This is a genomic window from uncultured Rossellomorea sp., assembly GCF_947488365.1.
Taxonomy (GTDB): Bacteria; Bacillota; Bacilli; order Bacillales; family Bacillaceae_B; genus Rossellomorea.
This window is the reverse complement of sequence record NZ_CANKZT010000002.1, coordinates 172,759-230,429: the sequence shown is the minus strand read 5'-3', so window position 1 is coordinate 230,429 and position 57,671 is coordinate 172,759. Positions and strand designations below refer to the sequence as shown.

Annotated in this window: 54 protein-coding genes (2 of these 54 only partly in view); 16 read left to right on the top strand and 38 right to left on the bottom strand. The window is 43.4% G+C overall.

Translation table 11 applies throughout. The features are described 5' to 3' along the window. The 3 genes from Q1B03_RS08075 to Q1B03_RS08065 all read left to right on the top strand — a co-directional run. A protein-coding gene (locus tag Q1B03_RS08075; protein ID WP_299740189.1) for an MATE family efflux transporter crosses the window boundary here: on the top strand, positions 1 to 731 show its 3' portion. The gene continues 625 nt to the left of window position 1, outside the view; 731 of the gene's 1,356 nt are visible here — the last part of the coding sequence; its start codon lies beyond the left edge, outside the window; the stop codon is at positions 729 to 731. A 395-nt stretch (positions 732 to 1,126) separates the two neighbouring features. Beyond that, on the top strand, positions 1,127 to 1,468 hold the full coding sequence (locus tag Q1B03_RS08070; RefSeq protein ID WP_060670328.1) for a P-II family nitrogen regulator: 342 nt from the start codon (positions 1,127 to 1,129) through the stop codon (positions 1,466 to 1,468). A gap of 62 nt (positions 1,469 to 1,530) precedes the next feature. Then, positions 1,531 to 2,919: an ammonium transporter gene (locus Q1B03_RS08065; protein ID WP_299740180.1), complete on the top strand. Its 1,389-nt coding sequence runs from the start codon at positions 1,531 to 1,533 to the stop codon at positions 2,917 to 2,919. Positions 2,920 to 3,016: 97 nt separating this feature from the next. Here the strand turns inward: Q1B03_RS08065 and Q1B03_RS08060 are convergent, their stop codons facing one another. The 4 genes from Q1B03_RS08060 to asnB form a co-directional block, all read right to left on the bottom strand. Then, on the bottom strand, positions 3,017 to 3,853 hold the full coding sequence (locus Q1B03_RS08060; RefSeq protein ID WP_299740156.1) for a phytoene/squalene synthase family protein: 837 nt from the start codon (positions 3,851 to 3,853) through the stop codon (positions 3,017 to 3,019). Then, the gene (crtI, locus tag Q1B03_RS08055) at positions 3,819 to 5,321 is read right to left on the bottom strand and encodes an NAD(P)/FAD-dependent oxidoreductase (RefSeq protein ID WP_299740154.1); all 1,503 of its coding nucleotides are present in this window, start codon (positions 5,319 to 5,321) and stop codon (positions 3,819 to 3,821) included. Before crtI (Q1B03_RS08055) ends, Q1B03_RS08060 begins: the two co-directional genes overlap by 35 nt. After that, positions 5,318 to 6,841, bottom strand: a complete 1,524-nt coding sequence (crtI, locus tag Q1B03_RS08050; protein ID WP_299740152.1) for an NAD(P)/FAD-dependent oxidoreductase — start codon at positions 6,839 to 6,841, stop codon at positions 5,318 to 5,320. The genes crtI (Q1B03_RS08055) and crtI (Q1B03_RS08050) overlap by 4 nt, the downstream gene beginning before the upstream one ends. A gap of 604 nt (positions 6,842 to 7,445) precedes the next feature. Beyond that, positions 7,446 to 9,302, bottom strand: coding sequence for an asparagine synthase (glutamine-hydrolyzing) (gene asnB, locus Q1B03_RS08045; RefSeq protein ID WP_299740150.1), 1,857 nt, complete (start codon positions 9,300 to 9,302; stop codon positions 7,446 to 7,448). A 148-nt stretch (positions 9,303 to 9,450) separates the two neighbouring features. Between asnB and Q1B03_RS08040 the strand changes: the two genes are divergently transcribed. After that, a complete protein-coding gene (locus tag Q1B03_RS08040; RefSeq protein ID WP_299740149.1) occupies positions 9,451 to 10,014 on the top strand; it encodes a DUF2777 family protein in 564 nt (187 codons plus the stop codon). A 78-nt stretch (positions 10,015 to 10,092) separates the two neighbouring features. Here the strand turns inward: Q1B03_RS08040 and Q1B03_RS08035 are convergent, their stop codons facing one another. The 3 genes from Q1B03_RS08035 to Q1B03_RS08025 all read right to left on the bottom strand — a co-directional run bounded on the left by Q1B03_RS08035 (position 10,093) and on the right by Q1B03_RS08025 (position 12,626). Continuing rightward, positions 10,093 to 10,464 carry a YisL family protein gene (locus tag Q1B03_RS08035; RefSeq protein WP_044337728.1) on the bottom strand — a complete coding sequence of 124 codons (372 nt, stop codon included), beginning with the start codon at positions 10,462 to 10,464 and terminating at the stop codon, positions 10,093 to 10,095. Between the two features lie 72 nt (positions 10,465 to 10,536). Further along, complete coding sequence (locus Q1B03_RS08030; RefSeq protein ID WP_299740145.1) at positions 10,537 to 11,406, bottom strand: fumarylacetoacetate hydrolase family protein; 870 nt, start codon at positions 11,404 to 11,406, stop codon at positions 10,537 to 10,539. 32 nt (positions 11,407 to 11,438) lie between these two features. Next, positions 11,439 to 12,626 (bottom strand): DUF418 domain-containing protein, encoded by a 1,188-nt coding sequence (locus Q1B03_RS08025; protein WP_299740143.1) that lies wholly within the window; start codon positions 12,624 to 12,626, stop codon positions 11,439 to 11,441. 130 nt (positions 12,627 to 12,756) lie between these two features. On the opposite strand from Q1B03_RS08025, the gene Q1B03_RS08020 reads away from it, so the two are divergent. From Q1B03_RS08020 to Q1B03_RS07995, 6 genes are all read left to right on the top strand, one after another. Further along, positions 12,757 to 12,978, top strand: coding sequence for a spore germination protein (locus Q1B03_RS08020; RefSeq protein ID WP_299740141.1), 222 nt, complete (start codon positions 12,757 to 12,759; stop codon positions 12,976 to 12,978). 12 nt (positions 12,979 to 12,990) lie between these two features. Next, a complete protein-coding gene (locus tag Q1B03_RS08015) occupies positions 12,991 to 13,218 on the top strand; it encodes a spore germination protein GerPB (RefSeq protein WP_044337732.1) in 228 nt (75 codons plus the stop codon). A gap of 32 nt (positions 13,219 to 13,250) precedes the next feature. Further along, positions 13,251 to 13,880, top strand: a complete 630-nt coding sequence (gene gerPC / locus Q1B03_RS08010; RefSeq protein ID WP_299740136.1) for a spore germination protein GerPC — start codon at positions 13,251 to 13,253, stop codon at positions 13,878 to 13,880. Beyond that, positions 13,855 to 14,031, top strand: a complete 177-nt coding sequence (locus Q1B03_RS08005) for a hypothetical protein (protein WP_044337734.1) — start codon at positions 13,855 to 13,857, stop codon at positions 14,029 to 14,031. Before gerPC ends, Q1B03_RS08005 begins: the two co-directional genes overlap by 26 nt. Further along, a complete protein-coding gene (locus Q1B03_RS08000; protein WP_299740133.1) occupies positions 14,031 to 14,438 on the top strand; it encodes a spore germination protein GerPE in 408 nt (135 codons plus the stop codon). The genes Q1B03_RS08005 and Q1B03_RS08000 overlap by 1 nt, the downstream gene beginning before the upstream one ends. Positions 14,439 to 14,505: 67 nt before the next feature. Beyond that, positions 14,506 to 14,724: a spore germination protein gene (locus tag Q1B03_RS07995; RefSeq protein ID WP_044337736.1), complete on the top strand. Its 219-nt coding sequence runs from the start codon at positions 14,506 to 14,508 to the stop codon at positions 14,722 to 14,724. Between the two features lie 43 nt (positions 14,725 to 14,767). Here the strand turns inward: Q1B03_RS07995 and Q1B03_RS07990 are convergent, their stop codons facing one another. The 3 genes from Q1B03_RS07990 to addB form a co-directional block, all read right to left on the bottom strand. Next, entirely contained in the window at positions 14,768 to 15,070 is a 303-nt protein-coding gene (locus Q1B03_RS07990) for an HNH endonuclease (protein ID WP_299740128.1), read from the bottom strand. Positions 15,071 to 15,169: 99 nt separating this feature from the next. Continuing rightward, positions 15,170 to 18,937: a helicase-exonuclease AddAB subunit AddA gene (addA, locus tag Q1B03_RS07985; RefSeq protein ID WP_299740126.1), complete on the bottom strand. Its 3,768-nt coding sequence runs from the start codon at positions 18,935 to 18,937 to the stop codon at positions 15,170 to 15,172. Continuing rightward, complete coding sequence (addB, locus tag Q1B03_RS07980; RefSeq protein WP_299740124.1) at positions 18,930 to 22,415, bottom strand: helicase-exonuclease AddAB subunit AddB; 3,486 nt, start codon at positions 22,413 to 22,415, stop codon at positions 18,930 to 18,932. The genes addA and addB overlap by 8 nt, the downstream gene beginning before the upstream one ends. Before the next feature lie 161 nt (positions 22,416 to 22,576). Between addB and Q1B03_RS07975 the strand changes: the two genes are divergently transcribed. Then, entirely contained in the window at positions 22,577 to 23,737 is a 1,161-nt protein-coding gene (locus Q1B03_RS07975; RefSeq protein WP_299740122.1) for an MFS transporter, read from the top strand. Here the strand turns inward: Q1B03_RS07975 and Q1B03_RS07970 are convergent. From Q1B03_RS07970 to Q1B03_RS07910, 13 genes are all read right to left on the bottom strand, one after another. Further along, positions 23,734 to 24,120 carry a VOC family protein gene (locus Q1B03_RS07970; protein WP_299740121.1) on the bottom strand — a complete coding sequence of 129 codons (387 nt, stop codon included), beginning with the start codon at positions 24,118 to 24,120 and terminating at the stop codon, positions 23,734 to 23,736. The two genes, Q1B03_RS07975 and Q1B03_RS07970, sit on opposite strands and share 4 nt — an antisense overlap. A gap of 252 nt (positions 24,121 to 24,372) precedes the next feature. Further along, positions 24,373 to 24,909 (bottom strand): GNAT family N-acetyltransferase, encoded by a 537-nt coding sequence (locus Q1B03_RS07965; RefSeq protein ID WP_299740119.1) that lies wholly within the window; start codon positions 24,907 to 24,909, stop codon positions 24,373 to 24,375. A gap of 50 nt (positions 24,910 to 24,959) precedes the next feature. Beyond that, positions 24,960 to 26,447, bottom strand: coding sequence for a class I adenylate-forming enzyme family protein (locus Q1B03_RS07960; protein ID WP_299740117.1), 1,488 nt, complete (start codon positions 26,445 to 26,447; stop codon positions 24,960 to 24,962). 123 nt (positions 26,448 to 26,570) lie between these two features. Further along, positions 26,571 to 27,698, bottom strand: a complete 1,128-nt coding sequence (locus Q1B03_RS07955; RefSeq protein ID WP_299741276.1) for an endonuclease — start codon at positions 27,696 to 27,698, stop codon at positions 26,571 to 26,573. A gap of 280 nt (positions 27,699 to 27,978) precedes the next feature. After that, complete coding sequence (locus Q1B03_RS07950; protein ID WP_299740115.1) at positions 27,979 to 29,157, bottom strand: thiolase family protein; 1,179 nt, start codon at positions 29,155 to 29,157, stop codon at positions 27,979 to 27,981. Between the two features lie 24 nt (positions 29,158 to 29,181). Continuing rightward, the gene (gene fabG / locus Q1B03_RS07945; protein ID WP_299740113.1) at positions 29,182 to 29,925 is read right to left on the bottom strand and encodes a 3-oxoacyl-ACP reductase FabG; all 744 of its coding nucleotides are present in this window, start codon (positions 29,923 to 29,925) and stop codon (positions 29,182 to 29,184) included. Continuing rightward, on the bottom strand, positions 29,922 to 30,833 hold the full coding sequence (locus Q1B03_RS07940) for an alpha/beta fold hydrolase (protein WP_299740111.1): 912 nt from the start codon (positions 30,831 to 30,833) through the stop codon (positions 29,922 to 29,924). The genes fabG and Q1B03_RS07940 overlap by 4 nt, the downstream gene beginning before the upstream one ends. 16 nt (positions 30,834 to 30,849) lie before the next feature. Further along, positions 30,850 to 31,854 (bottom strand): 3-oxoacyl-ACP synthase, encoded by a 1,005-nt coding sequence (locus tag Q1B03_RS07935; RefSeq protein ID WP_299740109.1) that lies wholly within the window; start codon positions 31,852 to 31,854, stop codon positions 30,850 to 30,852. A gap of 15 nt (positions 31,855 to 31,869) precedes the next feature. Further along, positions 31,870 to 32,865 carry a branched-chain amino acid ABC transporter permease gene (locus Q1B03_RS07930; RefSeq protein WP_299740107.1) on the bottom strand — a complete coding sequence of 332 codons (996 nt, stop codon included), beginning with the start codon at positions 32,863 to 32,865 and terminating at the stop codon, positions 31,870 to 31,872. A gap of 4 nt (positions 32,866 to 32,869) precedes the next feature. Next, positions 32,870 to 33,730: a branched-chain amino acid ABC transporter permease gene (locus Q1B03_RS07925; RefSeq protein WP_299740106.1), complete on the bottom strand. Its 861-nt coding sequence runs from the start codon at positions 33,728 to 33,730 to the stop codon at positions 32,870 to 32,872. Between the two features lie 12 nt (positions 33,731 to 33,742). After that, the gene (locus tag Q1B03_RS07920) at positions 33,743 to 34,450 is read right to left on the bottom strand and encodes an ABC transporter ATP-binding protein (protein ID WP_299740104.1); all 708 of its coding nucleotides are present in this window, start codon (positions 34,448 to 34,450) and stop codon (positions 33,743 to 33,745) included. After that, positions 34,434 to 35,198, bottom strand: a complete 765-nt coding sequence (locus Q1B03_RS07915) for an ABC transporter ATP-binding protein (RefSeq protein WP_299740102.1) — start codon at positions 35,196 to 35,198, stop codon at positions 34,434 to 34,436. The genes Q1B03_RS07920 and Q1B03_RS07915 overlap by 17 nt, the downstream gene beginning before the upstream one ends. A 101-nt stretch (positions 35,199 to 35,299) precedes the next feature. Next, entirely contained in the window at positions 35,300 to 36,493 is a 1,194-nt protein-coding gene (locus Q1B03_RS07910) for a substrate-binding domain-containing protein (protein ID WP_299741275.1), read from the bottom strand. A 180-nt stretch (positions 36,494 to 36,673) separates the two neighbouring features. Here Q1B03_RS07910 and Q1B03_RS07905 point away from each other — a divergent pair, with 180 nt between their 5' ends. Then, positions 36,674 to 36,907 carry a hypothetical protein gene (locus tag Q1B03_RS07905; protein WP_299740100.1) on the top strand — a complete coding sequence of 78 codons (234 nt, stop codon included), beginning with the start codon at positions 36,674 to 36,676 and terminating at the stop codon, positions 36,905 to 36,907. 166 nt (positions 36,908 to 37,073) lie between these two features. Here Q1B03_RS07905 and Q1B03_RS07900 read toward each other — a convergent pair whose 3' ends face one another. The 4 genes from Q1B03_RS07900 to Q1B03_RS07885 form a co-directional block, all read right to left on the bottom strand. Continuing rightward, positions 37,074 to 40,304 (bottom strand): BTAD domain-containing putative transcriptional regulator, encoded by a 3,231-nt coding sequence (locus Q1B03_RS07900; protein ID WP_299740098.1) that lies wholly within the window; start codon positions 40,302 to 40,304, stop codon positions 37,074 to 37,076. A 140-nt stretch (positions 40,305 to 40,444) separates the two neighbouring features. Further along, positions 40,445 to 41,005: a signal peptidase I gene (lepB, locus tag Q1B03_RS07895; protein WP_299740096.1), complete on the bottom strand. Its 561-nt coding sequence runs from the start codon at positions 41,003 to 41,005 to the stop codon at positions 40,445 to 40,447. Continuing rightward, on the bottom strand, positions 41,002 to 41,643 hold the full coding sequence (locus Q1B03_RS07890; RefSeq protein ID WP_299740094.1) for a TVP38/TMEM64 family protein: 642 nt from the start codon (positions 41,641 to 41,643) through the stop codon (positions 41,002 to 41,004). Before Q1B03_RS07890 ends, lepB begins: the two co-directional genes overlap by 4 nt. Positions 41,644 to 42,166: 523 nt before the next feature. Further along, positions 42,167 to 44,134 (bottom strand): S9 family peptidase, encoded by a 1,968-nt coding sequence (locus Q1B03_RS07885; RefSeq protein ID WP_299740092.1) that lies wholly within the window; start codon positions 44,132 to 44,134, stop codon positions 42,167 to 42,169. Positions 44,135 to 44,340: 206 nt separating this feature from the next. Here Q1B03_RS07885 and Q1B03_RS07880 point away from each other — a divergent pair, with 206 nt between their 5' ends. Then, complete coding sequence (locus Q1B03_RS07880; RefSeq protein ID WP_299740090.1) at positions 44,341 to 44,730, top strand: hypothetical protein; 390 nt, start codon at positions 44,341 to 44,343, stop codon at positions 44,728 to 44,730. A gap of 6 nt (positions 44,731 to 44,736) precedes the next feature. Here the strand turns inward: Q1B03_RS07880 and Q1B03_RS07875 are convergent, their stop codons facing one another. After that, entirely contained in the window at positions 44,737 to 45,306 is a 570-nt protein-coding gene (locus tag Q1B03_RS07875) for a competence protein ComK (RefSeq protein ID WP_299740088.1), read from the bottom strand. Positions 45,307 to 45,503: 197 nt separating this feature from the next. On the opposite strand from Q1B03_RS07875, the gene Q1B03_RS07870 reads away from it, so the two are divergent. Beyond that, a complete protein-coding gene (locus tag Q1B03_RS07870; protein ID WP_299740086.1) occupies positions 45,504 to 45,740 on the top strand; it encodes an IDEAL domain-containing protein in 237 nt (78 codons plus the stop codon). Between the two features lie 134 nt (positions 45,741 to 45,874). Further along, positions 45,875 to 46,543 (top strand): DUF421 domain-containing protein, encoded by a 669-nt coding sequence (locus Q1B03_RS07865; protein ID WP_299740084.1) that lies wholly within the window; start codon positions 45,875 to 45,877, stop codon positions 46,541 to 46,543. A 170-nt stretch (positions 46,544 to 46,713) separates the two neighbouring features. Here the strand turns inward: Q1B03_RS07865 and Q1B03_RS07860 are convergent, their stop codons facing one another. The 4 genes from Q1B03_RS07860 to Q1B03_RS07845 form a co-directional block, all read right to left on the bottom strand. Continuing rightward, the gene (locus Q1B03_RS07860) at positions 46,714 to 46,950 is read right to left on the bottom strand and encodes a hypothetical protein (protein ID WP_299740082.1); all 237 of its coding nucleotides are present in this window, start codon (positions 46,948 to 46,950) and stop codon (positions 46,714 to 46,716) included. Between the two features lie 298 nt (positions 46,951 to 47,248). Next, positions 47,249 to 48,520 (bottom strand): M48 family metallopeptidase, encoded by a 1,272-nt coding sequence (locus Q1B03_RS07855; RefSeq protein ID WP_299740080.1) that lies wholly within the window; start codon positions 48,518 to 48,520, stop codon positions 47,249 to 47,251. 130 nt (positions 48,521 to 48,650) lie between these two features. Beyond that, positions 48,651 to 48,962 (bottom strand): AzlD domain-containing protein, encoded by a 312-nt coding sequence (locus tag Q1B03_RS07850; protein ID WP_299740078.1) that lies wholly within the window; start codon positions 48,960 to 48,962, stop codon positions 48,651 to 48,653. After that, positions 48,955 to 49,677 (bottom strand): AzlC family ABC transporter permease, encoded by a 723-nt coding sequence (locus Q1B03_RS07845; protein ID WP_299740076.1) that lies wholly within the window; start codon positions 49,675 to 49,677, stop codon positions 48,955 to 48,957. The genes Q1B03_RS07850 and Q1B03_RS07845 overlap by 8 nt, the downstream gene beginning before the upstream one ends. A gap of 102 nt (positions 49,678 to 49,779) precedes the next feature. On the opposite strand from Q1B03_RS07845, the gene Q1B03_RS07840 reads away from it, so the two are divergent. Then, positions 49,780 to 50,337, top strand: coding sequence for a helix-turn-helix domain-containing protein (locus Q1B03_RS07840; protein ID WP_299740074.1), 558 nt, complete (start codon positions 49,780 to 49,782; stop codon positions 50,335 to 50,337). Positions 50,338 to 50,392: 55 nt separating this feature from the next. Here the strand turns inward: Q1B03_RS07840 and Q1B03_RS07835 are convergent, their stop codons facing one another. The 6 genes from Q1B03_RS07835 to dcuS form a co-directional block, all read right to left on the bottom strand. After that, positions 50,393 to 51,643, bottom strand: a complete 1,251-nt coding sequence (locus Q1B03_RS07835) for a YeeE/YedE family protein (protein ID WP_299740072.1) — start codon at positions 51,641 to 51,643, stop codon at positions 50,393 to 50,395. 147 nt (positions 51,644 to 51,790) lie between these two features. Next, on the bottom strand, positions 51,791 to 52,696 hold the full coding sequence (locus tag Q1B03_RS07830; RefSeq protein WP_299740070.1) for an AEC family transporter: 906 nt from the start codon (positions 52,694 to 52,696) through the stop codon (positions 51,791 to 51,793). Positions 52,697 to 52,766: 70 nt separating this feature from the next. Beyond that, the gene (locus Q1B03_RS07825; protein ID WP_299740068.1) at positions 52,767 to 54,089 is read right to left on the bottom strand and encodes a 2-hydroxycarboxylate transporter family protein; all 1,323 of its coding nucleotides are present in this window, start codon (positions 54,087 to 54,089) and stop codon (positions 52,767 to 52,769) included. Positions 54,090 to 54,118: 29 nt separating this feature from the next. Further along, positions 54,119 to 55,309 (bottom strand): NADP-dependent malic enzyme, encoded by a 1,191-nt coding sequence (locus Q1B03_RS07820; RefSeq protein ID WP_299740066.1) that lies wholly within the window; start codon positions 55,307 to 55,309, stop codon positions 54,119 to 54,121. A gap of 123 nt (positions 55,310 to 55,432) precedes the next feature. After that, a complete protein-coding gene (locus tag Q1B03_RS07815) occupies positions 55,433 to 56,140 on the bottom strand; it encodes a response regulator (protein WP_299740064.1) in 708 nt (235 codons plus the stop codon). Continuing rightward, positions 56,133 to 57,671 carry the 3' portion of a DcuS/MalK family sensor histidine kinase gene (dcuS, locus tag Q1B03_RS07810; protein ID WP_299740062.1) on the bottom strand. It continues 63 nt past the right edge of the window, so the window shows 1,539 of its 1,602 coding nt (coding positions 64-1,602); the start codon falls outside the window, past its right edge — the gene reads right to left on this strand; it ends in the stop codon at positions 56,133 to 56,135. Before dcuS ends, Q1B03_RS07815 begins: the two co-directional genes overlap by 8 nt.

The following is a 57,671-nucleotide window of genomic DNA, read 5'->3' as shown; positions in this document are numbered from 1 at the left end:
TCGTGATCACCAAACGAATCCCCAATGCTCTTCCAATCAAGAGTCTTTTTCGTTTACCCATTTCTCATGTGAAAAATTTATTGCGCATCGGGATTCCCTCTGCAGGAGAACATTTATCTTATAACGGCTCACAAATGGTCATTACGTATTTCATTGCAAGTATCGGGACGAACGCATTGACCACCAAGGTGTATGCACAAAACCTGATGATGTTTATCTTTTTATTCAGCGTAGCAATCAGTCAGGGAACTCAAATTATCATTGGTCATATGATCGGAGCAAAACAATTTGACAGTGCCTATGAACGGTGTTTGAAAAGTTTAAAGATTGCTATTTTCATCTCTCTTATTATGGCCGGAATTTTCTCTATCGCAGCGGAACCGCTACTGCGAATATTTACAAACAATGAAGAAATCATTTCTCTTGGTAAAACATTGATCTACCTGACCATCATTCTCGAACCAGGCAGAAGCTTCAATTTAGTTGTCATTAACGCACTAAGAGCAACCGGTGACGTACGCTTCCCGGTCTATATGGGGATCTTATCCATGTGGGGAGTAAGCGTTACACTCTCCTATATACTCGGAATCTGGTTTGGGCTCGGACTTATCGGCATCTGGATCTCCTTCATTGCCGATGAATGGCTCCGGGGCATCATCATGCTCAAACGCTGGCGATCCAAAGTATGGATCCATAAACGATTTGTCCAAAGTGATAATAGCACAGTTTAGAGGGACGGACCTTCAAGTGGTTGTGAACCTTGGAGCAAGTCCATATGACCGCTGCTACCCTCCCTCTTTTAATAAAAAGGATGGGACAAAAGTGTTTTAGTCTAAGTAAAACCCGAACAAATCTGCTTTAGGCAGATTTGTTCGGGTTTTTTATTTATTTATTTGGTTTTTTAGTTTTGTCCCCCCTCCCTCCTTTTCACTCCAAATGAAAACGCATCCATCAATTCATGTTAAGTTTTTTTACATAAAAACGCTTACATTATAAATTAACACTTGAACTTTTGTTATTTTCTGAATATGATAAATAATATAACTTATTCATGTCATAAAACCTAACATCAGAGAATCGATTTATCCAAGAATGAATGAACATAAAACTAAAGGAGGAAAAAACAATGAAAAAAGTAGAAGCGATTATACGTGCAGAAGCATTCTTGTCCCTGCGAGAAGCGTTATGCCTTCGTGGCTTCAGCGGACTAACCGTATCGGAAGCAGCTGGCTGTGGAAAACAAAAAGGGAAGCAAGGGATTTTCAGAGGTAATAAATTTGAACTGCAGTTAGTCCCCCGTGTAAAGGTGGAAATGATCGTCGACGATGGTCAGGTTGAAGACATCATTGATCTCATCGTTGAACATTGCAGTACTGACACCGTAGGAGACGGAAAGATTTTCATCTATCCGGTTGAGGATGTCATTCGCATCCGTACAGGTGAACGAGGAAAAAAAGCTGTTTTATAGATTATTTCATTCCTAACTCAATCACTAAGCCGCTTTACCAAACCAAATTTGGAGGGATACCATTGATTAAAAAAATTTCTGCTCTGTTGTTTCTGTCACTGTTTGTGAGCACTACTGCTTTTGCTGCGGCCCCTACCGCAGAATCTGTTCAAGCATCCGTTGACTCCTTGTGGGTCATGATTGCTGCAGTTCTTGTGTTCTTCATGCACGCTGGATTCGCCATGGTCGAGACTGGATTTACCCGAGCCAAGAACTCCCTTAATATCCTGATGAAAAACTTCTTAACTGTAGCCATTGCTTCTGTTCTGTTTTTCATTGTAGGGTTTGGGTTTATGTTTGGGGGAACATCCGGTGGAATCATTGGTGCTGACAGCTTTTTCCTTTCAGGACGTGAAGATATCGGTTTCTTCCTATTCCAATCCGTATTTGCCGCTACATGTGCAACGATCATTTCAGGGGCTGTAGCTGAACGAATGAAGCTTAAGAGTTATATTCTATTGACCATTGCCATGACCGGAATCATTTATCCGATTGTCGGACATTGGATTTGGGGTGGCGGATGGCTTTCAGAGCTTGGATTCGTTGATTTTGCCGGATCTACTGTCGTTCATTTAACAGGTGCTGTCGGAGCCTTTATTACGGTGCTTTTCCTTGGAGCACGTATCGGCAAATACAATAAAGGGAAAGTGAATGTTATTCCTGGTCATAATATCCCGATCGGTGCCCTTGGGGTATTCATCCTTTGGTTCGGCTGGTTTGGATTTAATGGAGGCAGCAGCCTAGCCGCTGATCCGACGCTTGTACCTCACGTCATTACAACAACTTTATTCTCAGCATCTGCTGCCATTCTTTCATCCGCTTTCTATACACTAGTAAGATTTAAACGAATCGATCCTTCCCTGACATTAAACGGAGCACTGGGAGGACTTGTCGGAATCACTGCCGGCTGTGCCAATGTATCACTCGTCGGCTCTCTCTTTATAGGGCTTATTGCAGGAGTGATCCTGGTTGAAGCCGTAACGTTCATCGATACGAAACTTAAAGTCGATGATCCTGTTGGAGCCATTGCAGTCCATGGAATTTGTGGGATCTGGGGTACGGTAGCAGTTGGATTGTTTGATGTTTCAAACGGTTTATTATATGGCGGTGGCGTCTCTTTAGTAGCCACACAAGTCCTAGGCGTGTTGGCAGTTATTGCCTGGACGTCCGTAACGGTCGGAGGTTTCCTGTTCATCGTCACGAGAGTATCAAGTATCCGCGTTTCACGTGAAGAAGAACTTTCAGGACTGGATTTTACAGAGCATGGATCGAACGCCTATGAATTAAAAGATACTGTATTAGAATCAAACATTTCTTCCTCTTCTCCTTTTGGATCTGATCTTGTCGAAAGATTAAATTCCATCGGAACAGGTAAAGTGAGTGAAACCATGAATCAACGAAACACAATCTAATCAAATCGGGAGCTGCAGAAAGCGGCTCTCTTTTTTTGTCTATACCAAAAATAATCCCGTATGGAAGTTTACAACCTAAGCTTCCATACGGGATTATTTACGAAATCGTTGAAATGATTTTTTCTTTTACATCCTTCGACACGAAATGCTTCTTGGAAAAAACATTATAGTGATTCTTTCTTACTTCATTCAGGATGGCCCTATACAATAATGCGGCACCCTTCACTGGTGTTCTTGAATACACAGGATAAAGATTCATTGTACGGAATGCTCTATCATAATAGTCTTCTGCAACCCTGGCCATTTCTTCCCATACGGACCGGAAAGCATCATTATTTTGATAATCCATTAATTCTGTTACAGTATATTCATATTTAACAAATAAATCCTGCGGGATATATAATCTTCCTCTTTCCAAATCCTCACCAATATCTCTTAAAATATTGGTAAGCTGCATGGCATACCCTAAGTAAATCCCATCTTCTCTTAATTGATGTTCTTTCCCGGGAGCAAGAATAGGAAGGAGCATTAACCCTACAGTGCTTGCAACGTGATAAGAATAGTCCAGTACATCATCCATCGTCACGTAAATTCTCCCGTTCAAATCCATCCGCTGTCCTTTCATCATATCCCGAAAGGCTCCGATGTCCATGTTGAAATGTTTAAATACATCGTTCAATGCTACCCACATAGGCTCTTCTTCGTTATAATAACCCCTAAGAAATAATTCGAATTCTTTTTCGAACCGGAGCAATTCATCGGATGGCCAGATCCCCTCGTCTACGATATCATCTACTTTTCGACAAAATGCATAGACAGCCCATACGGCTTTCTTTTGGTCTTTCGGTAAAAGGGAAAATGCTCTGTAAAAGGTCTTTGAGTGAAGTTTAATGATATTCTCACAATGATCGTATGCTTCCAAGATCTTGTTCATGTAAGGTCACATCCTTCCTTTCCGACTCGGATTTATAAAGTTCTTTAAAGGATTCAGCAACAAGCTTTGCCCCCTGCATGACAATCGGTACACCACCACCCGGATGGATGGACGCTCCTACAGCAAAGATATTCTTTTCTGCAAACGGTTGTACCTGAGGTCTGAACGGACCTGATTGCTTTAAACTGGGTGCAATACCGAAGCTTCCTCCAGAATATAACCCCTCTTGTTTTGCCTCTTCAGGTGTCCTTACTTTCATCCACTTAATTCGTTTTCTTAACTCTTTAAAGCCCCTTTTTTCCATTGTATCCAATACAGAATTGGAAAGAAATTCTGAAGCCTTCTTCCAGTCCAATTTCTCGGAAACCGGAACAGGGATTAGGACGTATAGGACACTGTTCCCTTTAGGCGCAAGGGATGAATCAACCTTAGACGGATTAAATACGTAAAATGAAGGTTCTTTAGGAATTCTCTTATTCTTGAAAATATCCTCCATATTATTAGAGAAATGTTCATTTAAATAAAATTGATGCATTTCCATTTCTTTAAAACCCCCCTCTATTCCCATATACAACAAGACGCAACCGGATGAGGGCTTGTAAGGTTTAGGGGCCTTTTTCTTTAATAATTTTGATGCCGTAGGAAAATCTCCATTGATGATCACTGCATCTATTTCTTCTCTACGGTTTCCAAGCACGATGTGAGTCGCTTTATCACCTGTAGTCTCGATTTCTGTGACAGATGAGGAGGTCTTGATGGAGACACCATTCCGTTCACAAGCCTCTAGTACATGCTCCAATAGAGATGCATAACCACCATTTATATAATAGATACCATGTTTATGCTCACTAAAGGATACCAAACTATAAATTGCAGGAGTCGTATAGGGGTTCCCGCCGATGTATAAGGTTTGAAGCCCGTATGCGGTTTGGAGTTTTTCATGATCAAAATAATGCTTTAAATTCCCCATCACGTTCCTGTATGCTTTTAACTTAAGCAGTGAGCCAATCGTTTCCCGATTCAGATAGTCTTTTGTCTTTAAAAAAGAGGATTCAAGAAATTGAGGCTTACCGATTGTAAACCGTTCATCCATGTCATTCATAAATCGCAGGAATCCGTCTTCATCTCCAGGAAACTGCTGTTTTATTTCTTCATATTGCTTATCTACATCAGCATATTTTGTATATGTTTGACCGTCTGCAAAATGAACGTTATACAAAGGATCACATCGGACGAATTCAATTGCGTCTGTATTTATACCTGCTTCTGAAAGAATGGAAAGCAGCATTTCGGGCAGAAGCACGATGGTCGGTCCTTTATCAATTTTGTAATCACCTTCTTGAACAAAGGCAAGACGCCCACCGATGATTGACTCTTTTTCATACACCGTAACCTCATGGCCCTCTTTCGACAGTAACAGTCCCGATATCAATCCGCCGATGCCTGATCCAACAATCGCCGTTTTCATAATGCTTCCCCCATTGTTTGATCTTTGGTAAATGAGAAGGAGGGATCTTCGTTCATCAGCATATTCGTTGTAATACGGGCTGATTCTAATATCGTAGGCAACCCGCTTCCAGGATGAGTTCCTCCGCCGACCAGCCAGCAGTTTTCAAGCTCTTCAAATTTGTTGTGAGGTCTGAGTGCCATCATCTGAGTTAATTGGTGACCGAGATTGAAGGTCGCACCTTCGTATATATTGAAGTCCGTTTCCCAGTGATGAGGCGAGATGATTTTTTCAACTTGGATATGTTCCCGAATGTTCTTTAAACCTGTTTTGCTTTCAACTGCATCCAGAACAAGATCCCGGAACGTTCGTTCATTCTCTGTCCAATCAATTCCGCTTACATTATTGGGAACGGGAGCAAGGATATATAAAGTGGAATGTCCTGGAGGAGCAAGCGTCTTATCTGTCACAGAAGCATTTTGAATATAAATGGAGGGATCTTCAGGAAGTGTAAACGTCTCCGTTATTTCCTCCACATTTCTCTTATAGTCCTCTGCGAAAAGGATGCTGTGATGAGGAAGATCATACTGTTTATCGATTCCAAGATAAATCATGAAGGTGGAGCAGGAATACTTCTTCTTCTTCAGTTTTTCTTTACTGTACTTCTTGAGAACTCCGTCTTCTACAAGGTTACTCATCACATGAGCAAAATCTCCATTGATGATGACTTCATCTGCGGAAACCTTCACTCCATCCTCTGTAATGATTCCCTTCACCACATTACGATCTTCAATCCACAATTTCTTGACCCCCCGGCCCAAATGGATGGAACCTCCATGCTCCGTTACTACTTTGGCCATGGCTTTCGACAGCTGATTTACCCCGCCGATCGGGTGAAAAATGCCATATTCATGCTCCATGAAGGACAAAATCGAGAATGCTCCCGGACACTCCCACGGTGACATCCCTAAATATTTCGATTGAAAGGTAAAGGCTAACCGCAATTCATGATCAGTGAAATAATCGCTTAACACACTATAAAGTGATTTCCCTAATGACAATTGGGGAAGTGCCCTCAAAACCTTCCAGCTGATATATTGATAATATCGATCCATGGGACTTTGGAGAATCGGCTTTAAACGCTCCATTTTCTTACGAGTATCATTCATAAAACGCGTATACCCTTCTGCATTCCCCGGATAATGACGTTCAATTTCCCGGGATAGTCTCTCCGGGTCTTTAAACATTTGCACTCTTTTATCTTTAAAAATCAGTTCATACATCATTGAGAGCTCTTGTAAATCCACATAGTCGTGAAGATTTCTCCCTGCTGCCTCGAATAATTCTTCAGCAATTTCCGGCATGCTCAAGAACGTTGGACCAATATCGAACGTATACCCATCCATGGTGACAGACCCGTTTCGTCCCCCAATGAATGTTTGCTTTTCATATACTTCTACGTCGTACCCCTTGCCGGCTAAAAGCATCGCTGCCGCTAGACCTCCTGGACCAGCACCTATGACGATCATTTTTTTGGCCATCGTTACTGCCTCCGATATTTTTTATTTGTACATTTATTATACAATACTTATACAAATATAGTATACAATTCTTTTTTACTAGAAACAAAGTTTAAGCACTCATTTTCCAGAAAAATTTGATTCACAAAAAATGACTGGGCTTGTCTCTTATAAAATTTTCGCAAATCTTGAGTATTGAGATCCGTTTACCTTCGCTGTTTTACCATGGATAGATCACTACGATGAATTGATTGGAAATACAACAAGGAGACATATAAAAGGTACCCTCCTTTTACTATGCCTCCTTTTTAAATCATTATTACTTAAAATCTATGTTTGTACCTGTCTCTTAATTCTTATTGGTTTTTTAACCTGGAGTTTCTCGAGAAATTCCGGCCGTTTTAATGGAAAATCCAGCCACTTTCATGAAAAATGCGGCCGTTACGACCAAAAATCCGGCCATTACCAAATGTATTCCAGCCGAAATCAATAAAAATCCAGCCGTTTCACTTATTTTTCCAAAAGATACCGCATAGGAACCCCCTATCCAAATTCTCTTATCGTTCTAACTCACACAAAAAAGGTAAGCCCCTTTATAAAAGAAGCTCACCTTTTCAAATAGCTATTATTCTACAATTTGAACATTATAATCCTTAAACCAAACATGTATCTGTGCCAAGTGGGCAAGTAGTTGGGGACCGGTCATAAGTTGGCCATACCATGGTACCTCGAAGGCAGATCCACCTGTTGCAACGATTTCTTTCAGTTTTTCTTCATCGAACAATTCATAGAGAACACTTGATTTGTCTTCGAGTATTTCATTCAACCAGTCACTTACCAGTTTCGTGTACACAGGGTGATGTGTTTTCGGGTAGGGACTCTTCTTCCGATAAAGGACTTCGTGTGGGAGCACTCCCTCAAGTGCCTTTCGCAGGATCCCCTTTTCTCTTCCTTCGTACATTTTCATCTCCCATGGAATGTTCCAGACATATTCTACGAGTCTGTGATCAGCAAATGGCACACGGACCTCCAAGCTTGCACCCATACTCATGCGATCCTTGCGATCTAACAATGTCGTCATGAACCATAGTAAATTCAGATAGAATAGTTGCCTTCTTTTCGTTTCAACTTCACTTTCCCCTTCTAATAATGGGGTTTCTGCCACTGTCCGATCATATTGCTCCAGCACATACTCTTCCAGATTTAATTTCTTACTCCATTCTTCCTTCAGAAGGCCTTGACGCTCAGCCGTGGAGCGCATCCATGGAAATCCTCTGCGGTCGAAATCTTCTGGACGGTGAAACCAAGGGTATCCCCCGAATATTTCATCCGCACATTCTCCTGATAATCCAACCGTGAAGTCCTGTTTAATTTCCCGGCAGAACCATAATAGGGATGAATCAACATCAGCCATTCCCGGTAAATCTCTTACATGAACCGCCTCAGTCAGATAGTCCTTCAATTGTTGTTGACTAATGATACTGCGATGATGCACTGTTTTAAATTCAGAAGTCATCTTATCAATCCACGGCGCATCGGAATTCGGCTGGAAATCGTTCGCTTTAAAGTATTGATCATTTTCTTCATAGTCGATGGAGTACGTATGAAGACTGCCTTTTCCCTCTTCTTTATAGCAATTCGCTGCTACCGCTGTAATTGCACTGGAATCAAGTCCGCCGGATAAGAAAGTACAGAGGGGTACATCGGAAACAAGCTGTCTTTGGATGGCATCGGTTACCAGGAAGCGAACTTTCGCAACTGTTTCAATAAAAGAATCTGTATGCTTTTCACTCTTCACATTCCAGTATCTCCATATTTTCAAGCCCTTTTTAGAGAATAGTAACGCATGAGCCGGACGGAGTTCCTTCACCCCTTTGAATACACCATTTCCAGGCGTACGGGATGGTCCGAGTCCCAATACCTCCGCTAATCCTTGATGATCCACCTGAGGCAAAACATCCGGATGAGCCAGTAACGCTTTAATTTCCGAACCGAAAAGGATTCCTTCTTCCTTTTCAAAATAAAATAAAGGCTTAACGCCCATTCGGTCCCTGCCTATAAACACGTGCTCCTGTTCACTGTCCCAAACCGCAAATGCGAAAATTCCATTTAAATGATGGACACATTCCTCTCGCCACTCAATATAAGACGTTAACAGGACCTCCGTATCAGAATGGCCTTTGAAGGTATAACCCTTAGAAATAAGTATCTTTCTTAAATCTTCTGTGTTGTAAAGTTCACCATTGTAGCAGATGGTGAAAAGGTGGTCGTTATGCTGAATGCTCATGGGCTGCCTGCCACCTGCAGGATCTACTACAATTAATCGTTTATGACCAAACGCAACATGTTCATCAATCCATACATTCGTTTCATCAGGTCCTCTTTTAGAAAGGGTTTCAGCCATTTTTTCTACTACTTCTTTTTGATCCGACAAATCTCGTTTATAATGGATCCAACCTGTAATTCCGCACATTGTGATCATCCTCACTTTCTAATCAAACAAACTGGGCTCACGGACACATAAATTATTCTATGCTCTGAGCTTTAAATGGTTAATTGTCTCAATCAATCTTTACATGAATGAAATATGATAATTATGACAAGAAATGTAGTTAAGGAGGGATATTCACTTGAGCAACATATTTCGATCAAACATTTTAAAATCCCAAAAAAGGTCCTTCTCCGAGGGCACTGCTCTTTTCGAAGAGGATACGTGGTACTTTTTCGAAATCGATGCCGAGGAAGAGTCCGAGCTCGAATTTTACCTCAATCATGAATTAAAAGTATATAGAGATGGGGACTGGCTTACAGGTGTTCTGTTGGAAGACGGAATTATCGTGACACCGTATGAGCGATTAAGAATCGAGAATGGCGATCGAATTCAAATAAAGAAGAATATATTGTATTCGTTGGAGAATTTATTGGAAGAGATTTCTGATGATGCTTTTCATCAGTTTACAACAGCCTTAAACAATCTGGGTTATTCTATTTATGATAGTATCTTTTGCCATAACCACCTGGTTTTCCTTGGAAATCAAAAGATTAAAGAAGGGGTTAACTTCATCACCTTCGATAACGGTGTAGAAGTATGTGCTGTCCAGCATCACTTCACCTATTACAAAAAGAAGCGGGACCGCTTTGAATTCACATTAAGTACGGGGAGACGAATTGTGATTGAGAGTTTTAATATTTAATCCATTCATAAACCCAAATAGAAAAAAGCAAATGCCTGCCGGTATCCGACAGACATTTGCTTTTTTTCTATTCCTTCTTTATCCAAGGAAATTCAAGCCCAAAGGCAATCGTAATCCCAAATAAAGAACAATGATTAAAGCGATGATCAATTGAATCCAGAACATCTTCGTACTCTTGCCTTTATTCATGCGAACCAAGACCATCTCGAACATCCCGATGACCCAAATACCAACCAATCCTTTAATGCCATATAGGGCAGGATTAATTCCCTGATGCTTCCAGAATAATAGGGCACCCGTTAAAATAATGAGCAGGTAGAATAACCGTAAAATCATATGTACAACTTTCATGCCTTTTTTCTTCCCTGCATTATGTAAGCCAACCGCTACAAAGAAAAGAATAATCGCAATCACCCAAGTTGTAATATGGGCATGTGTATTATCAAACATAATGAACCTCCTACATGTAGATAGTTTACGTTCATAATATTACCATAGTCTTAACTCCAACAGAAATTTTAACTAGGCCTGTAACTGATTTGTCAAAATTCCGAGAGATTCAATTTCGATTTCCACTCTGTCACCTTTCTTCAGGAAAAGCGGAGGCTTGAAGCCTTTTCCAACTCCAGCAGGGGTCCCGGTAGCAATGATATCACCAGGCTCAAGGGTCATCCCCTTTGATAATGTAGAAATGATGGTGGGGATGTTGAATATCATTTCACTTGTGTTTGAAGACTGACGGATTTCATCATTTACCCTCGTCTTGATTTCCAGATTCTGCGGGTCGGCGATTTCATCCTTCGTGACAAGATAAGGACCGATCGGACATGTTGTATCAAGGCTCTTACCGATAAAAAATTGGCCATGCTTTTTCTGCAGATCCCTGGCGGTTATATCATTGAGTATCGTATATCCAAATACGTAACCCAAGGCGTCTACCGGGGAAATCCCTTTCCCTCTCTTGCCAATCACGACAGCAAGCTCTCCTTCATAATCAAGCTGCTCCGTCACTTCACCATGATGCAGCACCGTTTCACCATGACCGATTACGGTATTGGTGGCTTTAGTGAAGATCATGATGTCTTTCGGGATATCCTGTTCGCTGCCCATTTCGATGGCATGATCACGATAATTTTTCCCTACACACATAATATTCCTCTGCACTTTCGGAAGCGGTGAAAGCCACTTTATCTCAGCATGCGAATAATAGCGGGGTTCTGCCGAATCTTCCTGAAGAACTCTTTTTACCTTTTGAAGAAAACCCTCCCCCTCTTCTATCCCGCCAAGTAAATCCTGAGGCAAGCCGTGCAAACCTGCTAACTCTATAATTCCGGCATTTCGTTCCACACCATACGTCTGTCTATCCCCAACCTGAAAGCTAACAAATTTCATTCCTTACTCATCCCCTTCATTTAATTGATAAACTATAACTCTCCTTTTTTCACCACAGTGCTTCTTCCATAGCTAAATACACGCCACAGCTTCTCAACAGGACCGTATTTAAACTTGGATAACCAAATCTCTGATAGGATGACTTGAATGACATAAATCCCAACTGCCAGCATAGTCCCCGTCGTTAACGTCACTTCTCCGTATAGTCCAAATCCATACGAATAGAATATCAGGGTGCCGAGGATCGATTGCATAAGGTAGTTCGTCAAGGACATTTTCCCTACTGAGGCTAAAGGCTTGCTCCACTTCATGATTTTTTCATTCAACAATAATAATGAGAGGATTATTGCATAAGATACTGATAAGAACGGACCTCCCAAAAAGTCTTGAATGTATGCATATGCAAAATTGGACTGGATGAATAATGGCATTGTTTTAATGAAAATCCCCATCGCCAAAGTACAGATTCCTATTATAATCCATGTCTTCTTATAAGCTCTTACCTTTTCCAGTAGTTGCAGTTTACTAGCCCCTGCACCAATCATCATCATTGGCAATATAGAAAGTAATAAAAATATGAGATTACCAGGTGAATTCACAGCATACCAGTCCTGAAAACGCTGTTCCATTATACTGCCGAAGCTTCCTGATGCATAAGCGGCAACAGAATCCTGCAATGACTGGATATCAGTGAACTGCGTTACGCCAGTCGGATCTGCAAATGTCATTAAAACGAGCAGAATACTGAAAAATAATTGAGGCACCAGAAATAATAATCCTCCTAACCATAATAATCCCTTTCCAGACAGCCTCATAAAAACGAGCAGCAGCAGCCCGAATACGGCATAGTTGATTAAGATATCCCCAGACCAAATCAGGAAAGCATGGATACAGCCGATCACTAATAAGATAAGAAGCCTTCTGATTCCAAATAGATAGAAAGACGTTCCTTTGGCAGTTGCCCTTTGCTGCTGAATCCCTAAACCATAACCAAACATCATGGCGAATAGAGGATAGAAGCTTGCTTGGACCAATACATCTATCCATGGATACAAGGCGACATCTTCAGGTGTTTTCCACCAGGAATAGGGGTCAAGATAAAGAAATGGTGAATGAAAGGAAATCATATTGATGATAAAGATCCCAAGCAATGAAAATCCTCTGATCACATCAAGACTTACAATACGTTCTGAATGTTCAGTTGGCGATAAAGAGTCCATTAATTGTTCCTCCGAAAAAATAATCTTAGTTCCATTTTAACTCTAAATGTGAAATTAGGCGATTATCACCTATTCGTTCTTCTCACATAGAATAACAATAATTAACTTTGTCTTAAAGGTGTGAGTCGATATGCCCGCAATCGTAGGAATTGCTCAAGTCGTAAGCATCGGTTCAAGTGCCGTCTTCCATATTGGAGATGTATTTAACATTAGTCCGATTTCCACAGCCAAGACTTTCGCAGGGGCAGGTTCGTTCATAACAGGAAAGGGGATTTCTGTTTACAATGAAAGCTCCTTGACCTATACCGTGGACGATGATGGAATGGACCAAGGAATAAACTTTAACCTATGAGTGTGATGCCGAATGACGAATTATTATGTTCAACAATCCATACAGATTCAATTCATTAAAATCGGGGGGATGTCCAATTCTTCCATCTTTCAAATCGGAACATGCGGTCAAATCACAACAAATGACTTCCTTTATAATACAGGGGGCTTCACGGAGCCTGCTCCGGAAGCGGAGAAAAACGGCAATGGAAAACCGCCTCCCTCTATAACCCCCCTCGTCCCCCTGCAAACGCCAAGGTAACCTAAATCGCGACAAAAGAAAGAGGTGGCAGTATGAACAATTACTATATGACCCCACAACAACTTTATCAGTATATCGAGATGTTGAACACGAAAATTGTCGCGTTGGAAAAAAAAGTGAATGAGCTGTCACAAGAGGTAATAACTCTAAAGGATGCACCGAAAATCAATGTTGAAAGAATCGAATACAAATTTGATCAGCTCAAAGTGGAATCTCTTGATGGCACCTTGAATATTGGATTAAATCCAAATAACCTAAAAGAAACCATAGAGGATCTCGCCGTCGAGCAAAATGTGGATGTCAAATCAATCAAGGACATCAAGCCCTATAAAGAAAGAATTACTGCTGAAATTAAAGCGTATATCGATTCAGAATTACCAAGTCTTATTCAGGATAATGAAATGCAATTTCAGCGGTCTCTGGATCCATCTTATTACGAGATGATTCAGCAGGATTTATTGAACCAGATGCCACAAAGAATCGATTTCTATTTACAGAACATCCCCTATATTGAATCAAAACAACAAGAAGGAGAATGGGAACGGAAAATCATCAGCAAAATCAAAAAGGATATCGAAACGGCCCTCTTCTCCTTCATGTCACAAATCCCAAATAATATGGAAGGAATGAAGAACAATGAACCTCCAAGTAATCAATCGTGAACTATCGGTTGGGAATATTGAAATTGCCGGGGTTACGAGTTCCTCTCTCGTTCTCGTAGGTGATGCTGATGTCATTCAGCTCGCCTCAGCATTCGATACGCCACCTGAATCACTGATCATCGGTCCATTCGTTCCTCTTACACCTAAGTAATGCTTAAGCGTTACTCGATTGTTAATCATTTGGAAGGAATCACACTAGCCTTTAGCTCGCTTTATCAATTAGGGGATTCTCAAAACATTTATGCCGTGTCGAAGGCATTTGCGGTGCAGCGTGAAAGAGAGTTTTTCTTAACCAGTGAAGGAAGTTTTGATTCATCCGTATTTACCGGGCCAATCGACCTCCCTCGCATTAACCCGGATATCAGGGTAAACAGGCTAAATCTTTGTCCCATCAAAGTAAATAACATGTATATACGGGCAACGTCGTTCTCATCCATCATCCACGTCGGAAATACATCCAACGTATATATGGAAGCCAGGGTAAAAAATATCCGTCAGCTGGAAAAAGAAAAAGATACCGAACCACTCACGTTTGAGACGATTGAAAGTCCAAACTAGATGAAGAACCTTCCCCAGAAGTTCACATAGGCTAACATTATAGACAAATAAAAAGAGGATGTTGATTATGCCCGCTTTAGTAGGTCCTGTCGCTATTCTTAACGTTGGTGGAGGAAATGTCCAGTTTGGGGATACGGCGATTATTTCACCTAAGTCTGCTTCTAAGACATTCGGAGGTGCCGGCGGCTTCAATACTGGTCCATTTCAGTTAAGCTATAATGTATTCAGTGTAAGTACCACATTTGATTGTAATGTCGTCGATCAACCCATTACCGGAAATAATTAGAATAACAAAAAGCCCGCATTGTGGCTTTTTGTCTTTTATACCCTTATCCCTTTTTCCGCCGCTCATTGCTTTTCTTTGTTTTCACCAATTTTGAGGAGGGCTGCTTTCGTATCCACTTAATGAACTTATGAATCTTTTCTTCCCGTCGCAAGTCTTCGATGGTGTTCAACCTTATGCCCAATTCATCATTTGTATAGAGGGAATGAACTTGCTTATGACACGGTATACAAAGCTGTGCCGTGGGAAGGAAAGTTCCCCCAACCTCTTTGGGTGTCAGGTGATGAATCGTGGTTTCCACATTCTGCCGCGAACATAATTCACATGTACCAATCGACTTTTTACTCATCTAACCCACCCCCCCCTAAATATAATTAGTATAGGTATTCCCTAATTTTCACACCTTAAAAAAACCACTTTGAAGACCAGGCTTCAAAGTGGTTTTCTATTATAGCTCCAACACATGCCCTCCATCGAAGAAGTAAAGATACTTTTCAGAAACTGTTTCTTTCCAAATGGATTCTAATGCACGGGTATATAATTCAATTTGCACCCTGTATCGTTCTTCAAGAACGGGCTTCGCCTCGGCAAACCCATCTTTATATCGGTCATGAATGCCGTCGGTTTTGTAATCCAGCAGTACGATTCCAAACTCATCCCGGAATACACAATCGATGACCCCTTGAACAAGAATCGTTTCTTCCGGGGCACCTTCCCCTGTTTCCGAAATCTCACTTAGAGGGACGCTCATGCTGAAAGGAATTTCCCGTTGTATATTCGTTGCACGGGCCATACGCTGACCGAGGTCGCTTTGGAAAAATCCAACGATGTTTTCTAATGAGATTACCCTTTTCTGTTCTTCCGTCAGAATTTCTTTGTGTACCAGATTTAACAATAACTCTGCGACATCTTGTTCTGTGGGTACACCATCTGCTATAGAGATATGCTGCATGACGGTGTGCATGGCTGTTCCTCTTTCAGCAGGAGACAGCTCTTTAGACTGCATAAATTTTGGCCGGTTGTACACAGGCTTTTGATGGCGCCGAAGAATATCGATACTCGATGCTTCATCCCTTATTTCCACCATTCGCTTCAGCTCAGAAACCGACTGCTTCGAGCGAAGGTTAGTAGCGCTCAGATGTGGATACTTCCACGACAAACGGTGCAATACCTCTTCTTTATGTTTGGACTCAATTTCCACTTCCCCGCCATTCTTCACCTGCTCTTTCCAATTGTCATCTTCATCCAATGACTCATCGGCTTCTGCATCCATCTCAGACTTATGAATCGTCGTGATATTCCAACAAGAAGGATGCTTTAGAATTTCTTCATTGATCCCACTTCCTTCTAAAACCGCCTCTCCTCCAAGGTCTCCACAATGGGGGTGCCGCATGAGGGACGGACCTATCCAATCAAGATAAGAGCTGGCCCCGGCCCGGTCAAAGTCAGATAACAACCATTCTGTCTGTCCTAAAGCCCCCCTCCATTTCTTAAGTGATTTCTCTAAGCTTTTCACGGTTCCCACTAAGAATAGTTTCTCTTTTGCACGGGTTAACGCAACATAGAGCACCCGCATTTCCTCTGAGATGGCCTCCATGCGCTTCTTCCGCTTAAATGCCAGCTGGGGAAGGGATGGATAACTGATTCGCTTCCCCGGGTCTGTATACTTTGTAGCCAAACCTAGATCTTTATCTAATAAATAGGAAGCGTTCAAGTCCATAAGATTGAATTGCTTCGACGTGCCAGCGACAAAGACAACCGGGAACTCAAGCCCTTTACTGGAGTGAATGGTCATTAAGCGGACCACATCTTCCTGTTCACTGAGAGCTCTCGCAACCCCGAGGTCATCTCCTCTTTCCCTCATCCGATCAATGAATCGCAGGAAGCGGAATAACCCTCTGAAGGACGTTGATTCGTATTGGCGGGCACGGTCGTATAGTGCCCGAAGATTTGCCTGACGCTGTTTCCCGCCGGCCATTCCTCCGACATAATCATAGAATCGGGTGTCCCGGTACAATTGCCAGATCAGCTCCGTAACCGAACCTTGTCTAGCCTTTGTCCGCCAGTTTTGCAGATGATACAGAAACACTTTGACCTTTTCAAATGTTTCTTCTTCACGAGAGTTACTTGGTTTTTCACTTGCAAATTTCTTCAAGGCTTCGTAATACGTTCCCGCTCTAGAATGGATTCGAATGCTTGCAAGCCCCTGCTCATCCAGTCCAACAATCGGGGAACGAAGAACCGATGCCAGGGGGATATCCTGATAAGGATTGTCAATCACTTTCAGGAGTGAAAGCATAATCGCGATCTCGGTTGCTTCAAAATAGCCAGTAGACAGATTTGCATAAATCGGAATTCCCTGCCGTTTGAATTCTTCCATGATTTCTGCCGCCCAAGGCATGGAACGAAGCAAAATCACAATATCCTTGTACTGAATCGGACGCTCGGTTTTCGTTTTGGCATCATAGATCGGTGTACGCCCTTCAATCATGCTCTTCACTTTATTTGCCATATAGCGGGCTTCAAGTACGGATTTCTCAATATCACCCTCGTCAAAAATGGAGAGTTCCACTTCATTACCAGCCGATGAAGCTTCCTCTGATTCCTGATCAATGATCGCTACTTCGATCGGATACTCTTTCTCTTCAGGATAAGGAGCACCTTTCACAAGCTCTGCTTCCCGGTTGTATTCCATCTCACCAACCGAGGATCCCATTATTTGCTTAAATAAAAAATTTGTTCCCTCTAATACTTCCTTCCTGCTTCTGAAGTTTTGAGATAGATCGATCTTTAATCCCGCTTCCCCGCTTACTGGAAGAAAGCGGGTATACTTTCCTAAAAACAAATTCGGTTCAGCCAATCGGAAGCGATAAATGGACTGCTTTACATCTCCTACCATGAAACGGTTCCCTACTTCTTCCCGTTCTTCAGTGATTAGAAGAAGAATTGATTCCTGTACCATATTCGTATCCTGATATTCATCGACGAGTACTTCTTTGAATTTCTTTTTATATTGCTTTGCAGCCTCTGAAGGAAGTAAAGCATCTGATGCAGGGTCACGTAAAATTTCGAGACAAAAATGCTCTAAATCGGCAAAGTCAACAAGTCCCTTCTCTTCTTTCACTTGCCGGAAACGTTTGCCGAATTCCACGACCACTTCTGCCAATGTGTGAATCACTTCCTTCATCTTTTTCATGTCTTCGATGAATGACTCCGGCCTTCTCGAAAAGAAATCCTCCTGGAGCTTCTCCAACGTCTTCTTTCCTTGATCGCGAAGTTTTTTCGCTTCATCAACGATATCCTTGTTATAATCGTCCCCCCGGCAAGCTTTTAGCTTGGTGAAGGGTAAGGTTTGAATGGTTTCATATATAGTATTCCAAGAAATGTGCAAGCTTTCCTCGAGGCTCTCGACAATCTCTATATCGCTTAGAAAGTTTTCCGCTCTCGGGCCCGGCCCTCCAGGAACCCGTGTCAGATCCATTGCACGCTGAAACAAGTTTTTCGCCCCATGAAGCTGTAAGCGAATATCTGTCAGAAGCGGCTGAATGAAGGAAAGCTGATCGATTTCTACACCTTCTTGGATGTCATACATCTCTTCCAGCCCTCTCAGCCATTCGTCCGGGTTCGGATGTGAGCGTGAAAAGTCATACAGCTTACGGATCATATCCTGTAGGGCCCCGTCACTTCTATCATTGGTAAATGTATCTACCAGTGTAAAGAAATCATGATTATGTTCTTTGCCGTATTCCTCCTCAAACAGCTCATCAAGCACTTCATCCCGGAGCAGATCGCCTTCTGTTTCATCGGCAATCCGAAAACCCGGGTCTATATCGATAAGATAATAATATTTACGAATCACTTCAAGGCAAAAAGAGTGAAGAGTCGAAATGGAAGCCCGGTTCAGTAAGCTCAGCTGCTTTCTTAAATGATGGGAATGGGGATCGTGATCAATCGCTTTTTCCAATGCCTGCCCGATCCGATGTCTCATCTCAGCGGCCGATGCATTGGTAAAGGTTACAACCAATAGTTCATCCACATCCATTCTGTCTTCTTCAGAAAGGATTTTCTGAATGATCCTCTCTACAAGAACCGCGGTTTTCCCTGATCCTGCAGCAGCTGCTACGAGAATGTCCTGGCCTTTCGCCCAAATTGCTTTCCACTGATCGTCTGTCCATGTAACATGATCAGGCTTCGCTGGAATCGTACCATTACTCATGGGACTCTACCTCCTCTCTTACTTTCTTTAATAGATCTTCTGGTTTTGCCGTTGGCAGCACTCTGTACTCATTTTCCTCCAGGGACTGATCGAATTGACAAACGGAACGGAACGAACAGAATTGACAAGGTGTCCGATCCTTAAGCTTGTAAGGTGTAATATTGGTCTCGCCTGAAATGATCCGGTTCCCCGACGCTTCGTAGAGCTTTCTCAGATGCTTGCGCATATAGTGAAAGTCTTCCTGTGAAGCAGCCTTCGAACGGGAGGATAATGATCCATCCTTCTTGATCCCGGCAGAGATGATATCTGAGTTCCCCGTATCTAGCGTTTGATCCATTAACCGAACGATGTCAGAGTCTCCCAGAACGAGTCCCTTCATCTTAAAACTCTTAAAGATTTCCTTTTCAATCTGATCCATCGTCAAGATTTTCTTACTATTGATCATAGGGTTATGAACGTGGAAATAGAGCACACCTGCAGGCTTTGCTTCCTTCCCTACAAATTGTTTAGAGTTCGTTAACACAATGTCTAAATACGTCAGCATCTGAAGCGCTAATCCATAGTACACTTCCGTCATATCCAAATCTCTCGCACTCGATTTGTAATCAACAATTCTAAGGTAAACTCCACTTGTATCCTCTGCTTTGTCTACCCGGTCGATTCTTCCCTGAAGCTCCATTTTCGTTCCATTCCTCAGTTGGAACTGGAACGGAGGGAGGGTCGCATGGGGACCAAATCCAAGCTCCACCCCGACAGGAACAAATCCACTCGCCTTCGCATGCTCACTAAGAATGAGGCTCGCACGGCTTATGATTTGCTCAAGCTTCTGAGCGATATAATAATGGCGGTTTGAGCTTAATAGAATCTGGTGCTGAAGCTTCGGTGCCAGCATCAAGACCGCTTCTTTAGCTAGCTTGAGACACTGTGCTTTTGATAAAGATGCCCAGGTCAGACCATGACGTTCGACTTCTTCTGATATCCATTTAAGAGCGGAGTGGAACATCTCCCCGATATCAGGAGCCTCCAGTTTAAAGAAATCCCGTTCTCTAAGCTTCAATCCGTGACTGGCGAAATGGGAAAACGGACAGCTATGGAAAAGCTCCATTCGGGATACACTCGCTAATATATGGTCACCATACAGATCCCTGCTCGTATCCTCTGAAAGCTGATTCGCCCGATTCTGGTAGAAGAGACTGGATAAAATATGCTGTGAGTGCCATTTCCAATCGTTTGACGTTGCATAGAAATTATACACATCCCACCAGAAATCATAGATCGGATATTCCCGTTTCTTCATCTGTAATTGCGATGTTAAATGAGAAATCGTCACATTGGGATGACACACATAATGAAGCTGCTCTTCCTCAGAAAGCTCCGATGGTTCATTAAACAGAAGCTTCGTATTTGCATCCGGAAACATTTCATTCAGCCTTTTGATGAACGAGGATGCTAATAACGCTTTTCCTTCTTCATTTGCAATCGGATAGCTGACGAATAATCGTTCACTCGGAGTCGTAAAGGCTTTATATGCCACAAACTCCTCGTCCAGCAGCTTTGTCCTGTTACTGGGAGCTATCTTGAAGCCCCTATTGATCAACGATTCACGGTCTTCATCAGACAGGACTCCGTCTTCATTCATTTTCGCCGGCAGCACACCATCATTCACTCCGATGATGAAGGCTGCTTTAATGTCTCCGAGTCTTGATTTCTCAAGATCTGCAATAATGACCTGATCGATGGCAGGGGGAACTAACGAGAACTGCATCGTTTCGATTCCTGCATCCAAAATGGAAGAGAATTTCTTCATCGTTGTTTCCTCATCGCCGAGCATTTCTACATATTGATCAAGCAGGTCCATCACGGCTGACCACGCTTGATCGTGCTCCCTTGCCGCAATCAAGTCGCCTTTTTCTTCTGCTTCAATACGCATACGTTCAAGCTTAGCCGGAATATCCAACTCTTCCAGATACAGATAGAGAGTTTCACAGAATTCCCGTCCCGTGGATTGCTTTTTCAATCGTTTTCCGAGACGTATGATCGGCGCAGAAATAAATAAACGAAGCTCATTAATTTCATGCTCAAGTTCCTTTTCACGGTCGGTTTGTGGTGCATCTACATGCTCAAGACCACGGAAGCGACGGTATTTCCAGCGATCTTTCTTCGTCCAGCGGTCCCCTTTGATCCCATATGCCAGCACATAGTTCTCCAATCGGTCCATCTTTTCACGCAGATCGGTTGGATTTTTCTGATAAGGAAACAAGAGGTCTGTTTTCACCGCCCGGAAGACAGGCTCGTATCTCCAATTCGTGTTCATGATTTCCATAGTCGAACGAATCAACTCAATTAAAGGGTGATTCAACATCGTCCGCTTCTGATCAAGGAAAAATGGAATACTATAGTCTTGAAAAATGGTTTCGACCTTATCACGGTAATCCTGACTGTTTCGAACCAGCACCGCAATATCCTTGTAGCGATATCCCTTTTCCCGGGCAAGCTTCCTTATTTCCCTTGCTATCCCTTCGACCTCTGCCCGGCGATTAGAGGCTTCCAGAAACTCAATGGATCCTTTTGCTTCTTCGCATGGAACAGTTGGCCGGTCCTCAAAATGACGTTCCAGATGCAGCATCGTGTCGTTATGATAACGAATTGGCTTCACTAACACATCTTCCTCTACGGATTTCCCTGCTCCATAGCAAATATCCTTAAGAGTGTGGTAGGTTTCGTTCGTCATCCGATACAAGCTTAATTCGTTCATAGCACCCAATTGCTGTTCCGGATCGGTGGTGAGGGCAACCGTCACCTTCTTGCTGTGCTGGATGAGCTGATCGATAATGAGATATTCCTGCGGTGTAAAACTATGAAAGCCGTCTATGTAGATCTCTGCCTTACTGAGAAGTTCAGAGTTTTTCACATTATCAGCCAACAATTGAAAGTAATCTTCTGAATCAATGTATTTGCCCAGGAGCTTCTCTTCGAAAGTTTCATAAATCAGTTCAAGATCATGAAGCTTATCCTTCAGCACCTTTGACTCCCGCTCATCTTCCCCATCAAGATGCCGGAGATCCTGTGGCGAAATACAATAGCGCTTAAATTCCGTCAACATAGTTTCTACATGATGAATGAAACCCGGCTTATCCGCGGCCTTCGAGAAAATAAGGAGTCGATCTTTGTTTTCATCTATAATCTTTCGAATCATCATATTTAAGCCAACATCGGATAGGTGATAGCGGCTCATTCCGCCCGTTTCCTGCAGAATCTTCCACGCGAGCCTGGTGAAACTGAACACTTGTCCACGAATCATCCCATTTAAACCGGGTGTATTGACAAGATCGTATTCCGATATAAATGACATCTGATCAGGTACGATATAGATGATGGGATCCCCATTCGGCTCTTCCAATAAGCTCTGCTTCATCTCATTTAATATGCGATGTGTTTTCCCCGTACCAGAGCGCCCGAGAATAAAACGTGCAGCCATCCTCTCACTCCCTTTCTTATTCTAATATCTATTGTAACCATGAGGCAGGTTGAATTTTTGTATAGGTTCATTATAGTACACAGGAACAAATCTTTCCCGTCTCAATCTTTATTGAAAAAATTTGGAACATCCGCATACAGTAAAAAGAGGTAGGTGATGGGATGATGAATCAATATTTTAACAGAATCGCCTCTGTTCTTGTTGTGATGGCGATTATGGTAGCCTGTAATATTTACACGTTCATTCCAATCTACAGGAATATCGCTTCCTCCCTGTCCATCGCACAAAGTGAAGTCGTTATTGCAGGAAGCTCATTTATCTTTTTTTACGCCTGTGGACTTCTTACCTTTGCGAATGGCGCAGATCGTTTTGGAAAGAAAGAGATTCTCGTTTGGGGAATGCTTGCCTCTGCAATTTCAACAGGCTTGGTGGGGATTGCAGGTGACTTCTGGAGTTTATTTTTCATACGGGGATTTCAAGGGTTTTGTTTGGGGAGTTTTGCCCCCGTCGCCTTTGCTTATACGTATGATTTGTTTTCTGAAAAAAAACGAACCCTGCTTCTAGCATTTATCAATTCCGGATTTCTTTTCGCAGGCATCCTCGGGCAATTGCTAAGTGAAGGAATCACCCGCTACAGCAACTGGACGACTGTGTTCTTCTTTTTCGCAGTGGTGTACTCCTCCTTATTTTTCATAGGAAAACAAACGCTACCTACAACGTCCACTCGATCCGTTTCCGTCACACACCAAATCGTCACGATTTATAAGCTCCTTTTGAGAAAGGAACTCCTTTACTGCTACGGTATCGTGTTCACCCTTCTTGCCTCTTTTGTTGCTTATTATGACAGCTTGACCAGATACTTGTTTGGAAGTCCCGATGTACTCTTCCTCATCAGGGCAGTCGGAATGATCGGTGTCGGCTTATCGCTCTTTACCGGTCGCCTTCTTGAAGCCATTGGGGTCTATAAAACTCTTTTTATGGGTGTAGCCATTTCCATTACGAGTTTATCCATCGCTTTCATTTATGTGTATATGAGCGAACCGTTTATCATCGTTGTATCTTCTGTCCTCTTTGTTTCCGGCATTTCATTGTTGATTCCAACGGTGATTACCCTAATTGGAGATATGAGTGGTGATGACCGAAGCCAGGCTCTTAGTCTTTACTCCTTTATTTTATTAGGAGGAACCAGCTTAGCTCCTTTAGTGATCATGCAGCTTACTTACGTTCAATCGTTGTTTCTGTTACTGGGATGCTTTTTGTTTCATGCCTGGATGGGAGTGATGTTGTATGTTGAGCGGAGGAGACGGGGGACGGGGGATTAGTACCAGTCCTCCATTCTCTCCTGAAGATTTGAGGTGTGGAGCTCGAATTGGATATTGTCCGTGGCAAGGAAATTGACACTCCACCCTTTCCCTCTTCTTAAAGGTCCCCTTACAATACACACTTCCTTCTCCTTCAATCGTTGAACAGCCTTAAAAAACTCTTCTTCATTGATGGAAAAGGCGATGTGATCGACCCCATATCCCCTGGACGTTCCGAGGCTGTCTTTTTCCTGGAGACAGATCCAAATCGGACCCCATTCCAGATAAGCATCCATTCTCCCTTTATGTACAAGTACTGCCTGCAGGATTTCCATATAAAAAGTCAGCGATTCTTCTAAACTACTAACGTTGATTGTCAGATGATTAAAGCCGGTTATGTTCACATATTGTCCTCCTTTCGTTTGGATATGTCCGTTTATTATGTCAGCAGGATAAATCGAGGAACTTTGTAGTGAATTTATACCTACCGACCTATCCATCGGGTAGTTAATTGCGTCTTTTGGGAAGGGTATTGCGTCTTTTTTTGATTAATTGCGTCATTCCGTATGGTTATTGCGTTATTTAACAAATAAAGGAAGTTGACTGAGCGCTCGATCCCACCACCCCACCCACACACCAAAAAAAGAAGGACACCATCATCCTTCTTTCCACTCATCTACTAATAACCCATACAGGATCATGTCATAACGATTCCCGTCTCTTTGCAGGAACTGACGGAAACTTCCTTCTTTTGTGAATCCAAGTGATTCATATAAACGGATCGCTCTCTCATTATACGAAAATACCGTTAACTGAAGACGGTGTAAATTCAACTCATGAAAGGCATACGCCAAGAGACACTGCATGGCTTCCCTGCCGAATCCATTCCCCCATGACTGCTCGTCACCGATGGATATTGAAATCCAGCCCACACGATGGGTCCAGAGAATTCCGTCCAACTCAACAAATCCGATGATCCTTCCGTCATCCTTCAGCCGGACCGCAAAACGAAAGGCGTTGTCTCCCGGATCCCCCATCCATTTTTTAATCTCTTCGTCTGTTTTAGGCTTATGGGGGAGAGCATCCAGTAATCTCTGAACTTCTTCATTTTGATTCCATTCCCTTATGGCCGTAACATCTTCTTCCTGAAATCCGGTAAGATAAATTCTTGTACCCGTCAATAACCGTTTCATGTCTTTTTCACCTCGACGTATGTATTTCGGGGCGTACCTCTCCGATTCCTTTATTGCCCTTGAAAAAGTTTCGTGAGTGCCTTTTTGTTTACTTTTCCCACATCGGTTTTAGGAAGTTCTTCGATGAAATGATAGTTTTTAGGAATCTTAAACTTCCCAAACTTCTGCAAGCAATACGTTCTCACATCCTCTGCTGTCATGGACTCGCCTTTTCGAATCCTGATATAGGCCGTGACCACCTCTCCCCACTTTTCATGAGGGAGTCCAATGACCGCACACTCAAGTATGGCTGGATGCTCACATAACCAATGCTCGATCTCTTGAGGATAAATATTTTCCCCCCCGGAAATGATCATGTCTTTTTTTCGACCAACAATATAATAATCTTCATCCACATCATATTTCGCCAGGTCACCTGTATGTAACCACCCGTCTTTGAGAACCTCTTTCGTCTGCTTAGGATTCTTCCAGTACTCCTTAAATAAATGGTCTCCTCCTAACAGCAGCTCCCCCACCTCTCCCTGACCGACAGGATTTCCGGCTTCATCAATCACCTTTACCCGATTCAACATCATCGCTTTACCCACAGAACCCTTTTTCATCCGGGAAGGATCAATATAAAAATTATTAGGTCCCGCTTCGGTTAAACCATATCCTTCTTTAAACGGTATCTTCTTTTCCTTAAAGAACTCATATACCTTTCCGGGGCAAGGGGCTCCTCCTGAAAGAAACACCTTCATTTTTGGAAATGGAGTATGTTTAAAATCCTCATTTTCCATAAGCAAGTGATACATTGTCGGGACAAGTAGAACAATGCTGCATCCGTATTCGTTCAGGACATGTATCACTTGGTCGGGGTCAAACCTTTCAGCAATCACGACCTTCCCTCCCACCATCAAAAGAGGGATTGACAGAGCATTTAACCCTCCCGTGTGAAAGGTAGGTAAATACGTCAGCGTGCAGTCTCCCTCTGTCAAGTTCCAGCTCACCACTGTGTTCAGGGCATTAGCAGTTACCGATCGATGAGAAAGAACCACTCCCTTGGGACATCCCGTCGTTCCACCTGTATAAATCATCACCCAAGGATCCGAGGCTGACAGAGTAGCAGATTGAGGTATACCCTGTTTTTGGGAGTAAACAAAGGTTGCGATTTTATCCATACAGTGTTGTTCTGCTACGTTTTCAAGGTCTGAAACAAGAGATTGAAAGTCTTTTTTATATAAAATCAGGCCGGGTGTACAATTGGCTATGATCGACCCAATCTCAGCAGCGGATAATCGCCAATTAAGAGGTACAAATACAGCCCCTATTTTTCCACAGGCAAATAAGAGCTCGAAGCAGACTGTATGATTAGTGGATATGAATACCACACGGTCCCCTTTCGATATTCCTGTATCATGCATATATTGAGCCCACTTAGACGCCCGTTCATCTAAGGTGCGGTAATCAATCGTTTCATTGGTAGGAGCATTGATTAAAGCAACGTGATCAGGAGAGATCATTGATCGCTTCTGCAACCAATCTGTTACACTTTCCATATTCATCTCCTCCTTTGGATGGTTGCTTTCATGATAGATGTCGGGGGTTACAAATGAGTTACAGAAAAGGAACCTAGCTTCCACATTAAAAAAGGGCCTGGAAGAGTCCAGGCCCCGTGCTGCTTACCAGATCATTTCCGCCCACTCGGGGTGGTCAATGAATGGATTTCGATTTCCTTGATATTGTTCAAAAATAATATTGTTGCGTCTGATTTCCCTCGCATCGACAGGGTCTTGTTCATTCCATTGAAGGAGAACTGACATTTTCCCGTGGTACGGGGCACTTCCATTGTTGACGTTGTTATTGATTTCTAAATCGAGTTCTCCACTGTCCCCTTCATAGCGGACGGCCATGTAGAAGATCATACGGGCGACGTCACCTTTCACTTCATCACGAGGCTCCCAGGAATCGCCATCATAATAGTTGCCTGGCGCTTCGCTATGCTGAGTTCCACCATTGTCAAAATCAAGATTACTTCTTGTGGAATTGACCGTTACATCTGTTGGTCTTAAGTGATGAAGGTCCGTCCCCGGTCCTTGCGCTGTTCCGAAGTCACCGTGGGATTTCGCCCACACGTGCTCACGGTTCCAGTCGTCGACTCCACCGCCGTTTGTCGTTTTCGATTGGGAGCGTCCTGAGTACAGGAGTATCACATTATTGGGATTGTTCGGATCTTCATCTGTGTTACGCAATGCTCCCCATACATCACTGTAAGAAAGAGTTTGATGATCATCAATGATGTTATGTAGTGCTGTTTTTAAAGAAGACCCCGTCTTTCCTTCAGCGGTATTATAGTATTCTTCATAGGCTGGCGGGTCGGTTGGTTCAGTTGGAGGATCAGTCGGATCAGTGCCTCCATCTTCCACTGATTCAAATGCTGACGTAGACTTCACTCCCGGATGAGAGAAATATGCCGTTAAACTTCCAGTCACTTTGATTTTTTCGCCGATCAGGCCTGGGTTACTTTGCAGTCCATAGTTTGAGCGGTAGGAAGATGGAATTTGAACATATACCATATCATCCGTGTTGGATTCTGAAGGGGAATCTGCCAAAGCTAAAGCATAATCATTTGGAAAATTGCTCGTGACAACGGATGACGTAGAGGTCGGCTGCCCGACCACATATCCTTCCACCGACTGAGTGGAACCATCTTGATTGGACAATGCCTGATCAACAGTAAATGGCGAACTCCACGTCCCGTTTCCCGCTGCACTCATTTGACTCGGAGATACTTGACCACACGCAATCATAAAAATAATTAAAACAGAAAAAATGCTGATGATCTTTTTGTTTACAACCTTCAAATTGCTTCGCCTCCTCTAAAAATGACTATATATTTAGCGTACATTACATATTGTCAAAATAGGGTAAATTTTGTGTAAATGCGTGAAAATGAGTCTATTATCATAGGGTTGTGATTGGTCTTAACGGGGGGAGACGTTCTTTCCGTAATTGGTGAGGGTCTCCTTCCCACACTAAAAATCCCACAAAAAAAGCACTAGCCCCATCCAGAGCCAGCACTTCCTCTTCTTACATCCCTTCAACCAACACCGAAGCGCCCATTCCGCCGCCGACACATAATGAAGCAATTCCCTTTTTCAATTCACGACGCTTCAATTCATGCAGTAAAGACACAACGAGTCGTGCACCTGTGCAGCCAACTGGATGACCGATACTGATTCCACTTCCGTTCACATTTACCTTTTCCCGGTCGAGACCAAGCTCTTTTTCGACAGCTAAATACTGTGCTGCGAATGCTTCGTTAATCTCGAATAGATCGATCTCATCCAGAGACCAATTTTTCGCTGTATGTAGTCCTTTTTGAATGGCTGGTACAGGACCGATCCCCATCACTTTTGGATCCACGCCTGCTACTGAGTAGCCAACGATTCTTCCTAGGGGCTGAAGTCCTCTTCGCTCGGCTTCTTCTTCACTCATGAGGATCAGTGCCGCCCCTCCATCATTGAGACTTGAAGAATTCCCGGCAGTCACCGTGCCGCCTTCACGGAATGCAGGCTTTAATTTCTGCAGCTTTTCTACTTTCAGCCCGGCTCGGGGACTTTCATCTTTATCAATCACCTTTTCACTCTTACGTTCCTTTACTGTAAGTGGAAGGATCTGTGAATCGAAATATCCATTCTCCATCGCGGCGGCTGCACGCTCATGGCTTAACACCGCATATTCGTCCTGCTCTTCCCGGGAGATCGAGTGAATTTCTGCTAGGTTCTCGGCTGTTTCTCCCATCATGATGCCGTGGATCGGATCTTCAAGCACCTCCCAAACGGAATCCCGAATTTCACCGTGTTGCAGCCTTTGACCGAAGCGGTGCTGCTTTAGAATATATGGACTGGAGCTCATCGCTTCTACTCCACCTGCCAGGACAATATCAGATAAGCCTGTTTGAATTTGCATGGCTGCTGAAATGATTGCCTGCATCCCGCTGGCACATTGTCGTTGAATCGTAAAGCCTGTCGTCGTGTCGTCAAACCCGGCAAGTAGCGCTGCCGTTCTTGCCGTGTTAGGCTGGTCGGTCCTCTGAATACAATGCCCGAGGATCACTTCATCAATATCACTTGCCGAGAGCCCGCTTTCTCTCGCCGCTTCTTTCATAACAGGTACAATCAGATCCGTCGGTAGCAGATCTTTAAATGCTCCACCAAATGCACCAACCGGCGTACGCAGGGCCGATGTAATCACTACATTTCTCATTTTGTCACTTCCCTTTCCTATCAGTTACATCATGATGCCGCCATCTACATGCAGGACTGTTCCATTTACATAGTCACTATCATCAGATGCCAAATACAAGTAAGCTTTTGCGATATCATCCGGTTTCCCTAGTCTGCCAAGCGGTATCATCGCCTTCATTTGATCGATGACTTTTTCCGGAACGGCTGCCACCATACTCGTTTCGGTGAATCCGGGCGCGACTGCGTTCACGTTGATACCTTTACGCCCCAATTCCTTCGCCCATGTTTTCGTCATTCCGACCACGGCAGCTTTTGTTGCCGCATAGTTGGTTTGTCCGACATTTCCGTAAACCCCACTTACAGAAGACGTGTTGATGATTTTCCCTTTTCCATTATCGATCAAATGGGGGAGAACCGCTTGGGTACAATTGAACACACCTGTCAAATTCACATCCAGCACCTTTTGAAAGTCTTCCGGTGATAACTTATGAATCATACCATCTCTTGTAATTCCAGCATTGTTTATTAAAATATCGATTTTACCAAATCGTTCTCTTACCTCTTTTACAAAAGAATCAACGGAAGATCGATCTGCTACATCCCCTTGAAAAAAGCATGCTTTCCCCGTTCCCAGTTCATTCAGCTGTCGTGCTTTTTCTTCGCCGACCTCCTGATTGAAGTCGACAAGTGCAACGTGGCATCCTTCTTCCACAAAAATTTTCGCTGCGGCATATCCTATTCCGTTCGCAGCACCCGTAATCAGGGCGACTTTACCTTCCAGTCTCATGCCGGTTCCTCCTTCATCTGCAAAAATGATGTCATTGCGCGAAGCAATTGATCTACATCATCGATGAGCGGTGAATGCCCACTATTCTTTAATTCAACAAATGTAGCGTTTTCTCCTATATCTTCGATGGTTTCCTCTGCCATTTCTTTTGTGATCACATAATCACGGTCTCCTCTTAATACAAGTACCGGAATCGAGATGGAGCTCGCCTGGTTCGTTCCATCAACGAGACCATTGTAAGCACTGCTAACATTAAACGTGTTTAAGGCTTGATAAATATGAGCCAAGTTCCGCTGTGTTCTCATATCATCAATGTACGCTTCGTAGCGTTCATCATCGGGCTGGTTGTGCGAATAGATCAGTGAATTCCACAGGGTGCGGAGAAATTCCCGGTTGTTCCCGTCGTATGCTGCTTGGACCGGGACGGTTTTGCCGCTGTCCATCATTATTTCTTCTATCCTACGAAGGCGATTTCCCATATCAGGTGTGCCGTCTGATTTAGTGCCGAAGAATGGGTAACCTCTTGTGGAAGCTGAAGCTAGTAAAATAAGGTTCTTGCAATAGTCTGGATAATCGATGGCAAATTGCATGGCGACTGCACCACCAGTCGACCATCCTACCATTGAAAAGTCACGGAGGCCCAATTCGTCAACCCAATCCTTAATATCGTCGGACAAATCTTTTATACTCGTAATTTCCCGATGATAGCTTGATTCACCAAATCCTCTCATATCAACGGCGTAAATTTTATAACTTTCATCCATTTTATCCAAAACAACATCCCAATGTTTGGATGAGGTCATATTCCCGTGGATAAGCACCAGTGGAATATGTCCCCCGTTTCTTTCCCGATAAGCTAACGTTTCTCCATTCCCAAGCAATACTTTCTTTAGTTGAACCGCTGCCATTTCGTTATCCCCCTTTTTATGAATTCCCCCAAATCATGGTCGTCGCTCCCCAGGCGTACCCAATCCCCGCACTGACCAGCACGACAACATCGCCCTCATTCAGCTTGCCTCTTTCTTCTGCCAGTTCCAGTGACAAAATTTGATCGAATTGGCCGATATGTCCGTATTCTTCCAGATAGATAGACTGCTTTTCAGTGAGTCCCAATTCCTTTAATACATAGCGATGGGCGGACTTTTTCATATGAAGCATGGCTACGTATGAAATGTCCTTTTCTGAGTATCCGCTTTTATATACCGATTCACGTACAACCTTTAAGAAGTGATCCATGGATTTCTGCTCGAGCCTTTTCTTCATTCCTTCCGGATCGGTGACATCCAGCTTATATCGTCCGATAGACTCTCCTGTCAGAGGCTCCTTCGTTCCACCCACCGGGACAATGACATCTTCTGAAAACGAGCCATCGGTGATGATGGACGTTTCCAATACGGCATTTTTCTTAAGACCTTTTTGAAGGATCATCGCTCCGCCGCCTGCTGCCAGGTTGAACATAAAGCGGGTCCTGCTGTTTCGGTAATCGATAAAATCGTTGTTGCGGTACCCTCCTGCAAGGAGCACGGTTTTAACGGAGGGATCCGTTTCCAGTAAGCTTTTGGCAAGCTTCATCGCCATGATCGTGGTACCGCACCGTAACGCCACGTCAAAAGCCCAGGCCCGATAAGCACCGATTTCTTCCTGGAGCTTGATTCCCGCTGTCCAAAGGGGATATTCTTTATGTTCTTCACCAATGTAGATGACTACATCAATATCCTTGGGATCGATACCTGCTTTTTCGATGGCCCGCCTTGCCGCTTGAATGCCCATGGCACATGTATGATCTTCCGGTCCTGGAACCGTTTTCTTTTTGATTCCCATTTTGTTTTCTACAACCTCTAATGGAAGTCCTGCTTTTTCAGCAATTTCCCCGCTTGTCATAGTAGTTGAGGGTAAATATAATCCTGTGCTAAGAATGCCGATCGTCATGAAAGATCCTCCCTTTTAGCTTGCGATGTTTTTCTCTTCCCTGTGCTCTCGTTTCCCTCGTTTTCTTTTCTTGATTTTCTTGAATGACCCCACAATACCCGCCGGGAAGAACATAACCGCCAGGATATAAAGAATTCCGAAGAAAATGATCCAGCGTTCAAAGATCGGATAGGTTTTGGCGAGCTCGGTCAACCAGTGATGGGCAAATTCAATCAGTCCTGCTCCGACGATCGGTCCCACCAGGGTGCCCACTCCGCCAATGATGGTCATCAATAACGCATCAAGGGTGACATCCATCGTGAATACACTCGTGTTCACGAACCGTAGAGACAAGCCGTACAATGAACCTGCGAAACTCGCAATCACTCCGGCAATCACACTGGCTAAAATTTTGTAATGAAGGACCTGGAACCCAAGTGATTCTGCCCTCTGCTCGTTTTCACGAATGGCCTGAAGTACGGACCCGGCAGGAGAATGGGTAAATCTTCTTAATAAAAGAAAGATGACGGCCATGACACCTAGGCATATGAAGTAAAATACCAGACGATCTTTCATTAAATCCGGTGTTCGAAACGTAAACCCATCATTCCCAAACGTCAAGCTTCTCCATTTTTCAGCCCCGACGAGGAATAATCCTGCAAAGGCAAGGGTCAACATCGCATAGAAATGACTTTTAAGTCGTAACGTCAAGAGTCCGACGATATAGCTGACCAATCCTGCTATGACGGAAGCGACCAGGATGGAGACCATGAGCCAAAACATGGTAGGCTCCATTCGGTCGAGAAAAATGCCTGTAGAATAGGCTCCGATACCAAAGAACATGGCATGCCCAAAGGAAACGATCCCTGTATATCCGAGAAGGAGATCGTAGCTCATGGCAAATACGCCGAAGATGAAGACCTGGGTCAGGAGGATCATCATGCTTCTTGAATCATTGAAAAACGGATAGATGATCAGGATCCCTAATGCTATTCCTAAAAATGCGTTCGATCGCTGCTTGAGAATCTTCATTCTGTCACCCCTTTACTGTAAATAGTCCCTGTGGCCTGAAAATCAGTACAAGCGCCATTAATATCATATTGACTGCCAGGGATAATTCGGGCACATAATACGTCATGAACGAGCCTGACAGACCGACTAAGATAGCCGCAAACAACGAACCCGGAAAACTTCCCATTCCCCCGATCACCACAACGATGAAAGCGAGGATCGCAAATTCCATGCCCATCTCTGCATAAATGACACCTGAGTACGGGGCAAGAAGAATTCCTCCGAGGGCAGCCAGGGAAGAACCAACCATAAAGACGTACATAAACATTTTCTTAATATTGATACCAAAGGCTTCCACCATTTCTTTATTCATGACCCCTGCCCGGACGATCAAGCCGATTCTTGTTTTATTCAAAATCAGCTGGATAATCGTGAAAATCAATAATCCAACAAGGATAATGAAGACACGATATTTAATGACAATGATATCCCCGATTTCCCAGCTCCCCGCTAAATAGTCAGGCGCTTTCGCGGATAGCTGGTTCGGTCCCCACACGACTTTCAACATCTCTGAAAGAACGAGCATGAACCCTAACGTAATGAGAATCTGTTGAACATGATTTCCGTAAACCGGCTGTATAATGAATTTTTCTGTCACGAGTCCCAGCACCAATCCGGTTGCAATCGCTCCGATAATGCCTACCATAAAGCTGTCTGTTACGGTATAAACCCAGACGCCGCTGTATGCTCCCCATGCAAATAAGCCTCCGTGAGCAAAGTTCAATACATCCATTAATCCAAATATGAGCGTCAAACCTGCTGCCAGCAGAAAGATCAGCATCCCTGTGGCCAATCCATTAAGTGCCAAGTTAATGATGAGGTCCATCCTCTTCCCTCCTCACGCAATTCCTAAGTATTTCTTCTTCAATTCTTCATCTTTGACCAACGATTGCATTTGCCCATCGTGAACGGTGGTTCCATCGTCGATAATATAGAAACGATCCCCGATTTGACTGGCCATCATAAAGTTTTGCTCAACAAGAAGGATCGTCGTTCTTTCTTTCATTTCTTCAATGGAATGCATCACTTTCTCGACGACAATCGGAGCGAGCCCCTTACTCGGTTCATCGATTAAGATAAGGTCATTATTATTTAAGTACGCCCTTGCAATGGAAAGCATCTGCTTCTGCCCTCCGCTTAAATTCCCGCCGGCCTTTTTCCAGAATTTTTTCAAATCGGGAAACAGATCAATGATCCAATTCATTCGATCCCCGGTCTCTTGATCTTGCGTTTTCATGGCTACCTTCATATTCTCTTCCACTGTCAGGTCTCCAAATATCCCCTGATCCTCCGGGACATATCCGATTCCTTTATTGGCTACTTTAAAGGTGGGAAGCGTGTGAATCTCCTCCTCTTTATAGATGACTTTTCCTGACGAGGGCGGGGTCAGTCCCATGATGCTCCGGAGACTGGTCGTTTTCCCAGCCCCGTTTCTTCCTAGCAGTACGGTTACTTCGCCTTTTTTCACCTCAAAGGAAACTCCTTGCAAAATGTGATACTGACCGATATATGTTTCGATGTTTTCTACTTTAAGCAGTGTGCTCATCGTAAAGTCCCCCTAAATAAGCCGATTGCACTTGTTCATTCTTCATGATTTCCTTTGGATGATCATCAGCAAGCATTCGACCATTGAATAACACCATGATGCTGTCAGACAGATCCATGATCATATCCATTTTGTGTTCAATGAGGACAATGGTTTTATCCCCTTGAGATTTGATGGTACGGATCACTTCCAGGATCGCCGGTACTTCTTCCAGGGACATTCCTGCAGTAGGTTCATCCAATAGCAAAATTTCCGTATCCAGTGCAAGGAGCATGGCGATCTCTAGCTTTCTTTTTTCTCCGTGTGCAAGGTTTACGGCAAGAGAGTCCGCTTTATTCGAGAGCATGACGAGCTTCAATAAGTCATAGGCTTCACTCATGACATCACTGAACGCTTTGATATTCCTGTGCATCACATAGCGGATTCCAAGCTTTGACTGCACGGCCAATCTCACATTCTCTAAAACCGTCAGATTCGGGAACACATTCGTCATTTGAAAGGAGCGACCGATTCCAAGCCTGGCCCTTTTTGTAGGAGAGAGTCTCGTAATCTTTTGTCCTTTCAAAAACACATCTCCGCCAGTTGGCTTTAACTGACCGCTCAGAAGATTAAACAGCGTCGTTTTCCCGGCACCATTCGGTCCGATGATCGACTTGAATTTCCTTTCAGGTACCGAGAACGTTACATCATCGACGGCAATATGACCTCCGAACTTAATCGTTAGATTCTTTGTTTCTAAAATACTCAAGCTTCTTCACCCCGCTTAGATTTCATGAAAGGGGCTGACTGATAACAAAGTGCCAAAACACCCAGTCAGTCACCCCCCTTTTCATTCCTTTAAGTTCGATTTTAGTTACGGATCGGAGGAGCCGTTTCTTCCGGCGAAAGCTCTCTGATCAATACCGGAACAGGATATGGAACTCCCTCTTTCTTCTCGAGCTTGATGGCATATAGCGTTTGTAATGCCTGATGATCTTCTTCCCGGAAGGTCATCGTTCCCTTCGGTGTTTCGAAGCTCATTCCCTCCATCGTTTCAATGAGGGTATCAGGATCTAAATCCCCTTCTGTTTTCTTGATCGCCTCCACAATGGAAATCGCCGAGCTCATCCCACCTGGGGTAAAGAGATCCGGAACGTCCCCGTCATATTTCTTCTTGTGTTCTTCCACTAACCAGTCGTTAATGTCATTGTCCGGCAGTTCATGGTAATAGACACTGAACCCTTCCATCCCCACAAGTGGTTCCATAGCTGATAGAGCAGCAATATCTGGTGCCCCTGTAGAAATTTTGATCCCTTTTTCCTGGAGCTTCATATCCCCGATTTGATTCCATGGAGAGTTCGCACCTGCCCAGATGACAAATAGATAATCCGGTTTACTATCAATGACCTTTTGGATATTCGATGTAAAATCTGTAGCGGCCGGATCTGCATATTCTTCAAGTACAATTTCAGCTCCAAGACCTTCAGCCGCTTCTTTAAAGGCTGCCACCCCGTCGCGGCCAAATGAATAATCCGGTGCCAGTGTAGCGATCTTCACTCCATCCTTCGCAATCGCAGCAGCCCCTGCAACAGCATCCTGTGAAGAGTTACGGGCTGTACGGAAGATATAAGGATTAAACTCTGAACCTGTAATACTATCGGCAACCGCCGGCTCGACAATCATGATCTTTTCGTATTCTTCTGCAAGTGGCAGCACGGCCAGTGTGTCACCTGAGCTTGATGATCCAACCAGGAAATCCACTCCATCTTCTTCTAAAAGCTTCGTCGCTTTTTGAACAGCAACCTCTGGCTTCGTTTCTGTATCTTCAAACACAACTTCTATTTTCTTCCCCGCCACTTCCATCGTTCCATCCGTGGCATACTCGAGGCCTAATTCAAATCCGCGCTGCGTTTGCTTCCCATATGACTCCAGTGCCCCTGTAAGGGAAGCAAGCACCCCGATCTTCACCGTTTCCTGTTCTTTCTCATCTGTATCCCCCGACCCGCCACTGCTTTCTGAGCTGCAGGCACTCGCAGCAATAAGCATGCATGACATCAACATCATTAAAGTCGTCCATCTAAACGATCGTTTCACATTTTCTCCCCCTCGGAATATGAACTAAAGCGATAATAGCTTTGAATTCATCTTAGGTGAGGTGAGTTACAAATGAGTTACATGGGAGTGGGGCGATGTTTTTGAATGGGTTGCGTGCAAATAAGGATCGTAATTGGATAATTATGTTAATTGGCCGGTTTTTTGATGATTTCGGCCGGATTAAGTGGAAAAACGGCTGAATTCCATGCTATTTCGGCTGGATTATTCGATAACACGGCTGGATTCCATGCTATTTCCGCTGGATTATTCGATATTACTGCCGGCTTTCATGCTATTTCCCCCGGATTATTCGATAAAACGGCCGGTTTCCTTGATATTTCGCTGGATTATTCGATAAAACGACTGGATTATTCAAAACTCTAATCGAATATCCTGCGATAATAACCAATGTTCCTACGGTAAATATGATCATGACCCAAGTTCTCATAAAAGCAATTGAGTTCCTGGCTTTCTTCGACCGAATCTCGCAATGTAAATCCATCTCAAAATAAAAAAGGATCAGATCCCCAAAGTGGATCTGACCCTTTCCTTATTCAAATAGCCTTCCTCTTACCTTCGCACCAATGACCATTTCATACATTTGCTGTGTCGCTGTCATGGGATCGACGCCCAGTTCGGATTCGAGGATGTCTTTGCAGCGCTGAAACCACTTAACGGCTTGGGGACGGTTATTCTTTTGATAATAGCCGTACATGAGGATGCGGTAGGCTTCCTCCCAAAGGGGATCATGTTCGATAATCGTCAGGCAGTAATCGATGGCTTCATCGACCCGTTCCATTCTCACTGCGATCTGAGCCCGTTTCTCCAGTCCTCTCAAGTATAGGAGATGAAGTCGCTCCCTTTCCTTCTCGGTCCACCACGCCCCTTTCCGGTCCGGCAAGAACATCCCTTTATAATAGTGGAATCCCCGTTCGAGGAATTGAATGGATTTCTCCACATCGTTTTCTTTTAATCCCTCTGTGATCCAGCTGGTGAATTGATCTGCATCGTATTCGATGTTGGCCATTGGATTCAATCCATACCCTTCCTGATGGCGACCGATAAAGAAAGCTTTTCCCCTTGCTTGACGATTGGGTTCTAATACATTGTTCAGGGCGTTGAGTGCCACCTTGAAGTCACGGTCCGAACCTGTCCCCTCTGGCCACAGTTCTTCAATGATTTCTTCTTTCCGTTTTAATTGGTTCCGTTGAATCAGGAAGTATTGAAATAATTCTTTCGCCTTCTCCCTCTGCCACTGCTTCTCTATGACTTTATGATCGCCTAACCGGATTTCAAAGCGTCCGAGGGTTTGAACTTTGATTGTGTACCCCGGATGGGAGGTGATCGAATCATATCCTGATTTGGTTAAAAGCTGATGACAAAATGAGGCATGAATGCTCTCCTGGTAAGCTTTGACTAATAATGGAATCAGGCTTTGCAGGTCTTTCGGCCCGAATGTAGTCGGCTTGAAAAAGATAAACTCATATTCTCCCATTTGGACTTCATTTAAGCAGGAGGTCATATTTTCAACGAATCTATCGTGATCACCTGTTTTGTAGGCAATTGCGCTTTTCCACAAATCTGTCACCATTTTGCCGTAACGGTCTCCGCACGATTGAAAATGACTGCTCGCCCGTTCAAAGCTTTTCCTTGCCTCTTCAAATTCTTCTTTGTAAAAGTCCGTTATCCCGACGCTCAGAAGTATGAGTGAATATAGCCACATATCTTCTACCTTTTCCGTTTCATGCAAAGCCTCTTCGGCTAATTCCTTTGCACTCTGGAAATCTCCTGATCTGGCATAAAGAATCGACAGTCCCATATATGGTTCTGCTTTTCCCCTTGAAACATTGATCTGACTCATTAATTCTAACGATGTTTCATAGCAGCTTTTTGCAAGCTCTGTGTCGTAATCACTGATGAGCTGAACGGCATGACCCATGCGAATCCAACCGCATGCTTCCACAAAAGGAGACTTCCCTTTGATTCCCTGACTGATCCCCTGCTGAGCTAATGATTTGGCTTCGCTGCCATTCCCCATGAACGATTGAATAAGCGACAGAAGCAATTCTTTTTCCCGATGGGATTGTGGAAGCCGGTCTTCTCCTTCTTTGTAGAGAAGAACCTGTTTTGCTTCTTGAAGCTTCCCTGTTCGGAGAAGCATCCTTGCCTCAAGGTTGCCTTCTTCCTTCATGAAACCGCTCTTCTTTCCTTTGTCATACCAGATTTTCGCCTGAATTGCCTTTCCAGAGTTCACCAAATTCTCTGCTATCAGAACATATAAATGATTTTTTTCGAAAAGGTATTCTTGATCTTCAACCTCTAAACATTCAATGGCTTTGAGTAAAAACCGCTGTGCTTTTCCCGGCTGAATCGTGTCTAAATAGATTCTGCCGATTCCTTCATATGCTTTGCTCAGCATGAGCGCGTCACTCTTTTCCTCTGCCAGTTGAATTCCATGGGTATAGGCTTTTTCTGCTTTTTCGTAGAATGACCGATAACGAAAGAACTCACCTTGATAAAACCAAAGAGGATAATATTGATCCTTTAAGGAGTCTGGAACCTCCCCCAAGTAGTCACCAAGTGTTTCGAGCTGTCCACTTTTCATCATCGCATCCGCTTCACGAACAAGAATAGCGGACACCGCCTCAATGTTTTCCATTTTCATATAATGATGAATCGCTTTTTCCCACTTCCCGTTCTGTTCATAGAATCGAGCACATTTCAGCTGTAATTCCTTATAGAGCCCTATGCTTTCTTCTTTAAATTTCCGTTCTAAAAAAGTTTGGAAAAGGGCGTGAAGTCGATAATGATGTGATCCTTTCATTTCTTGAATAAGGGCATTTTTCTCTGACAGCTGGTTTAACATTTGCCCGGATCCCGGCAGTTCAAAGATGGCTTCGCATGTACGTCCATTTATTTCATCGAGAATCGAGATTTGCTTCAAGAACTGCTGCACGATCGGTGTTTGCTTAGAAAACACCTCATGTGCCAAATAATGAAAGAGCTCTTCAAGGGAGGAATGCTGCTTTTCCACCATGAGAATATCAGGATTCTCTTGAAGCTGCGAATGAATCATACTGACAGCAATGACCCAGCCTTCGGTTAATTCACAAATCGCATCAAGCTGGGATTCGGGAATGACCGTTTCATGAAAGTCCGTTAGAAGTACTTCCACCTCTTCTTTCGTGAGGCACAAATCATTTTCTGTTATCTCTAATAATTGTCGGGATATTTTCAGCTGGATAAATGTGGCCCATGAAGGCTTGGTTCGTGTAGATAGAAAGAAATGAATGTGACCCGGTAAGTGCTCAATGACCTTCTCCATCCATTGATTTATAAGGAAGGAATGGTCCACTAAATGATAGTCGTCGACGATAATGGTGAATGTGTGGGGGATTTTCATGCATTCGTTAATAAACAATGCACTTAATCTGTAGATATCATCATCCTTCATATATTGCCCCATGGACAGAATGGTTTCCCTCAACTCTTCTCCAAAATGAGGGATTTGCTTCTGGATGCTATACACAATATTTGTGACAAACGGAACCAGTCCGTCATCGGTTTGCGTAATCGAGTACCAGCAATGGTTCGGCTTTACATCTTGAAGAAACTGACTGATCGCAGTACTCTTTCCGTAGCCTGCCCCCGAATGAACGATCACCAATTTATAATCTGTAACCGTTCTCATTTTTTTCATTAAGCTTGGCCGCCTAATATATGAATCCTTGACAACAGGCGGCACAAATTTGGTTTCAATGATTGGAATTTCTGTTGTCACACAACCACCCTCAAAACGAACGAATTTTCTTACTATTCTATCATATTTATATTGGGCGATGGAGGACAACTAGTACTTAAGTGGAGAATCTTTTACAAAAAAAAGAATACTGCTCAAGTATTGAACAGCATTCAGGATCGTTAGTTTCTAAATTGTACATCCCATTCGTTGATAGGCCAGTAACGAAGATCCACCTTCCCGACGATCTGTTCACGGTCTATGAACCCGAAGTAGCGACTATCCATGCTTCCCCGGCGGTTATCTCCAAGAACAAATACTTTTCCTTTGGGAACCGTTTGCTCATCTGTGATTTCTTCCAGAGTAAAGTCACCCGTCAGCTTATTTCCGATATACTCTTGCTTGAATTTCTCTAAATAAGGTTCAGGATAGTACTCTCCGTTAATATATAGCTTATCGTCCTTATAAACGACCTTATCACCGGGCAGTCCGATGATGCGTTTCACATAATCCTCATTTTCATTTGCATGAAAGACGACAACATCAAAGCGATCCAAGTCTCCAATATGATAACCGATTTTGTTCACAACAAGCTTATTTCCATCCTGTAGTGTCGGCATCATCGATTCACCTTCGACTACATAGTTGGAGAAGAGAAAGGTTCGAATGATGATAAAGATGATCAGTCCAATCCCTAAGGCTTTAATCCATTCGAGTCCTTCTCTTTTTACCTCTTCTCTCAATTTGATTCCTCCTGCTTTTTCCGTTCAATTCGTTGGTCTATTTCCATTTTCTTATTCAGATGTATCTCAATTCGTTTCCCTACAAACCATAGCACAAAGATAATGGCTGCAACGATCACAGTACGTATTGGCTGTCTTACTAATGATATGATATCATATCCGATAAAACTTATGGTAAAAATCATCACCATTTTCCCTGTTACCACCGCGAGCATATATTGAGCGATGCTGATCGACGACAAACCCGCCACTACATTCACCACGGCAGACGGCGTAAAAGGAAAGCATAAGAGAATGAACAACGGGCCAAACCCATGCTTGTCTACCCATTTCGTCAATCGTTTCACTTGGCGGTTCTTTCTCAGGAAACGAAAAAATCGGGTCTCCCCATACCTTCTTACCAACAAGAATACAATAAGAGCTCCAAGAGTAGCCCCGATCCACGAAAACAGAAACCCCCACCATAACCCGAATGCATTGGCATTCGCCGTCACAAACACAACCAGTGGCAGGAACGGAAGAAATGCTTCCAGCAGCGGCAGCAGGATCCCTGGAATGGGTCCAAACGAACGATACTGCTGAATCAGGTCCATCATATTTTCAAGTGTAAACCATTCTTTTATCGACTTTATATCCATATTATATGTTTCCCCTTAAACGACCATGAACAAATAAACTCATTTCGTTATATCGTTACTTATATTTTCATCATATCACACCAAATCAGGATTTCCATATTGTTATCTCTCGGGTCGTTTTATTAATATAACTTTGCCTAATGAGGGGGGATGTAAACGTTTTGGGGTGGGTTATTTTTTGGGGTGCGTTCTGGAATAGGTTTTGGATTAGGATTCGTTCGTTGGTTCGTCTTTCGTTCGCAAAATTTGTCGGATTTTGTACATTACCAGATATATTGAATCTTTAGCAGATAAAAGTGTTTTTGAGGATGTTAAAATCGGGGAACGGTAGATAAATTCCTTCTCCAAACAATCCAGTCAAGGATTCCTCAACTCCGTCCGGTTGATATTATCGACTTCGCCCCATTTATTATCGACTTTCACAATAGTGCTCCACACTCGTCAAATTTCATTTTTTTATTCTTCATTCCCCATTTCCCCTAAAAAAACAGCCATCCCCATCCAGGAATGACAGCTCTCTCCTCTATAAATGCTCCCCAAACCAACCCACAATCTCTTGTAATCTTGCTTCCCTCAAGGAAGGTTTTCCATTCCGTGACAAATTGTGATTGGATTCCGGGAAACGCACGAATCTTACATCTTTTTTCTCTCGCTTTAATGCGATGAATAACTGTTCCGCCTGCTCGATTGGACAACGGTAGTCCTTTTCGCTGTGAAGTATTAATAGGGGGGTGTTCATATTCTTCACATAAGCAAGGGGTGAATGCTTCCAAAGGGTTTCGATGTCGCCGAGGTCGCTTTGGATTTGCCACTCCGAGAAGTAGTAGCCGATATCGCTCACTCCGTAAAAACTGATCCAATTGCTGATGGAGCGCTGGGTGGCCGCCGCTTTAAACTTGTCGCTATGACCGATGATCCAGTTGGTCATGAACCCTCCATAGCTTCCACCGGTCACACCTAAGCGGGTTTCATCAATAAACGAAAATTCCTCAAGGGCATACTCGACTGCTGCCATGATATCTTCGTAATCCCCGCCGCCGTAATCGCCTCTTACGGCATCCACGAACTCTTGCCCGTAGCCATGGCTTCCTCTTGGATTCACATATAAAACAGCATATCCTTTACTTGCCAGTACTTGGAATTCGTGAAAGAACGTGTTCCCATACATGGTGTGGGGGCCTCCGTGGATTTCGACGATTAGTGGATATTTCTTTCCTTCCTCATAGTCGACTGGCTTCATGATCCAGCCTTGTACCTGCCAGCCTTTCGCACCATTGTACATAAAGGCTTGAGGAGAGGATATTTCACGATCCGCCAGGCCCCCGTTCAGGTTGGTCACTTTCTTCAGGTCTCCGGTAGGAACATGAAGAGTATACAATTCACCAGGTTCTGTCGGTTTACTCATGGCAACGAGCATTACTTGGCGATCAGAATCGAAGTCGAATCCATATATATGCTGCTGCTCCTGCAGCAATGCAGGGTAGATGGCTCCTTCAATGTGAGCGTAGTAAAGGACCGTGTTTCCTGAATCAGACGCCAGGAAATAGAAACTTTCATTGTCCTTTGACCACAGGATTCCTGCTTGAGATGAGCCTTGGATACTGTCAGTATTGAGATAATCTCCTACAGGTACATCCATGCTTTCTGTCAGGCAAACGGAGTGACCGGTTTCAAGGTGATGCAACCACACCTTATTGTGTGTCGCATTCTCATATTCACGTCCATGTCCTAAATAGGAGAGACGCTTTCCATCGGGAGACCAGCTTGCTTCTCCGTAGTACCCCGATTCTCCATTAATCTTCTTATATTCGCTCGTTTCAAGATGATAAATAAATAAATCAGACTGGAAGGAGAAATCTTTGTCTTCTGTTCTGTCCACTGAAAACGCAATGTGCTTACCATCGGGGGACCAGGAGTGAAGAGTGTAATCATGGACATCATCCGTGATTCTTCTCATTTCCTTCGACACCACCCCCACCATTACTATCTGCGAGTGGCAGTTGTCATCGAAACCTCGGTCATCACTTTTATATTTCATGCTTGTCGCAACAAATGGCTTTAATTTCTCTTCTTCGCCATCCTTCTTTTCAAACGTCTCCCCTTTTTCCAATCGCATCGAGAAAGCGATCTTTTCACCACAAGGAGACCATACAGGATTCGAAACGCCTTTTTGATAATCCGTCAGCTGCTCTGCTTCCCCTCCATCACGATGAATGACATAAAGCTGATTCACGCCGGAACGATTTGAGACAAAGGCAATCGTCCCCCCATCAGGTGACCATCTCGGAGATGAAATCTTTTGTTCTCCGAAAGTCCATTGGCGAGTGGTCTTATCTTGCAGACGAATGCTATGTAAGGTTGAGAAATATTCATTTTTTTCTTCACACATGATGGTTTGGACAAATACGGCTTCTTCTCCGCTTGGAGACAATCTTGGATCGGATACGGCCTTTATTTCGTAGAGGTCCTGGATTTCAATTCCTTTATTCATGTTCTGATACCATCCTTTCTTCTGTTCCCCATATGATTTCGACGTCAGAAATACTTTTCCCTTTATGGATAAAAACTCGAACTGCCCTTCATAATAGAAACAAATTCAAATTCTACAACTTTCCCTATTGAAAGTAAATCGAATTCCACGTAAAATGAAAATACGAACATTCGTTCTATATCAAAAATGAAAAGGAGTCTTTTCATATGACAAGGATCCCGGAGAATGACAGGAATATATTAGAACAGGCGATTTATTTACCGATGGTGCTGACCATATTGAATCGTGATCTGCAAATCGTGGATAGCAGTCCTTTTAAATTAAAACGACCGTATCTGGAATTGGTCGAGGAGACGATGAAGGTCATCCAAGGAGAACTCGCTCATGTAAAAAAGTACATGAGGACCAATAAGATGAAGGTTGAGCGAATTCAATCAGACGATGCTTTTACGATGTATATGTTTCTTTATAAGGGTTATGAAGAACACCATAACTACTTTAATCCGCGCCTTCGCAACCGGGTGGAGGATCTAATGAGACATTATTTGTATCGCCGTTTCCTGGAAACGAAAACAGACACAACAAAAGAAGCGTGATTGATCTCACGCATCAGCTTTTTTGATAGTTGGATTGAGATAAAACGTTTTTATATTACTCGCTTCAGTGTGAACCTTCGTATTATATTTACTTTCCATTTCTGCCACCCGCTGTGTATATGCAATACGCAAATCAGAGGTGCGAAGCATTTGATTTTCAAAGGAACTATATGAAATCGGAACCGTGCAGGACTCATTGTTTTGAAGATATACCTTCGTTGATCCATTTGTCGATCGTTCATACCCACGAACATGGGAGTGGGAAACCCAGGCACATTCTTGCTTGACAGGAGATGATGTTGGAAAAAGATAAATGGACATCTGAGGATTCACCATGATGGGAGCTTTGTAGATAATACCCGTAAGTCTCTTGGTGCCTTCTTTTCTTCCTTCATAGGAGGAACCAAAGAATTCACAGCTCTTCTTCAAAATATCAAACGGTTTAAATGGGGAGACTAGCACGTCATCTACCTCTATGATCTTGGTAAATGTCCTGGCACCGTACTCAATAGGCTGCAGGATCATCGTATGGGGATTCACTTCATATTCTTCTATAATTCGAGATTTTTCTCTCATTTCATCGCCTCCATTTACATTTTTCACCAAAATAATACCACAAATTCCGAGGGTTGTCTCCTATATTTTTAAAAATTCTGAAATTTACTGCACGCCACCCGTTTATGAGTAAAAAATTATCAGAATATTTAATTTTTTAGTTGAATTTTTACTACTTACCCCATATACTAATAAAAAGAATTCAGGGGTGACCGTATATGGAAAACAAAAAGTCCTATACCGAAATGATGAAAGCTTCTGCGATGACCCGGAAGAAAGCCGCTGAGAGAAGTGTAATGGAGATCTATATTGACATGGTGTTGCATGAAAGCATTCTGACAACCCGTAAGACAAAACTCCTGACAGACATTGACGCCGCCCTGGATAAGAAAAATAAACCTTTGTTCATGAAATTAACAAAAGAATTAAACGAACTGAACCTAAGCTACGGATGATAAATAATAGCTGACTCTCCACAGAGTCAGCTATTCCTTTTTTAATGGACGGGCCATTGGACCCCCTCCATTTCATGAATTACTTCAATTTAAATAGTACATCCTAAAGCTAACCTATACACTTTGGAGCGAATATGATGATCCTGCTAATAAAAGTACTTGTCCTCTACTTAATTACCATTGCCGCTATGCGACTGATGGGAAAATCCACAATTGTACAAATGACCCCTTATGATCTTGTGGCGATTATCATTGTCGGGACCATTGCCTCTGAGCCCTTAATCTCTACAGAATTCTGGCCGACGATTGCATCTCTCGTCATTTTAGTAGGACTGCATGTTCTGTTTTCATTCATGACCTTAAGTCAATGGGGAAACCGTTTCTTTCTTGGAGAACCTACCTTGCTGATTAAAAATGGTGAAATTCTAGAGGACAACCTTGAGAAATCTAAGATATCGCTGATTCAGTTGACGTCCATTCTACGCTCACAAGGTTACCCGAAGATTTCAGACGTGGACTACGCCATGCTCGAGCCGATAGGTGAAGTAAGCATCATTCCAAAGGTGGAAAACACCCCTGTTACCGTCCAGCATCTCGGCCTTAAAATCGATGACGAGGGATTGCCGATTTCAGTGATTGTGGATGGTAAAATCCAAACGCGGAACCTGGTGCTCCTTGGGAAATCGCAAGAATGGCTGGAAGCTCAACTAACGAACTCCGGACTTCATTACAAAGATGTAATTTTCGCTTATATGACAGAGAAAGCGAAGAACCTGATTATCAGTAAAAGAGAAAAAGCCTAGTCTTTTTAAGAACCAGGCTTTTTTCATTATTCCTTTATTAAAAATAAACGTATGGTCGGGTCTCCTCAAAGTGACGGACCGTTTCACTTGATACATTTCACCTATTCTATTTGTAAAAGACGGACTGGCGGCTTCTTCCTCATCATATTGAAATTCCATTCAAGGAAGATCTAATGTAGTAAATTCCCATAAGTTTTAATCGTAAAGTATAATGCTACGGCGGTATAAACAAAAGCCGTCCAGAAAGAAATGGAATGATAAAACCTCTTCTTTTTTTCTTTGATCAAATGCTGCCCCTTTTTGTAAAAATATCCATCTCCGTTTACGTAGATGATGATCAGGGTAACTAATATCCCAATGATCAAAGACCACTCCATCATCGGGCGGCCAGTTTCAAGATAACTCAAAAAAGGTAAACCGATTAACGCTAAAACGGTAAACATAAAACGAATAAATAATATCCAAGCTTTTGATACTTGATTTTCCCCGCCCCCCTGCCAGTTTTAATAAACTGAAAAACCCAACTATACAATTCCTTATTTTACCATATTTACGAGGATTGTGCACTGAAATTTGGAATTTCAGGAATAGGATTTAGAAATAGACACAATAAAAAAACGACTCGCTTCCTACCACAAGTCGTCCTTCATGTCATGCACACTCTTTCAATTTATAGAGGGAGAACCTATCCTCAGTATTACCCCTTTACTCTGTATCTTTCTCTGTTTCATACTCTTCAAGCATCGTCAGTCGTTCAAGCATCGTCGGATGGCCGTAACGGAAAATCTTCACAAGTAAAGGCGGATTGACCTGAGATAATCCCACCTTGGATAACTTTTGGAAAGATGAAATGGCGGCTTCTTTGTCGCTCGTCATTTCTATTGCATATCGGTCAGCCCTCGTTTCCTGGTAGCGGGAGATCCAGTTACTAAGGGGACTGACAGTGAACAGCAGCATGGACGTAATCATCAAGAACAGAGGTAATGAGCTCAAGTTCGACACGTTCGATACTTTCATGTCCTCTTTATGATTGGCGACGATCCCTCTCATCAGCTTGGCCGTCAGGAATAATCCAAAAAAGGATAGGATCAGGTATATCGCAATGCCTATATAGATATGCTTCTCCACATAGTGAGCCATTTCATGAGCCATTACAAACAGAATTTCCTCGTCTGTTAATTTTTCAAGTGTCGTATCCCAGAGGACAATCCGGGAATTGGATCCTACACCGGTAACATAGGCGTTCAGGGAGTTCGTCTTCTCCGACATATCGACTTCAAACACGTGGTCTGCAGGGATTTTCGCCTTGTCTGCAAGAGTCAGGATTTGCTCTTCTAACGCTTTATCTTTCAGTGGATAGAAGTCATTGTATAACGGATCGATCAATACAGGCTGCACGAACATCATGAAAACCGTAAATGGTACAGACAATGCCCAGGCTGCCAGCCACCAGCGCTGTTTGAATCGTTTCATCAAACCATATAACACAGAAACAATGATGAACATAAGCAGGTAATTCACCCAGAAATCCGTGACCTCATCCTTCATCCACATGGCAAAGGTTTGGGTGGAAATATTGTAGCTCTTCGAAATTTTATAGGAAATATACTGAAGAGGAAAAATCGCTACAAAAGAAGCAATCGATAACCAGAATAAATAAATGGCCGTTTGCAGGAAACCATTTTTCACTGTGCCCCTCGCCCACTTCTCAAACATACGCGAGACCCCGAGGATCAGGATCAGGAAATAAAACAACCATTCATAAGGAGTGGATAAGAAAAACAGGAGATTCTTGATTTTAGAAAAATCCTCACTCAGCATAATTTCTTTATCATTCATAAAGGTGGCTGGATCAGCACTGCTTCCGTTGTACATGTCAGGCAAAGTAGAATCCGCCAAGAAAAATAAATACACATATAGAAACAAGCCTAATAGCAAATAAGCCAGGATTGAACGAAGTGCCCATTTTTTAGCCAACATATTTCCTCCCTTCAATGTCTTCATTACTATATGTAATACCCTGTCCAAAGATTTAGAACCTAAACACATTACGGCAGAAATCGCGAAATCCCCCTCCAATTAAAAAAGCCGCGACCCGAATCGCGGCTTACATCAAGAACACCGAATACAAAGACAGTACTGAAATCGCCCCAATCACCACAAGGATGACGTTGGCACCAAGAAAGGCGATGACAAATGCGGCTGCCGTCCCGACGGCTCCAAACATAAGATTCCCCTCTTGAATCAAAAGGATGCTCGGAAAAATTAAAGCGCCTAATACGGCGAAGGGAACATTCTTTAATACCCCTTGAAGAAATGGAGGCAGCTCTTTCCCTTTAAATACGAGGAAAGGAAGCATTCTGGGAATATACGTGACAATCGCCATACCGATGATCATCAACACAATCGCGCTATTCATTCGCTCTCTCTCCTCCCTTCATTATGACAACCAATTCCACAATCACGGCTGATACGAGGGTAGCAAGTACAATCGACCATCCGTTTGAAAGGTTGGTCGTGAAAAGCAGGATGCTATTCAACGCACCGGCCACTACAGCTAAAAACGTGACCTTGACACTTTTTTTCATGGAAGGAACGAGGAGTCCCACAAACATGGCATAAAGAGCGATCGTCATACTCGCTTGTAGAAACTCGGGAAGGATTTCCCCAATGAAGTAGCCTACACCAGAGTTCACGACCCAGCTCCCGTATGAAATGAGCATCACCCCGACGGCAAAACCCGTTCTTACTTTGCCATCTTTGACGCTGATGACCGTGAAGGTTTCATCCGTAATCCCAAACGCATAAAAAAGCTTTTTAAACAAACGGTCTTCCTCGAGCTTTTCACTTAAAGAAGCCGACATCAGGAAGTGACGGATGTTTACGATAAACGTTGTAAGAATAATTTCAATGATACCAGTACCAACCGCTATCAGACTCAGTGATATGTATTGAGCAGCCCCTGCAAACACGAGCATGCTCATCAGTACCGTTTCCGTGACCGTGAGGCCGGTTGTCCGTGCCAACAACCCAAAGGTTAACGCAACAGGCATATATCCGATGGCAATGCTGAGTCCTCCCTGCAGGCCCAGACGAAAATCACTCACTTTTTTCGTAGAAAGCAGTGCCTCCATCCTCTCACATCCTTTATAATAGAAGTAATTTACTATTTTAATTTTTTGATAATTTATTATATTATACATATAGACGCTATAGTATACAAGAGGAGTTTTAGCATGGAAAATTTCCCGATTCAAATTGGTGATAATATACGGAAGATCCGCAGGGAGCGCGGCTTCAGCCTTGAGCAGATGGCAGAGCGCACCGGTGTAAGCAAGGCGATGATCGGTCAAATTGAACGAGGTGATTCGAATCCGACGGTCGCGATTCTATGGAAGATCGCCAATGGCTTGAAGGTATCCTTCTCTTCACTGATTGAAAAGCCAAGCAATCAAATATCCATCATTCATTATCAAGACGTTCAACCTGTTCTTGAAGATAACGGCAATTACATCGTGTATCCCATCTTCCCCTTCGATCCCCTGAAAAAATGGGAAAGCTACCGGGTTGAAATGAAACCGGGCTGCTTGTATCGGAATGAAGGCCATACGAAGGGGGTAGAGGAATATATCACGGTGCTGTCGGGGAAGATTGCCCTTAAAATTGGCGAAGAAACCTATGAGCTGACAGAAGGAAGTTCGATTCGTTTTGCCGCTGACTCAGGGCATGAATATGTAAATGATTCAGGAGAAACAGCTGTGTGCCAGATGGTTATTTATTATGGCGGTGAATAATCCCAAAAAAGTCCTGCATGTGAAACTACATGCAGGACTTTTTCAAACTATCCAGCTAGCAAAATGTATCCTTCGGTTTCGGCACCGACAATCCGAATAGCGGACGAAGATATAGTGCCAGGAACGTACCGCCAAGGGCAAGGATCCCCCAAATATAACCGTGAAGACTGAAGGAAGCAATCCCTCCGAAATAAGCACCAATGTTACATCCGAATGCCAAACGTGCACCGTATCCCATCAGCAGTCCACCAATGACGGACGCCATGGCATTTTTCCCGGTGATTTTATTAAAACGGAACAGGCCTCCTGCAGCAGATGCAAGAAATGCTCCAAGGATGACACCGAAGTTTAATACCGTTGTGGAATCAGCCAAGATCGATGCTTGAAGAGCTTCAGCATTGGCTCCTGTCCAGTAGCCCCAGCCTGCTACGTCGACCCCGAACATTCCGGCAACCTTTGATCCCCATAGAGCAAAGGCAGAAGTGATTCCCCAAGGATTCCCCCGTGTCATGAGAGTAAGAGCATTTAACACAGCCAATACAATCGCTGCTGCCAAAAGGGGCCAGGATCCACGTAAAATCCGTTTCCATCCCTTTGATGTTGGAAGTGTCGCCATGCGGGGCGGTTTTTTCTTCTTCTCCACCCGCAGTGTAATCCACGCAATGAATCCAAAGAATAAAATCGAAACGACCCACGCCCCGAAATAACCTAATCCGGTAGAAGTTGCTAATGAAATAGGTTTGAAGGACGGCAATTCCTCTGTCCAAAATGGAAGATGATAGGCTCCGACTGTGGCACCGACAATAAAGAATAGCAATGTGATAAACATAACCGAGCGGCCGCCGCCGATTGCGTAAAGGGTACCTGAAGCACAGCCTCCTCCAAGCTGCATCCCAATCCCAAACAGGAAGGCACCTACCAGTAAACTTACCCCAACAGGTGATACATAACCTGCCGCTTCACCCCCAAAGAATGTGTACCCTGTCGCAAGGATCGGAGCAAATAACGTTACGGCAACGGCAAGCATCACCATATGTGCCCGCAGTGCCTGCCCGTTCCCTACAGACATCACTCTTCGGAAAGCAGAAGTGAATCCGAATCTTGCATGAAATAATGTATATCCTAACAACAGCCCCAGCAACAGTAACACGGTTTGGGCAATTTCTTGTGTAAAGAGTAAATATAGACTAAGAATCACTGTAACGATTAAACCGCCGGCCACTAAAGAGGTCTGTGGCGGGTTCAATTCGGTACTCGCTTTCTCTGGACCCTTTTGTTCATTAATCGGTTGCACATAGCCAGCCATGCATATTCCTCCTTAATCTGATTGAATTAGTTGGAATTTATTTTACAATAGTAATAGATTCGAGAACAGTTGTCAAAAAGAGAGACTTCTACTTCCTTTCTTCTATTTAAAAAAAAGCTGCTTGATACATCTCAAGCATCTTCGCTTCTATAAGGATACAAGAGCCAACATAATCGGAATCGTCACAATGCTCATAAGTGTAGTGACAAGGGTACTTGTCGACACTAAATCAGGTTCTGTATTGAACTGCAATGAAAACATCGTCGTATTCGCAGCAGTTGGCATGCTTGCCAAAATAATGAGGATCGATCCCAGCATAGTAGAAATAGGAAGGAACGAAACGACGACCAGAGCTATGATGGGTGAAGCTACCATTCGCATGATCACAATAAAGGAAAGGGCGCCTCTTTCCACCTTCTTCCCTCCCAATGTCGCTAATTGCATTCCTAACACCACCATAATCGTAGGAATCGTTGCCTGGGAAATCAGATCAATGGTCTGACTCATAAACACCGGCACATCAAGATGAAACAATTGAAAACCCAGCCCAAGAAAAGCACCATGCAGAATCGGCATCTTGACGATCTTCATCCAGATTTCGCTCGTTTCCCTCTTTTTATCACTGCCACTGACAGCATAATAGAGGCCGATTGTATTCATCAGAAATGACTGGATCACCATCATTATGACCGCATAGCGAAAACCGAGCTCACCGAAAGCGAATAGGATGATCGGTACTCCATAGTTGCCGCTGTTCATGAATACCCCGGATAAAATCATGGCCGATACTTTCGGTTTAGAATAGTTTTTAAACCTCGCCACTATTTTAATAGAAACAATCAGGATCACACAAAGCGCGATACAAAAAAGAAAAATATAAAGATAATCCATATTCAGTTCATTCTCGTAAAATGTCTTGAATGCCAGAAATGGATACATTAAGTAAATGGCCATCTTCGAAATCGAATTGATCTCGAAACCAAGTTTCTTTTGGCCGATATATCCAACAGCAAAGACCAGTAATGCAGGCAGTACAATCAATATTACGTCCATTTACGTCACCACAATCTATTAATATGAAAGATAGGCTTGACTACTAGAGTCAAGCCTAAGTGTACCATATTTACAACAGCGGGATAATTAATCCGGCTAACAGCAGGATCAATGCGCCGCCTAATCGGGAAGAGATTTGAGCGAAAGGCATAAGCTCCATTCGTTTCGATGCTGACAACACAGCAACATCTCCCGTTCCCCCCATATTCGCCATGCATAGTCCCGCGGTGATCGCAGCTTCAATCGGGTAAAAGCCAACGACTTTCCCAAGGATAGCCGCACCGAGGATCGCTCCTAAAACGACTCCGAATACGGTCAAGATATATTGCATCGTCAACGCAGCAAGAACGGTATCTAAGTCTGTGTACGCGACACCGATCCCAAATAATAAAGCGAACGTCCAGTTGCTGGCTACAAATTGATACCACTGACTGGCTCCCTCTACGACATTTTGAGGGATCATGTTAGAAATCTTCGCTGCAGCCACAAGAATGATCATGATGGCATATGGATGAAGGGGAAGAAAGGATCCCAGCAATGTCCCCACCGTGAAGAATGTCAGGGCAGCGAGTAAGCCCACTCCCATCTTTTCAATATTATACTTCTGCTTTGTCTTCTCATAAGTAAAACCTTTCATAAGCTGACCGTTTCCACTTAGGGAAGGTACTTTTTTTCCGATAATATCAAGAACCGATGCTAAAATAATTGCAAATACATTCCCTAATGCCAGTGCTGGCACGAGCATGGAGATATAATAGCTTGGATCATTCCCCATCATTTCAGAATAGATTTGACTCATGGGAACAGCTCCAGCTCCCATTCCGCCACCCATGATCGGCATCGTAATGACGAGGATGGCTTCTTGAAGGGTAAATCCGACAAGAGATCCAAAGATTCCTGCTACTATCACGGCTCCGGCTACCGCTCCGAAAATCGGTAGGAAATAGCGCAGACCCACTTTAACTAAAACCTTTGAATTCATTCCTAAAATACTTCCCGTAATTAATGCAGCAATATAGAAATTCAAAAAACCGCCTGATTTCATAAAGTCAGTCATGGACGTGACGGTGGCTTCCGGAAGTAAACCTGCGTAAACCATAAAAGCAGATCCAAAGATCGCAATGATGGCACCTCCGCCAAGGAATGTTTTCACAATCGGCGTACGGTCTCCTAACCATCCGAATAATTCCCCAAGAACCATCATGACGAGAAGACTACCGATCATTCCCCCTGGAAGGTTCCCCGTATACAAGCTGGCCAACGTAATTCCCGTAAAGATCAGGAACCAAAGGATCGGCATATTGAAAATCTGAAGCGATCGATCTTTCGTAAGCGTCACATTCTCTTTTGTTTTCTCCTTCTTATATGAAAGTGTTGATGCTGCTTGTCCCATCTTGATCATCCCCTTTGTCATTATAAAAATTACGAAACTGAACTGTTTGCTTTGCTTTCCTTACATGCAATCTTTCGCACGGACTCCCCGACTTTTTCTGCCACACGGGAATCAAGCGCGTTCGGAATAATATATTGAGGGTTCAATTCAGAAGAGCTGATCACATCGGCTATGGCATAGGAAGCGGCCACTTTCATTTCCATTGTGATATCCTTTGCTTTCGCATCCAGCGCTCCTCTGAATATCCCAGGGAAAGCGAGAAGATTATTGACCTGGTTCGGATAATCCGATCTTCCCGTCCCTACTACCGCTGCGCCTGCTTCCAATGCTTCTTCCGGATAAATTTCAGGAATCGGATTGGCCATGGCAAACACAATCGGCTGCTCATTCATCGTTTTAATATACTCTTTCTTGAGGGCTCCAGGCCCGGATACACCGATAAATACATCGGCTCCTTTTATCGCATCCGATAATTCACCCCGCACCCCCAGCAGGTTCGTGCGTGTAGAAATTTTCGCCTGGGTAGCATTCATCCATTTCTCCCCCTTGCACAGTACACCTTCTAAACTTACGAGAGTAATATTTTCATAACCTGCGAATAAAAGGAGTTCGGCAATCGCGATTCCAGCTGCCCCCGCCCCATTGATGACAATTTTCACTTTCTTATATGATTTGTTTACGACCTTCAGCGCATTGACTAACGCGCCTAGGACGACTATGGCCGTACCATGCTGATCATCATGGAAAACGGGAATATCCAACTCTTTTTTTAACCGGTTTTCAATTTCAAAGCAGCGCGGCGCTGAAATATCCTCCAGATTGATCCCTCCAAAAGAAGGAGACAAGGCTTTAATAATCGTGACGATTTCATCTACATCCTTCGTATCCAAACTAAGGGGGAAGGCATCTATACCGGCGAACTTCTTAAACAACATGCTTTTCCCTTCCATGACCGGGATCGCGGCTTCCGGACCGATATCACCAAGACCCAATACAGCTGTACCGTCTGTGACGATGGCCACCATGTTTCCTTTCGATGTCAGCGTATTGGCCTGCCTGGGATCCTCGGCTATCGTCTTACATACATCGGCGACACCCGGTGTATAGACAAGACTAAGATCTTCTTCAGATGAAATATCAATCTTACTCACCACTTCAATTTTCCCTGCATGAGATTCATGTATGGATAATGCTTCTTCCTTTAAATTCTTTCGAGTCATCCAATCGCTCCTAACGTAATCGCTTACAATGTATACCCATCATATGAAAACGCTTTACCTTTTCATAGATTATGAAACTATTGTTTGACTTTTAAAATTAAAAAAAGCAGCCGGATAGGCTGCTTACAAATAGCTTTGAATGCGTGAGCTATTCAGTTTGTTCCTTGTATATTGATAGACCGGCCTTCCGACACCATAGATCAGGGTCTCATCAACCACGCCGATACTTTTTAAAAACCTGAGGTACTTTCTGATCGACACCCGTGAAATGGACGTCACGTCTGCAATATCATCTGTTGAAAACGACTCTTCCTCGAAACTCACAATCTCGTCGTAGATAGACGATAATGTACTGCTCGTCAATCCTTTAGGGAGGGGTGCCTTCTCCCCGGCTTGCACATCCCTAAGTAAAAGTAAATCGAGTTCACTTTGATCGATGGTAGATTGCTTTTGAAGCATCCGATTACTCTCCCGATAAGTCGTCAATGCTTTTTTAAACCGTTCAAATTCAAAAGGCTTGATCAAATAATCCACTACCCCCATGCGAAGTGCGCTCTGGATATTATCGACTTCTGATGCGGCTGTGATGAGGATGACATCTGTCTCCCGCTGTTCCTTCCGTATTTGCTCTAACAAATCCATCCCGGTTTGTTTCCCAGGCATATAAACATCCAATAAAACCAGATCAATCTTATACTCACTTACTTTCGCCGAGGCATCTTCAATCGAATTAGAGATTCCTATTAAATGAAACCCTTTGATCTCTTCCAGATACTTTTGATTAAACCGTGCCACCATCGGATCATCTTCCACGATCAATACATTAATCAATCTTCTTCCCCTCCTTATATGAAGCTTGAACAATCATCGTCGTTCCCGAGCCTACCTTTGATTCGACGTGCAGGGTTCCATTCAATTTACGGAGACTTTCTTTCACTAAGAAGAGACCGTATCCTCTTCCTTCCCCTTTAGCAGAGTATCCTTTGATGAAGATATCCTCTGCTATTTCATCCGCCATTCCTTCTCCTGTATCCGTCACGACCATTTCAAATTGCTCGTCCTCATAGAATAGCTCCATCAGCACTTCCTTTTCATCACTATTTGTCGTTGCTTCAACACTATTATCCAATAGGTTTCCAATCACGGTAATCAGTTCATGTGTTACAGTAGGATCTTTGGGTTCCGGGATAAAGTCGTGGCATTCAATGGTCAATGCAACGTTCTTTTCCCTCGCATAGCTCAGTTTCCCCATGATAAAACCAGCCAAAGCAGGATCTTTCACTTTCGACGTCACCGTGCTCACTTCATCGACCCGTAGGGAAACAAGTTCTTTCACGTAGCGATTTAAATGATTGTAATCCTTCATCTTCACCAATCCCAGAATCACATGCATCTTATTCATAAATTCATGGGACTGGGCCCGGAGCGTTTCCGCATACGATTTGACACCCGTTAACTGCTCAGCCAATTGATTCACTTCCGTTTTATCACGGAAGGTGGATATCGCCCCGACTACTTCATCATTGACGATTAACGGAACACGGTTTACCAGGATAGATACCCCATTGATCGTTTGCTCCTCGTCAAGCTCAGGTTTCCCCGTAGCGATGACTCTTTCCAACCGGGTGTGTGGCATGTATTCTTTGATGGGCATTCCAATCGGATCCGAGCTTAGTCCCGCTTTATTAAATATTTTCAGGGCAGACTTATTCACTAATGAGATGGTCGTATCTTTATTGACAGCCACCACCCCCTCATGAACCGACTGGAGCATCGTATTTCGCTCTTCCAATATTTTCGCAATCGTAATCGGCTCCAACCCAAACAACATATTCTTTATGTACCTGGCTATAATAATGGCCCCAATGACTCCAACAATAATCCCGATCATAGATCCCACTAAAATATTCCAATGACTCTGGTCCAATGCTTCCTCCACGCTACCCAGGGAAATCCCTACTGCGACAGCCCCTATCTGTTGATTTTCATTATTAAAGACAGGAGAAAATGCCCTGACGGATTTGCCCAAAGTCCCTTCTGAAATAGACAATGTTTCCTTCCCTTGGAGTACATCTTTCTCATCCCCGCCGACAAAATGCTTGCCGATACGATCAGGATCAGGGTGAGACTTACGTATCCCTTCCATATCCATGACCACTACAAACAGAACCTCTGCTGATTTCTGGATATCAAGGGTGTACTCCTGAATCCGATCTGCATTCCCTTCCCCCTCTAAACCGCTCTTCACAATCGTGGAATGAGCGACCGTCCGGGAAACGATTTTCGCCTTTTCTTCAATATTAGACTCAATGTTGTCATTAATCGTCCTGGAAATAAGCAAGTCGGTTATTACAAGTGATAC

What these genes read in the sequence shown, in the direction of transcription:
- Q1B03_RS07850 (WP_299740078.1), bottom strand. Translation starts at nt 48,962, where the DNA reads ATGAATAGCGCGATTGTGTTGATGATCATCGGTATGGCGATTGTCACG.
- Q1B03_RS07965 (WP_299740119.1), bottom strand. Translation starts at nt 24,909, where the DNA reads ATGAAACGGTTATTGACGGGTACAAGAATTTATCTTACCGGATTTCAG.
- Q1B03_RS07950 (WP_299740115.1), bottom strand. Translation starts at nt 29,157, where the DNA reads ATGAGAAATGTAGTGATTACATCGGCCCTGCGTACGCCGGTTGGTGCA.
- gerPC (WP_299740136.1), top strand. Translation starts at nt 13,251, where the DNA reads ATGAACAATTACTATATGACCCCACAACAACTTTATCAGTATATCGAG.
- asnB (WP_299740150.1), bottom strand. Translation starts at nt 9,302, where the DNA reads ATGATCACAATGTGCGGAATTACAGGTTGGATCCATTATAAACGAGAT.
- Q1B03_RS08025 (WP_299740143.1), bottom strand. Translation starts at nt 12,626, where the DNA reads ATGGACTCTTTATCGCCAACTGAACATTCAGAACGTATTGTAAGTCTT.
- crtI (WP_299740152.1), bottom strand. Translation starts at nt 6,841, where the DNA reads ATGGCCAAAAAAATGATCGTCATAGGTGCTGGTCCAGGAGGTCTAGCG.
- Q1B03_RS07910 (WP_299741275.1), bottom strand. Translation starts at nt 36,493, where the DNA reads ATGATGTTGATGTCATGCATGCTTATTGCTGCGAGTGCCTGCAGCTCA.
- Q1B03_RS07955 (WP_299741276.1), bottom strand. Translation starts at nt 27,698, where the DNA reads ATGATTGCGTGTGGTCAAGTATCTCCGAGTCAAATGAGTGCAGCGGGA.
- Q1B03_RS07930 (WP_299740107.1), bottom strand. Translation starts at nt 32,865, where the DNA reads ATGAAGATTCTCAAGCAGCGATCGAACGCATTTTTAGGAATAGCATTA.
- Q1B03_RS07875 (WP_299740088.1), bottom strand. Translation starts at nt 45,306, where the DNA reads ATGAGAGAAAAATCTCGAATTATAGAAGAATATGAAGTGAATCCCCAT.
- addA (WP_299740126.1), bottom strand. Translation starts at nt 18,937, where the DNA reads ATGAGTAATGGTACGATTCCAGCGAAGCCTGATCATGTTACATGGACA.
- fabG (WP_299740113.1), bottom strand. Translation starts at nt 29,925, where the DNA reads ATGAGACTGGAAGGTAAAGTCGCCCTGATTACGGGTGCTGCGAACGGA.
- crtI (WP_299740154.1), bottom strand. Translation starts at nt 5,321, where the DNA reads ATGAAAACGGCGATTGTTGGATCAGGCATCGGCGGATTGATATCGGGA.
- Q1B03_RS07975 (WP_299740122.1), top strand. Translation starts at nt 22,577, where the DNA reads ATGATGAATCAATATTTTAACAGAATCGCCTCTGTTCTTGTTGTGATG.
- Q1B03_RS08020 (WP_299740141.1), top strand. Translation starts at nt 12,757, where the DNA reads ATGCCCGCAATCGTAGGAATTGCTCAAGTCGTAAGCATCGGTTCAAGT.
- Q1B03_RS07865 (WP_299740084.1), top strand. Translation starts at nt 45,875, where the DNA reads ATGATGATCCTGCTAATAAAAGTACTTGTCCTCTACTTAATTACCATT.
- Q1B03_RS07925 (WP_299740106.1), bottom strand. Translation starts at nt 33,730, where the DNA reads ATGGACCTCATCATTAACTTGGCACTTAATGGATTGGCCACAGGGATG.
- Q1B03_RS07825 (WP_299740068.1), bottom strand. Translation starts at nt 54,089, where the DNA reads ATGGGACAAGCAGCATCAACACTTTCATATAAGAAGGAGAAAACAAAA.
- Q1B03_RS07835 (WP_299740072.1), bottom strand. Translation starts at nt 51,643, where the DNA reads ATGGCTGGCTATGTGCAACCGATTAATGAACAAAAGGGTCCAGAGAAA.
- Q1B03_RS07990 (WP_299740128.1), bottom strand. Translation starts at nt 15,070, where the DNA reads ATGAGTAAAAAGTCGATTGGTACATGTGAATTATGTTCGCGGCAGAAT.
- Q1B03_RS07820 (WP_299740066.1), bottom strand. Translation starts at nt 55,309, where the DNA reads ATGACTCGAAAGAATTTAAAGGAAGAAGCATTATCCATACATGAATCT.
- Q1B03_RS07890 (WP_299740094.1), bottom strand. Translation starts at nt 41,643, where the DNA reads ATGGATATAAAGTCGATAAAAGAATGGTTTACACTTGAAAATATGATG.
- Q1B03_RS07880 (WP_299740090.1), top strand. Translation starts at nt 44,341, where the DNA reads ATGACAAGGATCCCGGAGAATGACAGGAATATATTAGAACAGGCGATT.
- Q1B03_RS07830 (WP_299740070.1), bottom strand. Translation starts at nt 52,696, where the DNA reads ATGGACGTAATATTGATTGTACTGCCTGCATTACTGGTCTTTGCTGTT.
- Q1B03_RS08035 (WP_044337728.1), bottom strand. Translation starts at nt 10,464, where the DNA reads ATGTTTGATAATACACATGCCCATATTACAACTTGGGTGATTGCGATT.
- Q1B03_RS07920 (WP_299740104.1), bottom strand. Translation starts at nt 34,450, where the DNA reads ATGAGCACACTGCTTAAAGTAGAAAACATCGAAACATATATCGGTCAG.
- Q1B03_RS08070 (WP_060670328.1), top strand. Translation starts at nt 1,127, where the DNA reads ATGAAAAAAGTAGAAGCGATTATACGTGCAGAAGCATTCTTGTCCCTG.
- Q1B03_RS07870 (WP_299740086.1), top strand. Translation starts at nt 45,504, where the DNA reads ATGGAAAACAAAAAGTCCTATACCGAAATGATGAAAGCTTCTGCGATG.
- Q1B03_RS07840 (WP_299740074.1), top strand. Translation starts at nt 49,780, where the DNA reads ATGGAAAATTTCCCGATTCAAATTGGTGATAATATACGGAAGATCCGC.
- Q1B03_RS07845 (WP_299740076.1), bottom strand. Translation starts at nt 49,677, where the DNA reads ATGGAGGCACTGCTTTCTACGAAAAAAGTGAGTGATTTTCGTCTGGGC.
- Q1B03_RS08030 (WP_299740145.1), bottom strand. Translation starts at nt 11,406, where the DNA reads ATGAAATTTGTTAGCTTTCAGGTTGGGGATAGACAGACGTATGGTGTG.
- addB (WP_299740124.1), bottom strand. Translation starts at nt 22,415, where the DNA reads ATGGCTGCACGTTTTATTCTCGGGCGCTCTGGTACGGGGAAAACACAT.
- Q1B03_RS08060 (WP_299740156.1), bottom strand. Translation starts at nt 3,853, where the DNA reads ATGAACAAGATCTTGGAAGCATACGATCATTGTGAGAATATCATTAAA.
- Q1B03_RS08000 (WP_299740133.1), top strand. Translation starts at nt 14,031, where the DNA reads ATGCTTAAGCGTTACTCGATTGTTAATCATTTGGAAGGAATCACACTA.
- Q1B03_RS08015 (WP_044337732.1), top strand. Translation starts at nt 12,991, where the DNA reads ATGACGAATTATTATGTTCAACAATCCATACAGATTCAATTCATTAAA.
- Q1B03_RS07885 (WP_299740092.1), bottom strand. Translation starts at nt 44,134, where the DNA reads ATGAATAAAGGAATTGAAATCCAGGACCTCTACGAAATAAAGGCCGTA.
- Q1B03_RS08005 (WP_044337734.1), top strand. Translation starts at nt 13,855, where the DNA reads ATGAACCTCCAAGTAATCAATCGTGAACTATCGGTTGGGAATATTGAA.
- Q1B03_RS07940 (WP_299740111.1), bottom strand. Translation starts at nt 30,833, where the DNA reads ATGGCAGCGGTTCAACTAAAGAAAGTATTGCTTGGGAATGGAGAAACG.
- Q1B03_RS07995 (WP_044337736.1), top strand. Translation starts at nt 14,506, where the DNA reads ATGCCCGCTTTAGTAGGTCCTGTCGCTATTCTTAACGTTGGTGGAGGA.
- Q1B03_RS07935 (WP_299740109.1), bottom strand. Translation starts at nt 31,854, where the DNA reads ATGACGATCGGCATTCTTAGCACAGGATTATATTTACCCTCAACTACT.
- Q1B03_RS07960 (WP_299740117.1), bottom strand. Translation starts at nt 26,447, where the DNA reads ATGGAAAGTGTAACAGATTGGTTGCAGAAGCGATCAATGATCTCTCCT.